The 45,997-nt window shown below is 61.9% G+C and carries 48 protein-coding genes and 3 pseudogenes; 31 read left to right on the top strand and 20 right to left on the bottom strand.

Translation table 11 applies throughout. From position 1 onward, the window contains the following. Window positions 1-348 (top strand): annotated as a pseudogene (locus ITJ64_RS18695) (hypothetical protein); the annotation flags it as partial. Window positions 349-373: 25 nt separating this feature from the next. Here ITJ64_RS18695 and ITJ64_RS18690 read toward each other — a convergent pair. Continuing rightward, window positions 374-1,234, bottom strand: a complete 861-nt coding sequence (locus tag ITJ64_RS18690; protein WP_194682289.1) for a hypothetical protein — start codon at window positions 1,232-1,234, stop codon at window positions 374-376. Continuing rightward, window positions 1,231-1,710: a hypothetical protein gene (locus ITJ64_RS18685; RefSeq protein ID WP_194682288.1), complete on the bottom strand. Its 480-nt coding sequence runs from the start codon at window positions 1,708-1,710 to the stop codon at window positions 1,231-1,233. Before ITJ64_RS18685 ends, ITJ64_RS18690 begins: the two co-directional genes overlap by 4 nt. Window positions 1,711-1,814: 104 nt before the next feature. Between ITJ64_RS18685 and ITJ64_RS18680 the strand changes: the two genes are divergently transcribed. From ITJ64_RS18680 to ITJ64_RS18655, 6 genes are all read left to right on the top strand, one after another. Further along, a complete protein-coding gene (locus ITJ64_RS18680) occupies window positions 1,815-2,138 on the top strand; it encodes a hypothetical protein (protein ID WP_194682287.1) in 324 nt (107 codons plus the stop codon). A gap of 216 nt (window positions 2,139-2,354) precedes the next feature. Further along, a complete protein-coding gene (locus ITJ64_RS18675) occupies window positions 2,355-2,597 on the top strand; it encodes a glutaredoxin domain-containing protein (RefSeq protein ID WP_194682286.1) in 243 nt (80 codons plus the stop codon). Between the two features lie 13 nt (window positions 2,598-2,610). Next, entirely contained in the window at window positions 2,611-3,048 is a 438-nt protein-coding gene (locus ITJ64_RS19065) for a hypothetical protein (RefSeq protein WP_228509322.1), read from the top strand. Between the two features lie 26 nt (window positions 3,049-3,074). Continuing rightward, the gene (locus ITJ64_RS18665; protein WP_370545280.1) at window positions 3,075-3,680 is read left to right on the top strand and encodes a hypothetical protein; all 606 of its coding nucleotides are present in this window, start codon (window positions 3,075-3,077) and stop codon (window positions 3,678-3,680) included. 3 nt (window positions 3,681-3,683) lie between these two features. After that, on the top strand, window positions 3,684-3,890 hold the full coding sequence (locus tag ITJ64_RS18660) for a hypothetical protein (protein ID WP_194682284.1): 207 nt from the start codon (window positions 3,684-3,686) through the stop codon (window positions 3,888-3,890). Window positions 3,891-4,152: 262 nt separating this feature from the next. Next, window positions 4,153-4,575 carry a helix-turn-helix transcriptional regulator gene (locus tag ITJ64_RS18655; RefSeq protein WP_194682283.1) on the top strand — a complete coding sequence of 141 codons (423 nt, stop codon included), beginning with the start codon at window positions 4,153-4,155 and terminating at the stop codon, window positions 4,573-4,575. Window positions 4,576-4,611: 36 nt separating this feature from the next. Here ITJ64_RS18655 and ITJ64_RS18650 read toward each other — a convergent pair whose 3' ends face one another. The 5 genes from ITJ64_RS18650 to ITJ64_RS18630 form a co-directional block, all read right to left on the bottom strand. Further along, on the bottom strand, window positions 4,612-5,097 hold the full coding sequence (locus ITJ64_RS18650; RefSeq protein WP_194682282.1) for a DUF4411 family protein: 486 nt from the start codon (window positions 5,095-5,097) through the stop codon (window positions 4,612-4,614). Continuing rightward, window positions 5,094-6,182, bottom strand: a complete 1,089-nt coding sequence (locus tag ITJ64_RS18645) for an ImmA/IrrE family metallo-endopeptidase (protein WP_228509320.1) — start codon at window positions 6,180-6,182, stop codon at window positions 5,094-5,096. Before ITJ64_RS18645 ends, ITJ64_RS18650 begins: the two co-directional genes overlap by 4 nt. 551 nt (window positions 6,183-6,733) lie before the next feature. After that, window positions 6,734-7,612: a ParA family protein gene (locus tag ITJ64_RS18640; RefSeq protein ID WP_194682280.1), complete on the bottom strand. Its 879-nt coding sequence runs from the start codon at window positions 7,610-7,612 to the stop codon at window positions 6,734-6,736. Between the two features lie 120 nt (window positions 7,613-7,732). Then, window positions 7,733-7,963: a glutaredoxin domain-containing protein gene (locus tag ITJ64_RS18635; RefSeq protein WP_228509318.1), complete on the bottom strand. Its 231-nt coding sequence runs from the start codon at window positions 7,961-7,963 to the stop codon at window positions 7,733-7,735. A 238-nt stretch (window positions 7,964-8,201) separates the two neighbouring features. Continuing rightward, on the bottom strand, window positions 8,202-8,582 hold the full coding sequence (locus tag ITJ64_RS18630) for a winged helix-turn-helix domain-containing protein (protein WP_194682279.1): 381 nt from the start codon (window positions 8,580-8,582) through the stop codon (window positions 8,202-8,204). A gap of 411 nt (window positions 8,583-8,993) precedes the next feature. Here ITJ64_RS18630 and ITJ64_RS18625 point away from each other — a divergent pair, with 411 nt between their 5' ends. From ITJ64_RS18625 to ITJ64_RS18590, 8 genes are read left to right on the top strand one after another with little or no spacing between them, the layout of a single operon-like run. Continuing rightward, window positions 8,994-10,070 carry a hypothetical protein gene (locus ITJ64_RS18625; protein ID WP_194682278.1) on the top strand — a complete coding sequence of 359 codons (1,077 nt, stop codon included), beginning with the start codon at window positions 8,994-8,996 and terminating at the stop codon, window positions 10,068-10,070. 17 nt (window positions 10,071-10,087) lie between these two features. Continuing rightward, window positions 10,088-10,399, top strand: coding sequence for a hypothetical protein (locus ITJ64_RS18620; RefSeq protein WP_228509316.1), 312 nt, complete (start codon window positions 10,088-10,090; stop codon window positions 10,397-10,399). Between the two features lie 3 nt (window positions 10,400-10,402). Beyond that, complete coding sequence (locus ITJ64_RS18615) at window positions 10,403-11,089, top strand: hypothetical protein (RefSeq protein WP_194682277.1); 687 nt, start codon at window positions 10,403-10,405, stop codon at window positions 11,087-11,089. Then, the gene (locus ITJ64_RS18610) at window positions 11,089-12,456 is read left to right on the top strand and encodes a hypothetical protein (protein ID WP_194682276.1); all 1,368 of its coding nucleotides are present in this window, start codon (window positions 11,089-11,091) and stop codon (window positions 12,454-12,456) included. Before ITJ64_RS18615 ends, ITJ64_RS18610 begins: the two co-directional genes overlap by 1 nt. Further along, entirely contained in the window at window positions 12,453-14,102 is a 1,650-nt protein-coding gene (locus ITJ64_RS18605; protein ID WP_194682275.1) for a hypothetical protein, read from the top strand. Before ITJ64_RS18610 ends, ITJ64_RS18605 begins: the two co-directional genes overlap by 4 nt. Continuing rightward, a complete protein-coding gene (locus ITJ64_RS18600; protein ID WP_194682274.1) occupies window positions 14,099-15,595 on the top strand; it encodes an ATP/GTP-binding protein in 1,497 nt (498 codons plus the stop codon). The genes ITJ64_RS18605 and ITJ64_RS18600 overlap by 4 nt, the downstream gene beginning before the upstream one ends. Before the next feature lie 22 nt (window positions 15,596-15,617). Continuing rightward, window positions 15,618-16,685, top strand: a complete 1,068-nt coding sequence (locus ITJ64_RS18595; RefSeq protein ID WP_194682273.1) for a hypothetical protein — start codon at window positions 15,618-15,620, stop codon at window positions 16,683-16,685. Between the two features lie 40 nt (window positions 16,686-16,725). After that, window positions 16,726-16,929 (top strand): hypothetical protein, encoded by a 204-nt coding sequence (locus ITJ64_RS18590; protein WP_194682272.1) that lies wholly within the window; start codon window positions 16,726-16,728, stop codon window positions 16,927-16,929. Between the two features lie 64 nt (window positions 16,930-16,993). Here ITJ64_RS18590 and ITJ64_RS18585 read toward each other — a convergent pair whose 3' ends face one another. Beyond that, window positions 16,994-17,215, bottom strand: coding sequence for a hypothetical protein (locus ITJ64_RS18585; RefSeq protein ID WP_194682271.1), 222 nt, complete (start codon window positions 17,213-17,215; stop codon window positions 16,994-16,996). Window positions 17,216-17,271: 56 nt separating this feature from the next. Further along, window positions 17,272-17,433: pseudogene (locus ITJ64_RS19060) on the bottom strand (N-acetyltransferase family protein); the annotation flags it as partial. Between the two features lie 287 nt (window positions 17,434-17,720). Between ITJ64_RS19060 and ITJ64_RS19435 the strand changes: the two are divergent. The 8 genes and pseudogenes from ITJ64_RS19435 to ITJ64_RS18545 form a co-directional block, all read left to right on the top strand. Then, window positions 17,721-17,867: pseudogene (locus ITJ64_RS19435) on the top strand (LacI family DNA-binding transcriptional regulator); the annotation flags it as partial. Between the two features lie 57 nt (window positions 17,868-17,924). Next, complete coding sequence (locus ITJ64_RS18575; protein WP_370545281.1) at window positions 17,925-18,746, top strand: LacI family DNA-binding transcriptional regulator; 822 nt, start codon at window positions 17,925-17,927, stop codon at window positions 18,744-18,746. 310 nt (window positions 18,747-19,056) lie between these two features. Continuing rightward, window positions 19,057-20,352, top strand: coding sequence for an ABC transporter substrate-binding protein (locus ITJ64_RS18570; protein WP_194682269.1), 1,296 nt, complete (start codon window positions 19,057-19,059; stop codon window positions 20,350-20,352). Continuing rightward, the gene (locus tag ITJ64_RS18565) at window positions 20,349-21,311 is read left to right on the top strand and encodes a carbohydrate ABC transporter permease (RefSeq protein ID WP_194682268.1); all 963 of its coding nucleotides are present in this window, start codon (window positions 20,349-20,351) and stop codon (window positions 21,309-21,311) included. Before ITJ64_RS18570 ends, ITJ64_RS18565 begins: the two co-directional genes overlap by 4 nt. Further along, complete coding sequence (locus ITJ64_RS18560) at window positions 21,311-22,132, top strand: carbohydrate ABC transporter permease (RefSeq protein ID WP_194682267.1); 822 nt, start codon at window positions 21,311-21,313, stop codon at window positions 22,130-22,132. The genes ITJ64_RS18565 and ITJ64_RS18560 overlap by 1 nt, the downstream gene beginning before the upstream one ends. A 43-nt stretch (window positions 22,133-22,175) precedes the next feature. Beyond that, window positions 22,176-22,970, top strand: coding sequence for an inositol monophosphatase family protein (locus ITJ64_RS18555; RefSeq protein WP_194682266.1), 795 nt, complete (start codon window positions 22,176-22,178; stop codon window positions 22,968-22,970). A 96-nt stretch (window positions 22,971-23,066) separates the two neighbouring features. Beyond that, window positions 23,067-23,810, top strand: coding sequence for a glycerophosphodiester phosphodiesterase family protein (locus ITJ64_RS18550; protein ID WP_194682265.1), 744 nt, complete (start codon window positions 23,067-23,069; stop codon window positions 23,808-23,810). 65 nt (window positions 23,811-23,875) lie between these two features. After that, window positions 23,876-24,694: a hypothetical protein gene (locus ITJ64_RS18545; protein WP_194682264.1), complete on the top strand. Its 819-nt coding sequence runs from the start codon at window positions 23,876-23,878 to the stop codon at window positions 24,692-24,694. On the opposite strand, the gene ITJ64_RS18540 is transcribed toward ITJ64_RS18545, so the two are convergent. Further along, a complete protein-coding gene (locus ITJ64_RS18540; protein WP_194682263.1) occupies window positions 24,691-25,530 on the bottom strand; it encodes a PfkB family carbohydrate kinase in 840 nt (279 codons plus the stop codon). The genes ITJ64_RS18545 and ITJ64_RS18540 overlap by 4 nt on opposite strands. Further along, window positions 25,523-26,266 carry an MgtC/SapB family protein gene (locus tag ITJ64_RS18535; protein ID WP_228509312.1) on the bottom strand — a complete coding sequence of 248 codons (744 nt, stop codon included), beginning with the start codon at window positions 26,264-26,266 and terminating at the stop codon, window positions 25,523-25,525. Before ITJ64_RS18535 ends, ITJ64_RS18540 begins: the two co-directional genes overlap by 8 nt. A 244-nt stretch (window positions 26,267-26,510) precedes the next feature. Between ITJ64_RS18535 and ITJ64_RS18530 the strand changes: the two genes are divergently transcribed. The 3 genes from ITJ64_RS18530 to ITJ64_RS18520 are packed head-to-tail and all read left to right on the top strand — an operon-like array spanning window position 26,511 to window position 30,303. Continuing rightward, entirely contained in the window at window positions 26,511-29,012 is a 2,502-nt protein-coding gene (locus ITJ64_RS18530; protein ID WP_194682262.1) for a glycoside hydrolase family 65 protein, read from the top strand. A 27-nt stretch (window positions 29,013-29,039) separates the two neighbouring features. After that, a complete protein-coding gene (locus ITJ64_RS18525; RefSeq protein WP_194682261.1) occupies window positions 29,040-29,888 on the top strand; it encodes a PfkB family carbohydrate kinase in 849 nt (282 codons plus the stop codon). 22 nt (window positions 29,889-29,910) lie between these two features. Next, window positions 29,911-30,303 carry a hypothetical protein gene (locus ITJ64_RS18520; protein WP_194682260.1) on the top strand — a complete coding sequence of 131 codons (393 nt, stop codon included), beginning with the start codon at window positions 29,911-29,913 and terminating at the stop codon, window positions 30,301-30,303. 933 nt (window positions 30,304-31,236) lie between these two features. On the opposite strand, the gene ITJ64_RS18515 is transcribed toward ITJ64_RS18520, so the two are convergent. Further along, a complete protein-coding gene (locus tag ITJ64_RS18515; protein ID WP_194682259.1) occupies window positions 31,237-32,325 on the bottom strand; it encodes an endonuclease NucS in 1,089 nt (362 codons plus the stop codon). A gap of 118 nt (window positions 32,326-32,443) precedes the next feature. Next, window positions 32,444-32,629, bottom strand: coding sequence for a hypothetical protein (locus ITJ64_RS18510; RefSeq protein WP_194682258.1), 186 nt, complete (start codon window positions 32,627-32,629; stop codon window positions 32,444-32,446). A gap of 244 nt (window positions 32,630-32,873) precedes the next feature. On the opposite strand from ITJ64_RS18510, the gene ITJ64_RS18505 reads away from it, so the two are divergent. Then, window positions 32,874-33,158, top strand: coding sequence for a hypothetical protein (locus ITJ64_RS18505; RefSeq protein WP_194682257.1), 285 nt, complete (start codon window positions 32,874-32,876; stop codon window positions 33,156-33,158). Between the two features lie 23 nt (window positions 33,159-33,181). On the opposite strand, the gene ITJ64_RS18500 is transcribed toward ITJ64_RS18505, so the two are convergent. The 7 genes from ITJ64_RS18500 to ITJ64_RS18470 all read right to left on the bottom strand — a co-directional run bounded on the left by ITJ64_RS18500 (window position 33,182) and on the right by ITJ64_RS18470 (window position 41,194). Beyond that, window positions 33,182-33,379, bottom strand: coding sequence for a hypothetical protein (locus tag ITJ64_RS18500; RefSeq protein ID WP_228509310.1), 198 nt, complete (start codon window positions 33,377-33,379; stop codon window positions 33,182-33,184). A gap of 51 nt (window positions 33,380-33,430) precedes the next feature. Further along, window positions 33,431-33,613, bottom strand: a complete 183-nt coding sequence (locus tag ITJ64_RS18495; RefSeq protein ID WP_194682255.1) for a hypothetical protein — start codon at window positions 33,611-33,613, stop codon at window positions 33,431-33,433. A 303-nt stretch (window positions 33,614-33,916) separates the two neighbouring features. Beyond that, on the bottom strand, window positions 33,917-34,495 hold the full coding sequence (locus ITJ64_RS18490) for a recombinase family protein (RefSeq protein ID WP_194682254.1): 579 nt from the start codon (window positions 34,493-34,495) through the stop codon (window positions 33,917-33,919). A 205-nt stretch (window positions 34,496-34,700) separates the two neighbouring features. After that, on the bottom strand, window positions 34,701-34,967 hold the full coding sequence (locus tag ITJ64_RS18485; protein ID WP_194682253.1) for a helix-turn-helix domain-containing protein: 267 nt from the start codon (window positions 34,965-34,967) through the stop codon (window positions 34,701-34,703). After that, window positions 34,964-38,089 carry a type I restriction endonuclease subunit R gene (locus tag ITJ64_RS18480; RefSeq protein ID WP_194682252.1) on the bottom strand — a complete coding sequence of 1,042 codons (3,126 nt, stop codon included), beginning with the start codon at window positions 38,087-38,089 and terminating at the stop codon, window positions 34,964-34,966. Before ITJ64_RS18480 ends, ITJ64_RS18485 begins: the two co-directional genes overlap by 4 nt. Then, the gene (locus ITJ64_RS18475) at window positions 38,086-39,156 is read right to left on the bottom strand and encodes a restriction endonuclease subunit S (protein WP_194682251.1); all 1,071 of its coding nucleotides are present in this window, start codon (window positions 39,154-39,156) and stop codon (window positions 38,086-38,088) included. Before ITJ64_RS18475 ends, ITJ64_RS18480 begins: the two co-directional genes overlap by 4 nt. A gap of 79 nt (window positions 39,157-39,235) precedes the next feature. Further along, window positions 39,236-41,194, bottom strand: coding sequence for a class I SAM-dependent DNA methyltransferase (locus tag ITJ64_RS18470; RefSeq protein ID WP_194682250.1), 1,959 nt, complete (start codon window positions 41,192-41,194; stop codon window positions 39,236-39,238). Window positions 41,195-41,352: 158 nt separating this feature from the next. Between ITJ64_RS18470 and ITJ64_RS18465 the strand changes: the two genes are divergently transcribed. The 4 genes from ITJ64_RS18465 to ITJ64_RS18450 all read left to right on the top strand — a co-directional run. Beyond that, entirely contained in the window at window positions 41,353-41,586 is a 234-nt protein-coding gene (locus tag ITJ64_RS18465) for a hypothetical protein (RefSeq protein WP_194682249.1), read from the top strand. 358 nt (window positions 41,587-41,944) lie between these two features. Continuing rightward, the gene (locus ITJ64_RS18460; protein ID WP_194682248.1) at window positions 41,945-42,910 is read left to right on the top strand and encodes a hypothetical protein; all 966 of its coding nucleotides are present in this window, start codon (window positions 41,945-41,947) and stop codon (window positions 42,908-42,910) included. 663 nt (window positions 42,911-43,573) lie between these two features. Next, entirely contained in the window at window positions 43,574-44,278 is a 705-nt protein-coding gene (locus ITJ64_RS18455; protein ID WP_194682247.1) for a hypothetical protein, read from the top strand. Between the two features lie 55 nt (window positions 44,279-44,333). Then, window positions 44,334-45,997 (top strand): hypothetical protein (locus ITJ64_RS18450; protein WP_194682246.1); only part of this gene is annotated, 1,664 nt, incomplete at its 3' end.

Below are 45,997 nucleotides of genomic sequence, written 5' to 3'. Positions count from 1 at the left end.
AAAGACCCCGAAGACGTCGTGCAATACGCCGGCACCATCATGCAGATGGAAGCCTCCGGCGCCGCCACCGGCGAGGAATTGAAGTCCGGACGCGCCCAACACACTTTCCTCGTCCCGCCCCAGGATGTCCGCGAAGCAGCCGACGGAGCATTCTGGATCATCCAGGCCGGCGGAATTGCGCCATTCCGAGCGCTTCCTACCCGACGCATGGCTGCATCTCACGATCGAGTAGAAGAGTTCCAGCGGACAGATTCAACGGTCATCGTTGCAGGGTCGGTGATGACAGACGAGGACCCCAGTCGCGAACTTGAGGCGATAGCTGACTCAGAAGGTGAACCGGAGAAATAGCTCGCCATCGCTTGAAAGCGATTCTCTACTCTTCCTCGAATGGTGATGGCATTGGTGTCCAGCCCGGGCAGGGCGACAGACATAGTTCACAAAAGAGAGCGCCCTGCGTGGCGAGTTCGAAGGCTTCGCTGCCCGGTTCGATAGGGAGCGTTTCACGGACTGCGCGCGCATCTGGGTAGCGTGGGCGCTCGACCACCGCGACTGCCCCGTCGGATATCGAATTAGCTACTGGTCGCGGCTTGACCAAGTAGGTTTCGCCTATTTCATGATCACAATCGGATTCGAAGCAGCCTGTGCATATGCCGCTCTTCCGACCGATAGTGACCTGGTAGTACGTGTCTGGATCATGAAGGCAGCTGTCAAAGCGGGTGTCGCAAATCGAGCAATTCCAGGTAGTAGTCATTTCGACAGAGAAACCCCAGCGCATATGGGATATGCGCACGGGGCAATCCGTCCAAACCTCACCCTTTTCAACCCAAAGCTGGCATCCATAAAGACCCGCTCTGAGCCGGGCAAGACGATGAATTAGCACATGGGCATCGTCAGAAAATTCGCTGTCTTCAAGATAATTGAGCGCACTCTGAGCTAGCTTGATCGCCTCCGCCAGAGGCTGTTCCTGGTTCGTGAGCTCGATCGGGTCCAGCTCTGATCGAATCCGATCCCAATCCCGACGAGTCGCCTCCATGGCTACCGGATCGATAATGAACTCGTCGAAAAAGCGTTCGGTGGGCAGTGGCCCTAGGCGTAGCGCTCTTGCAATGTCATCGCGTGCCTCAGTGGCAGTCTGGAGGGCGCGACAGCCCCGTTCCAGAAGCCACTCCTCTCGCACTGGCCCGCCTGCGGGCGGTACAGCCCCAGCTTCAAGAAGCCGGAAAAAAACTGTCACGGCTTTTCCTTAAGCTCGCGCAGGGCCTCCATCACATCCGACGCAGAACCTTCGACGCGAACTCCCTTGATCTTTCCCGTCTTCGGGTTCAAACTCGCGATTCGGATTTTGAGAGGAATCGTGTCGGCGTCATCACGCTTGGAGCCGCGGCGTCTGACAATTCCGTCGATGATGTAACCCAGGCCGAAGAGAAATACGTCAGTGACAGGTCCAATAAGCCCAAGCCATAATTCAATCTCTGAAACGTCCGCAGAGAAATGATCAACGAAGCGGCGATCCTCCTCGTTGAGTGCATACTCAACCTTCAACCCCCCGCTACTCGCATCCTTCTGAATGAACATGCTCTCAGGGCGGTATGCAGGGCGGCCGGCGGAATCTCTCAAACTAGGCAGCAGGTACAGGGCGTCCGGACTTGCAACGTCCGTCACAAGATCAGCGGGCACGGCCCACTCCGTCGATTCAACCTTCTGCGCCATCCGGAAAGACTATCTGCGCGGACATCACCAACATCGATCTGTGGGAGATGGTTCGCTTCCCCACTGGCATCCATTTGCTCGAACGTATGTTCTAATCTGAGGGCATGGGAACCAATCGCCGATACGGGTCTGACCTGACCAATAAGGCGATCAATGCGGTCTTGGTTCGCCCGAAACCGCTCTCGCTGACCGAAGACGAGAAGAAGTCCACTGGTGAGGCAGTGCAGCAGCCGCCGGCTGAGGAAGCCCCCCGCGTGCTCGCGTGGGTGCGTTACCCCGAGTGGACGGTCCAGGTCGCCGGCCGGGTGGTCGCGTACAACGACCGGATGGTGCTCGTCGAGTGGGAAACCCAGGGCGGCGGCACCCATCAGGCGTGGGTCTGGCGCTCCGCTGTGACGATCCCGAAGCCTGGCCGACCAGGCAAATAAGGCCGGCCTGCCGGCCGCTGTTTCCTTCCCGCTGCGCTCGGCCCCTCTCTGGCCAAACCCTCGCTCACACGGTAGTTCGCTCCCGGCGCTCCGTTCCGAACTTCTCGGACGCGCCCCTTGCGGGGCTTATTTCGCCCGAGAACTCCGGCACTGCGCGCCTCCCGCTCACTGCCATGCAAGTGAGGGTTCGGCCCGAGAAAAAGTTTGGAGAGCACCATGACAATCACCATCACGACGAGGGTCGCCGTCTACAGCCGCCCGGGCTGCGTGCAGTGCACCGCCACGTATCGCGCGCTCGACCGCAAAGGCATCACCTATAAGCCCGTCGACATCGACCAGACCCCCGGCGCCGAGGAGCTGCTACGCGAACTCGGCTACCTGCAGCTCCCCGTCGTGATCGTCACCGGCACCTGGGACGGCTGGTGCGGATTCCGCCCCGACTGCATCGACGCACTCTGAAAGGACGACGGCCATGCTCACACTCACCACCCCCGACGGAACCACGATCACCGCCGCCACCGATGTCGAACTTGCCTCGAAGTGGCTCGACCACCAGTACGGCGAGAACTGGGATTCCGGACTCATCCCCTTCGACCAGCACGACGCAATGAACTCCACTATCGAAGAACTCGCCCTGATGCACGACGGCATCCTCTCCGGCTACACCGTCACCGAAAGCACCCCCATCCCTACGACCGTGCTCGAGCGATTCGTGGCCGCGTTCACCTGGGACACCGCGGGCGACGTCGCCACGACCCTCAACTGCGGCGAGGTCGACGCCCTCGCCGACCTCCTCCGCGCAGCCGGAGCAATTGACACCGCCGCCTTGTGGATCGAGCGTCACGCCGAAGGCGACGAAGAGGGCGACGCACACCACCCCGGAACCGACGACCAGGAGGCAGCACGATGACCACCACAACAATCACCGTGCCCCTCGTGGCCGCGATCGAAGAAGCCTGGGCCGCGATCCAGGAACGTCACGAAGACGTTCCCGAGGTCGTCGTGACCCTCGCATCCGGCAACGGCCGCGGCGGCATGGCCTACGGCCACTTCGCCGCCTCCCGCTGGGCTCGCGGCGACGCTCTCGTGCACGAGCTGCTGGTGGGCGGTGAAGGGCTCCAGCGCGGCGGCCGCGCCGTGCTCGGCACCCTCATCCACGAAGCCGCCCACGCGGCCGCCGAGGCCCGCGGGATCAAAGACACCAGCCGTCAGGGCCGATTCCACAACACCCGCTTCAAGGCCATCGGCGAAGAGTTCGGGCTCACCCTCACCAAAGACCCCTCGATCGGCTGGTCGATCACCGACGTACCTGACGAAACGGCCCACAGCTACCGCGCCGTCATCGACGCTCTCGATGCCGCGATCGTCGCCTACCGCCTGACCGACATCGCAGGTGCGGGCAAGACGAAGACCAACAACGGTGTGGTCGCCGTGTGCGAATGCGGCCGGAAGCTCCGCGTCAGCCGCTCCACGTTCGAGGTCGGCCCCATCGTCTGCGGTGTGTGCAACGCTGAGTTCGAAGCAGAGGACGACGAGGGGTGAACCATGCAGGCGCTACAGGCGGCGGGCTTTGCCGTCTTCGCCTGTGGCGCCGTGCTCTTCGTACTCCCCCGCGTGCTACCGATCCGCGCCCGCGGCCGCCGCGGAATCGCCCGCGCATCCCTTGCCGCATTCGCGCTCGGGCTGCTGCTCATCATCGGACCTCTCATCGTTGGCCTGATCGGCCACGCGATCCTGTACCCAACTAGCTGAAAACATCTAGTCCCCCTTGATGTTTACTATCTAGGGGGACTAGACTAGTGTTATGACGAAGCCGCAGAAGTACCGGGACGTTACCAAGTTCCTGCGATCGAAGGGCTGGGAGTTCAAACGCCAAAGGGCAGCCACGAAATCTGGGGACCGTCCGAATCCGGCATGATCTTCTCACTCGTCGCTCACAAGGGCGAGGTCTCGGTCGGAGTGGTGCGACAGATTCAGCAGATTTTCCCGGATGCGCCTCGTGAATGGAATTGATGTGAAGACCAGCCAGATACCCCGCACGCTCCACGCACGCGCCTACCGCGACGCCGGCAAGTGGTGGACGATCGAGATTCCCGAACTCACCTCCACCGGCCCCAACGGCTCCACCATCGTCGCAATCGGCGGTGCCGTCGCATTGAAAGACGTTGACCAGGCCGCCCGCGACCTCGCCGCCGTCTGGCTCGACGTCGACGACGACGAGATCGCCGTGGAGGTGACTGTGGAGCTCCCCGAGGCCGCGGCCATGATGTGGGCCGAAGCCAACGAAAACGAAGAGCACTCCCGCGAAGCGGCAGCAGCGGCCGCGCGCCTTCGGCGCGAAGCAGTGCAAACCCTCAAAAAGAGCGGGCTCACACAAGCCGACGTCGCCCGCGCGCTCGGCCTCTCCGCTCAACGAATCAGCCAGCTCTCACACTGATCTTCGGTTGACACCTAGGTGTCAACCCGGCTCGAGTTACGGCAGGACGAAGGACGCTTTTTCGAGCCGCAGCATTTCGAACGGAGTCCTCCAAGCGACGCCGTGTGCGATGCATGCATCTGGAATTTTGACCTTGTTGCGTCGTTGCGGTTCCGACTTCTCCATCGTGACGACGGTGAGACTGTGCGCGTGCGCATACGCGACCAGCTCGTAGTCCGCCGCTCCCAGGAACTCGGTGACAGCAGCAGCGGTGAAATGCCCGGCGCTCGCCCACGTGGCAAGGGCTTGCAGGCTGGGAGCACACGCTGCATCCATCGGCACGAACATCGACGAGCGAGCCGCCGCCCAGGTCGTGAGATCGTCCTGTCCGGCGGCGATCTCAGTGCCGATGGGTTGAATGCTTTTCAGCAGACCAGCATTGAAGGAGCGGTCGAGCCAATCCCAGAAGGCCGGCACGAAGTCCAGCCCGTAATGCGCTTGATTCGACTGAATGAAAATATTGGCGTCGAGCAGATACGTCACGCCACCCCCAACTTGTTGGCCATGCCCTCAAAGGTGGATCGCTTGGCGGCACCCAGGAGACTAAAGGCGTCCCGATACAGCGTGCGACCTTCTAGGGCGTCCACAATCACGGCCCGCGCGAACGACTGACTGATCCGAAGAGGCTGGGTGTTGTAGTAGTCACCGCCGCCACTTCCCTTTCGTGAGGCAATGATCTCTTTCAGTCGTTCTAGCTCGGTCTGATAGCGAGCGCGGTAGTCGTCCCAAGTGAGGAATCCGTTATCGAAAATGCGTTTCAGAACGACGAGAGTGCTGACCTTGTAGAGCCGTGCTAGACGCTGCAGCTCGCCGAGATCGCTGTTTTGCCGATAGTCGATCTTGATCGAGCTAGACGGCACTAGAACCTCGGCGGCGACGTTGTTCGCCCACAACTCGTGATCGTTCTGAGTCTGGTTCGCCATCTGCGCGTCCGACAGCGCCGTCTCGCCCAGCCAAATGTGGGCCAGCTCATGGATGAGAGTGAATATCTGCGCAGACTTCGTATCCGCACCGTTCACAAAAACCAGAGACGACAGGGGGTCGGTGAGCGCAAATCCCCGGAACTCGTTGGGATCGAGTATCCGGTGGGTATTGCTCCCAACGATGCCGGACACCATGACGAGTACGCCAAGCTGCTCTACAGAGTCGATTAGTTGCCGCAGAGCCTCCTCCCAGGAGGAGAAGCGTGCGCGCCGATCTAACCCGAAGTCGAGCATGCGACGAATCTCGTCGGCCACAACGGCCGGGGAGTCGTCGATCGTGGCCGAGCCCACAAAGGAGAACGGCTCGTGGCCCTGATCGGCCGCATACGAGCGGAACCAGTCTTGGCGTCTCTGCGCTTCGTAGATTGTGTCGAGCAGATCGGGGCTCGGCGCACTGATGGCGTTATTGCCGAGCGTCCGAAAGTCCGGGATTGGTACGGGTTCCTCAGGTGGCTCCGGCAGGAACAGGTAGCCAAGGGGGGTATGTGTGGCGTGGGCGAATCCCTCCAACTGTTTGAAGGTCGGCTGCCCATCGCCGGCCGCCCACTTGGAGAATTGTTCATAGCGCGCGCTGCTTGTCGGCATGCCGGACCGTTGAAGCGCCCACGTCAGCATCGTTGGGCTTACCGGAACACGCACAGCCACGGTGTGACTCCCCCTTTACGCGTTGAACCGAATATACAAGTGCATGTGGGCCGATCGCTCCTACGAGCTGAACGGTCGACCCTGGCGGAAGCTTCCTCCGTTAGGCGTAAACGCCTCTCCCCCGTTGTACTCGTCTGCAAGACGTTGCAGCTCGCGCTGGATGGCCCCTTCAACAAGTGCGGAGAACGAGGGATAACCGTTCGGAAATCCCGCCGTACGCAGCACGGCGGTCTCGGCGGTCTTCTTGACTGATCGGTGGATGGTCACTGTCACCGGTGTCTTGACGTCGGCGGCGTCTTTTGTGGCAGTTGGAGCGGTCGCGGGTGGCGACTTGACAGGCCCGCGCCCGGCCGGCTTAGCGGGCTGAGGCGCAACTGCGGACGCTTCCACCGGCGCTTCGGGCACCGTCACGGTCGGCGTTTGCACCGGCTCGACTGTGGGCACAAGTTTGATCGGACTCGCGCTTCCAGGGCGACGCCGCTGGGGCTGGCTCATGCTCGTGCTCCCGTCGGGACTAGTTCGTCGATGAATCGTGTCGCGAGTGCGTCATACAGGGCAACGGTCTTGCGTGAGTTTCGATCGTTGTAAGAGCTCAGAGATGCCGCGGCGGCATCTGCTTCCGTGAACCGCGACCATTCGGGGATGTACGCCGGATTGACCGTTACTCCCCCGTCTGGCCAGTGCACGGGGCCTTTGAGGCTCCACACCAGGTCGCCGAACTGCTCCTCGATGCCTTGAATCTGAAAGTCGTGTTCGGCTGTCGGCTTGCGACGAGTGACGACGACGCCGGCGACGCGAAGATCCGGGTTCACGAGGTCGACAGCGTGGCGCTCGACGAAGTCACGCACGCGGATCGCCGCTTCGATTGAGTCGTAGGCGGGGTCAGTCGGGATGAGGATGGTGTCGGCAGCAGCAAATGCCATCTGCACCAGGTGGCCGAGGTCTGGCCGAGTGTCAATGAGCACGACGTCGTAGTCGTCGATCCACCCGGTGAGCGCTCTTCGGAGGCGACGCACTGCACCGAGAACGGCCGCCTCGGATTCGCGATTGATGAGGTCATATCGTGATGGCAGGACATCGATTAGCTCTGACTCCGAGGTGGGTTGGCCCTCGCTATCGACCCAGCCGCACGCAAGCACTGCGGACTCCCCCGCACCGTCCTCGCCGGACTTGATGACTTCGGACATGGTTACGATCGCATTTTGCGGATCGATATCGATTCCGAGCCGTCGAGTCGTATTCGCCTGTGGGTCGAGATCGACCACTAAGACCCGCAACCCTCGTCGCGCAAGGGCCGCGGCGAGCTGCACCGTCAGGTGTGACTTTCCCACCCCGCCCTTGTTGTTCGCGATTGTCGTGATGTGCGGCATGACGCTTCCTCCAAATATTACGTTTATGGTAACGCAATAAAATGCAGCAACACAATACTTTAAAGGCTTGCAAACCAGTAGTTTATGAGAACTATTAGAAACAAATAAACTATTGCATTATCAACGACTGTGTACCGCCAGAGTCACGATGAGGTCGGGGCGGAAGCCTGACCAATGAGCCGGCCCGGCGATCACGACGGGGAGCTGCTGGTGACCAAGTGAGCGCAAGTAGGCGCACGCATCGGGGAATTGCTCGACGTCGAGGTACACGTGCTCGACCTCTTTGATTTCGAGGGTTCGTTTCGTGGCGGTGCACTGCGCGCAATCGCTTCGGCCGTAAACGGTGACCATGATCTGTTCCTCCCAGACGTTTTGAAATGCCAAAACCGGCAAGAGCATCGAGAGTGAGCGGGAGGCGCGCAGTGCCGATCTTGTCGGGCGAAATAAGCCCGTCAGGGCGCGTCCGAGAAGTTCGGAACGGAGTGGCGGGAGCGAGCTACGATGTGGCGGCCGGTCTTGGCATTGGGGCGACCGCGCAGCGGGGGAGTGGCGTTGACACGTAGGTGTCAATCAGCTCGAGCTGACGGAGTCAGCGAACCATCCAGGACCACAGCAGGCTGAGGTCGTCGACGAACTTTCCGCGATCGGCGGAGTATCGGACGGTGCGGCCATTGCGTTGGCCTTCGACATCGGCGGTGACGTAGCCGGCTTCTTCGAGATCCGTGAGCGAGACGCGCGCCGATGCGGGGCTCACTCCTGTCGCGTCCGCGATCGCGGCCACCGTCGACTTGGGGTGGTCGAGAAGGAAGCGAAGCGTCATCATGCGAGAGCTGCCGGAAATCGAGCGATACGCAACCTCGGCTCGCTCGGGCATGTCGGTCGGGTCTCGACGGCTCGGCATGGCTCCATTGTGCCCCGGGGCCCGGCGGACCGCTGTGCGGCCTGAAAGGTCGGGCTTGACGTCGTTCATGAGAGCGGCTCTCTTACCTTGTAATTGAAATGCAAGCTAAGGAATTCAGGTCTAATGTCCCAAGGTAGGCATAACCTAGTCAGAAGTCACCACTTCGGGGGGTAGGTAAGCATGAGCGATCTGAGTTACATCGGCTCAATCCCGCGCTTTGGTGATGTGCGGGCGGGAGTCAGGAAGCGTCTAGCTGATGGTCGGGCAACGCGTCGTGAGTCGCAAGATTCGACGTTCGGTAGGTCAGCCTTTCCGGTTGGCTACAACTTTCATGCACACGAAATGAGACTGGGAGTCCCAAAGATGAGTTCAGAACCTGTCGCTGAGTCGCGTACATCCCACTTCTCGGGGGCCTACCAGGCCGCCGGCTACGTCGAGGACTCGGCGCCGCCCGCGGGCCTGCGGGCCGTCGGCGGGGGAGTGGCAACCGAGATCGCTCCTGCCTCACTGCCGGCCGAGGTGGTGACGGCAGTGGAGGTGAACGAGGAGCCCGGGCGAGCTGTCGGTGCGCACGCCGCACCGATCACGGATGCGGAGTTTCAGGCGGAGCTCGCGCCCGAACCATTGGATGATCTGGCTGTCATCAGCACGATCGAGAAGGCGCCCACGGCCACCCAAGGATGGCGCGGCCTGATGAGCCGGCTTGGTTTGAAGATGGAGCCGGGCGAGGCAGAGAAGCAGCAGCTCCAGGCGGCCGCGCAGCTCGGGCAGTGGGAGACGGTGATTCGGCAGTTCGTCGGCACCGAGGCGGTCGGTGTGCTCGTCGCGAATCCGAAGGGCTCGAGCGGCAAGACTCCCACGTCGATTGTGCTCGGCGGGTTGCTCGCCACGATCCGAGGCGGGTCGGTCGCCGTCCTCGAAGTCTCTGACGACCGCGGAACGCTTTCGTTCCGCGCCGAGGGCAACCCGTCGCGAGGCGTGGCCGAGCTGGTGCGGGATGCGGAAGGCATCCGCAGCGCCGGCCAGCTCGCCGGCTACACCGCCCCGCAAACCAGTTACGCCTCGATCATCGGTTCCGTCGGGAACCGTGCCCCGCTGACCCACGACGACGTCGTCTCGGCCGCGAGGGTCATTGATGAGTTCTACGCCATCCGGGTCATGGACTCCGGGAACCAGCCGACCAGTTCCGCATTCTCCGGTGCTATCGAAACGACGGATGCTCTTGTCGTGCCGGTGCTGAACTCGGCCGACGTCGTGCTCGAGGCCGTCGCGATGCTTGACCGGTTGCGGTCGGAGAGCCCGAAGGGCGCGCAGCTCGCGAACACGGCGATCATCGTGCGGCTGGTCGACGGGCGCCCGGAGAACCCGCAGCTCGTGGCGCGACTCGACAACATCATCGACCGCGCCGGCGTCGGGGGAGTGTTCACCATCCCCTACGACCCCCACATCGCCGAACGCGGCCAGATCACCCTGAGCAAGGTATCCCCGGCCACCCGGGCCGCATTCACCGCGGCCGCGGCCGCCGTCGTCCACACCATCCAGAAGAACACCAAATAGGCCAGAAGGAGACAATCATGAGCCTCACGACCCGCGTGCTGGCGATCGACAACCCGATCGACGGCATCATCCCGGACTTCGCCATCTTCGGCGCCGAGTTCACCGCCCTCTGGCAGAAGCTCCTCGCTGGCCTCTGGGGCCTCGCGATCGTTGCCGCGATCGTGTTCCTGATCGTCAACGTTGCGTCGATGGCGACCGCTTCCGCCGGCAACAACCCGATGGAGTACAAGACCAGCCGCACCCGCGCACTCGTGTCCGGAATCTCCCTCGGCATCCTCGCCGCTCTCGCAGTCATCGTGGGGGCGATCCTGGCCGTCTTCGGGAGCTGATCCATGCGAACCGAAGCACGACCACCGCGCCGCATCTGGCCCTGGTTCCTCGCCGGCGCCGCCGTGATCGCGGCCGCGGTCGTCGTGCTCGTGATCGCCCTCCGGCCGGCACCGACCAACCAGGTCGACGCCGCACCCGTGCCGACCCCCACGCCGAGCACCACGGTCGTGACAGACCAGGAACCGACAGGATGCCTCGGCGGGCCGGAGCGCGACGCGGCGATGCTGCTCGCGGCACAGGCGTCAGCCCCGCACACGACTAATGGGGCAGTCGAGGTGGCCGCATCGATGGTTCGGTGGACATTCCGGTATCCGGGGCCGAGCGCGGACGAAGCGAACCAGGTGTCGGATGAGGTGATTGCTTCGACCGCTGCGCCCGAGTTTGCGAACCTCGCGGCAGCCGCGGCTGCGAACCCGAACCCGTCGAGGGGAGTCGTGCCCGACGGGACGCCGTTCTATCTCTCGACTGTGCCGGGTGTCTGGCACGTCGAATCAGCCGAGCCCGACAGGGCTGAGGTGTCTGTCGGATCGGGCTATGTAATCGATGGGGAGCTGAGTCCACAACTGCGCTCGGCGTCGACGTTCGTGCTCGTGTGGCAGGACGGTGCGTGGAAGCTCGAGAGCGGATCTCTTTCGCGGACGACGCAAGACCTCTACTCGATCGGAACGACCTTCACAGGAGGTTGCTGATGGAGCCGGAATGCACGAACCCGTTCGAGTGCGCTTCAGACGGTATCGGGGACATTATCAACGGGGGCGGCCAGGTACTCGGGTTCTTCCAAGACCCGTGGGGCAAGACGTTCGAGGCGATGCGGGACGCATCGAAGAGCCTCGCCAATGACCTTCTGCCAGCGTTGACGTCGGCGACGCTGCCCGACCTGTCCGTCGACTGGTTCCTGAGTGCCTATGCGATTTCGTTTGCGACGGCGATCCTCGTGATGGTCGTCATTCTCCTCATGCAGCTCGTACGCACAGCACGCGGCCAGCAGTCGGGCCGGGCGTTGGCCGAGTCCCTGGGCCTTTACACGCCACTGTTCCTCGGCGGGGCGATGTTTGGGCCGTTGATCGGCTTGCTGCTGGTGAACTTCTTCCACTCGCTCTCGAGCGTGTTCATGAGCTGGGGCATCACCGGCAGCATCGACGACACCATCAGCGGATTCCAGACGATGCTCGACGAAGCCGACCCGGTCGGCATGGCCGGCGGGGTGCCCGTCGCCGCGATCTTGATGATTCTCATGCTCATCGGCCTGCTGCTGGTGCTGTGCATCCTGATCGTGCAGCTCGTCGCGCTGTACTTCATGGGCGTCATCGTGCCGTTGGGCATCGTGTGGATCATCGACGAGAACCACCGCCGATTCGGAATGCGCGTCATCGGCCTCTGGGTCGGCATCCTCGCCGCCCACCCGCTGCTGTTCCTGCTGCTGGGGGTCGCGTTCCAGATGATGGGTTCGAGCGTGAACACCTTCGGCAACAACGCCTCCCTGCAGTCCCTTGTTGGTCTCATCGTCGCCGTGATTGCGCTGTTCATCGCCGCGTTCTCTCCGCTGCTGTTGAAGAGCTTCGCGCCCGTGATCCCGTTGGGCACTGGCGGCAGCAACGGTGCCGGGAAAGACCCCGGCTCGTGGGGCTCGGACAAGCTCACCTCCGTCACTGAGAAGCAGCACCCCGAAGCCACGCAACAGGCGAGCCCGACGAGCGAGTCACAGGCAGCACCCGGGGTTATGGATGAGGTACCCGTCTCGAGCGCCGGTGGCGGAGGGCTCGGCGCGGCGGCCGCCCAGCGAGCCAGCATCGGAGTCGCAGGAGCTGGCGGCGGCGCCGCTGGAGGAGCTGGCGCGGGTGTGGCCGGGGCAGGTGAAGGCATCGCCGCGGGAACTGCTGCAGCCGGCGCCGGGGAGTCCGCCACGGGCGTCGGCGCCGTGATCGGTGTCCCGACGCTGGTGGCTGCAGGGGCGATGGCGGCGGGAGCGAAGGTCGGGGAGAAGGCGATCGAGTACACCGACGCGGCCGCGCAACAGGCGGTGGACACGATGGATGACGAAGGAGCCGGCCAGTGACCACGGAACAACTCCACAGCGATGCCGCCCGCCACATCGGCGGCGAGAGCGGGCACCGCTCGTTCTTCGGCGGAACCGTCTCCAAAACCCGCATCGTGGGCCTCCTCGGCGCGTTCCTCGCCATGCTCGTCCTCACACCCATCCTCGGCATCTGGGGCCTCGCGCTCGGGCTCGGCGTGGGCCTGGTGGTGTTCTTCCTGACCCAGCGCACGCACCGCGGGTCGATCCTCGACCGGCGCACCCGCCGGGCACGGTGGCGGGCTCGGGTGAACACCGGAACCGACGCATTCGAGCCCTTCGACGTCGCCGAGTGGGATCAGCGCGAACAAGCCGCAGCACAGGCCCGCGGCCGCACCGAGAAGTGGGAGGCCGCCCGGCAGCTCACGATCATGCGAAGCCACCCGGACGGCGCCGACGGCATGGGCTGGCTGCAATGCGGCCACAACGAACCCGGCATCGCCTGGCACGCCCCACTCGGCGAGCAGCCGTACCTGTCGGTCACGTTTACCGCGACCGGGCAGGTATCCGGGTCAGAGTCGTCCGCGAAGCTCCGCCGCGCGGCTGAGGCGTTCGGTCTGTTCCTGGCGTCTCGGGCAACGCCAATGAACCTGGTCAGTGACGTGCAGATGACTACGCGGGTGTTGCCGGCGGATTCGGCGATGCAGGAGTTCTGGGTGCTCAGCTCCCTCGACCCGGACGCACCCGCCGAGGCCGTGCGCTCCTACGAGAACGTGCTGCGCCTCAACAGCGAAGACGCGATGGTGCAGCGGCACTTCTTCACCGTCTCTTGGCCGATCACGACCGCCTTCCATGACGCGGCCGCGAAGTACGGCGAGGGCCGCGACGGCTGGCGCGGGTTGATGCGGCAGGAGATCGCCTCGACGCTCCGCGGCCTCACCGAGGCCCGCGTCGGCCACGTCGACGTGCTCACCGCACGCCGCCTGGCCGCGGTGATACTGCACCAGCAGAACCCATCCCGACCTATCGACCTCGTGAAAGGTGTCGACCCGGCCCGTCTCGGTGTCGCGTCGCACGATGAGTTCTCCGCGCAGATCGTCGACGGCGTCGATCCGATCATGGGCACCCCAGTGCAGTGGTGGCACCGTACGGCCGCGATCCGGTCGGAGAACATGGCAATGGGCGCCCGCGGCCAGCTCTGGGCGCTCGACCTGCTCACCGGGTCCGACATCCGATTCATCCGAACTCTCTCGTTCCACTTGCACCTGGTGCCCAAGGGCGAGGCGAAGGCCGCGACAGCGAAGGACGTCACTCGCGACCGCGCCGACCGGCTCGACGATGCCCAGAAGGGCCGCGTCGAGAACGACGAAACCGGAGCCAACCTGTCCGCAGCTCGCCGGCGGGCGCTCGATCTCGCCCACGGGTCGCCTCACCACGGCGGCGCCTGGGTCGGCTACGTGACGATCTCCGAACGGGACCGGGACGCACTCATGCGCGCCTCCCGCGCGCTCGAGGAGACATGCGCGACCGGGCTCGGAATCGAGCGGCTGGAGTGGCAGGACTCCTACCAGGCGGCCGCATCCGGCACGACCTGGCCGATCGGCCGCGGCCTCACCCCGGGCCGGTCATCGTTCGGGTCCAGGTTCATCAACGCCCTCGCGGGCAAGAGCGAGAGGGAGGCGCTGTGAGCGCACACGCCGCAGACACCGACAAGCACCGGAAAGCCGAAAGCAAAGAGGCCGCGAAGGCGTGGCACACGATGCCGGTGCTGCGCGCATTCGCACCGCCCGTCGAGACGGCTGCTCAGGTCGACGAAGCCACCGGCGAGGCGCGCGAGATCGTGCCCTGGACGATGCCCGGGACGCGGCTCCGCACCAAGCTCAGCGCGGCCCGCCGCGGTCTTTACGCGCCCGCGCTGCCGGGCGCCCCGACGTCGACCCGGCAGGCTGAAATCCTCAACACGGCGATCATCGGCGCACCGACCGGCACCAACGGGGTGGTGATCGGCCGTGACGTGCTCTCGCGCACGATGATCGCCCACGACCCCGTCACCGCCTACAACGCATCCCCCCGGCTTGTCTCGAGCCCCAACGTCGTCGTGATCGGCGACGTCGGCTCCGGCAAATCGTCCCTGACGAAGACCGTCTATGTCATCCGGCCGCTGCTGCTGAACAAGCGGCGGGCGTGCACGTTCGACAAGAAAGATCGCGGGGGAGAGGGCGAATACGGCGAGCTGGCACGGGCATATGGGCACGAGCCGATCAAGTTCGCCGTCGACGGCTCCGGCACCCGCCTCAACCTCCTCGACCCCATGATCAGCCGCGGCACCGGCATGGTCGGCCAGATGCAGCTGCTCAACGTCGTCGCCCGCCTCGCCCGCGAAGATCAGGCGCTCAACGAATGGGAGGAAGAAGCCCTCCGGGCCGCCCTCCGCCGCACGGTCGCCGAGCACCAAGAGGGCCGCACGCCGACACTGGCGGATGTCCTGCCGAACCTCTCCCGGGTCGCCGACATGGACGACTACGCGGGTCTGTCACCGCAGGCGATCGATGCCTTGCACCAGGCCGGGCTGTCGGTACGGTTCACGCTCAACACGCTGCTGCAGGACTACGGCGGGCTCCTCGACGGCGAGACGTCGAAGAACGTTGACCTTCGGGGCAAGCTGACCGTGTTCGACATCTCGCAGCTCCCGGACCAGGGGCCGGCGGTGCCGGCCGTGATGGCGATCGGTCACATGTGGCTCCTCGGCCGCCTCCGCGAAGATCGCGGTTGGGCGACGAACTGCATCTACGAAGAGGGCTGGCACATCGCCGCCGGCCCCTCCGCCCAGCTCGCCCGCTCGAACCAGAAACTCTCCCGCGGGCTCGGCCTGTCGAACGTGTTCGTGTTCCACAAAGGCACCGACATCCCGCCCGGTTCGCCCGGCATGGCGATGATCCAGGAAGCCCAAACCGTTCACGTGCACCGGCAGACGCTCCGTGAAGACGCGCTCTGGGCGGCGCGCACGTTCGCGTTCGGGACCGACACCGCGCAGCAGATCGAGCGCCTCGCAGACGGGCACCACATCTTCAAATACGCCTCCCGGCCGGAGACGTTGGTGCAGCACATCCGGTCGCCGTGGGAGACGCAGATCACCGACACTGACGAAGCATTCAAAGCCGCAGCCGGCATCCAGGGATAACCAGATGGGCTGGAAACTACCGGTGATCGCCGCCGCCACCGTCGTCGCCCTCACGACCACCGCGGTGCTGTTCGGCATGGCACCCGACGCCCGCGCCGGATGCGGCAGCGGGGTCGTCGATACCGGCGCCGCCGGCAGCCAATCCATCGCCGGGTTCTCCGGAGAACAGCTCGAGAACGCAGCGCAGATCATGAACGCGGCCGCCGAGCTCCAACTCCCCACACAGGCGCAAACGATCGGGGTGATGACCGCGATCGGAGAATCAACTCTCCGGAACCTCGACCACGGCGACAACGCCATCAACCCCGACGGGACCATCGCCGACTCCGTCGGGCTGTTCCAGCAGCAAGAACGCGGCTACGGGCCACTCGCCGATCGGATGGACCCGTTCAAGGCCGCGACCGCGTTCTTCACCCGCCTCATGGGGGTGCCCGGGTGGGAAACGATGGAGCCGACCTTGGCGGCGAACGCCGTGCAGATCAACCTCGATCCGTACTACTACACGCCCTTCTACGCCCCCGCGACCGAGATCGTACACGGACTGATCTCCACCGGAGGCGCGGGAGCCTGCGCCATCGGTGGTGACGCAAAACAGCTCGCGCAGCAGCTCGTCGACGCGGCCGACCAAGGTCGGCTCATCGGCTCCACCCCCGACCACATCAAAGAAATTCGGTGGATCGCCCAAGGCCAGAACGTGCCCGACTGCGGTGTCGACGTCCGCATCCTCCAAGTACTCGTCCTTGCCCTCCAGGTCTTCGACCAGGTCGGCGTCTCCGACATCAACCGCAAATGCACCGGCCAAATCGAAGGCGCCGGGACCGCGTCATCGCACTACTTCGACGGTGGCGGCCTCGCCGTCGACTTCTACAGGCTCAACGGGCAATCACTCACCGGCGCCGACGGGAACTCCATCCGCCTCATCACCGCCCTCGACCCCGTCATGCCCGACGGCGCCCGAGTGGGTCAAATCTTGTGTCGCTCGGAGGCCGGAACGACGATCGGCACCACTCACTTCACGCAGTTCGACGACACCTGCAACCACCTCCACATCGATGTCGGATTCACCGACGGCACCCTCACCGCCGGTTGACACCTAGGCGTCAACCAATCTCGAGCAGAAAGAAGCCCCCGTGATCTCCAGCCCCTGGCCCGGCATCCTCACCAGCCTGCTCACCTACCTCGTGCTCGCAGCCATCCTGATCCTCGCACTCCACTGGGTCATCCGATCCGCCGTGCAGAGCGCACTCCGCCGGCACCAGCTCTGGCTCGAAGCACGCGACCGAGACAACCGCCGCGGACCAACCGGCGCGATCGGGAACGACCCCACCAACTAGCCATGCCGTCGAGGGCAAGCGCATCGCGCGCGGCAGCTCTTGGAGAGAACGAGACGTCTCGACGTCAGAGCTGCAGCAGGCGTCGCAGCGCCTCAACTGCGGATTCCGGTGTTGTGAATTCGCCTAGCGCAAACCCTCGAGCTGTCTCGCGGCTGTCGTCCGCGTGGCTCAGGCGATAACTACCCGCCTCCCGCTCGACCCGCCACGGCGTCTCCACCAGGGCGCCATCGAGCTCCTGAACGACCCAGTAATGGTCATCCTCGATGCCACGGGCAATGTAGAGCACACCCCGAGAATACGGCGCCGAACCGACAGTCCTGCAGGCCTCTGGCGTATCTACTCCTACGCGGAGCGGCGTTCGATGAGGATGGTGTCTCGCCACTTGTCTGCCCACGGGCCGTAGGTCATCAAGGCGACGCGTTCGCGGGTGCCGATGCGGCGAAAGCCATCCCGCTCGTGAAGGGCGAGGCTCGCAGTGTTCTCGGGGAAGATTGGTTGCTGAAGTCGAAAAGTACGTAGACGCCGGACTGAAACACCTTGTATTCCACGCACCCTGACAGGACCAGCGACGATTCCTCGAGCTCTTCGAAAAAGACCTCGCACCGCGGCTCCGCGAGTTGGCGTGAGCGCTCGCAAGGGTGACCTCCGGAACGAAAACGGGCGCCGTGGAATGGGCCGTCATCAGCACAATGAGAGGACAGTAGAACGCAAGGCCGATTGGCAAGAGATACGATCGTTCGTGGAACGTTCCCAGCAAGTACTTTTGTGCGTCGGACACGACAGGGGTTGGTGTGGCAAGGACAAAAGCGCCGACGATTATCGATGTCGCTCGGGAAGCGGGGGTGTCGAAGTCTGCGGTTTCTCGGGCTCTACTGGGACAGGATGATGTGAGTCCTGAGACCGTGGATCGAGTGCGCGCCGTTGCTGGCCGCCTGGGCTACGTACCAAACGCCATGGCGAGAGGTTTGGTATCGCAGCGAACGAACACTCTTGGCGTGGTCTTACGAGACACCACGATTCAGTTTTACGGATACTTACAAGCCGCAATGCAGCGGCGCGCCGGCCAACTCGGGTATGAGTTGGTTACGGTCACGGGAGTGGATGAGTTAACCGCTGAGGATGCTCAAAATGCCCTACGTTCTCTCATCGCTCTCCGTGTGGATGGTCTCATCGTCTGTTCTGCACAGCTCCCCGGCGAAGATCTCGTAGGCTACGTCGACCGGGTCCCCATCGTTGTCGCTGGCAGGGCGGAATACGCAGAAGGCATGGTCAGTGTCCACTGCGACGAGGACGATGGTGGTTCACGAATTGCCGAATATGTTGCGCGTTTGGGACATCACACAGTTGCTGTCCTACTGGTCTCGGAGGCCGATTCGGCCAGCCAGAATGCTCGCGGCAACGCGATGATTCGAACGCTTCGAGACCAGCAGGTGAGCGTTCGAGTAATCGAGCTTGATTCATACCGAGGGCCCGTGGGCTCGGCAGTCGTAACCGCTTTGGCTGACCCCGATATCACCGCGTTGATGTGCCCGACAGATGTTGCGATGGTCAATGTTCTTGAAGAACTGCGCGTGCGTCAGATCCCCGTCCCGGAACAATTGTCAGTCACCGGCTACGACGCCTTCGGCTACCTAGCCGCGCCGTTATTCGGGTTTACCAGCTTCCACCAACCAATTGAGGAGATTGGTGCTGCAGCGGTGGATCGTCTCGTGGAATGGATTGAGAAGGGGGCGCCCTCCGAAATGAGGACGGCGATTCCTGGTGTCGTGGTGCCCGGCCGCACCGCAGCTCCTCCGAGAATCCGCGCCAACCGGTAGCTCCAAGGTTTCACCCCGAAGTCGCGCGGACGGGAGGTGACCGGCCGATGTCCGCCGGGTGAACCCTCTCTGGTACTCGCCGATTTATCTTGCCAACGCTTCGAAGGCGTGTGTAGCATGATGCTCATAACCGGGAACGTTCCCGCCAAGCTGGAAAGCGAGATCAAGACATGGAAGAAGGACTCCTTTTTCCTGTTTTGAGACTCGTCAGGCCATCGATGGGCCCACGGTAAATCAGCCCTCGGTTATGTCTTTGCCCCGCGTCCTGCGGGCGAGGACCAACTCACACAGTTGATCAAAGGAGATCTCAATGATCTTGCACAAGCGCGCCCGACGCTCCATCCTGGCTGTCGTGGCCGGCACGGCTCTCGTAGCCGGTATTGCCGCCTGCAGCTCTGACACGTCTGGCTCATCCAGCACTGATGGCGCCGCTACCCTGAGCCTCGCGATCTGGGACCCCGCCCAGAAGGCGGGTGTGCAGAAGGCGGTTGATGGCTTCGAAGCCGAGAACCCAGATATCAAGGTCAACCTTGAGCAGCTGCCGGAGGACCAGTACTACACCAAGCTCGATGCGTCGCTCGGCGCCGGCGAGGGGCCCGACGTGATGTGGCAGAGCTCCAAAGCCCCGGTCTACATCGAAGGTGGCGCCATCGAGCCGCTTGACGAGTACATCGAGAAGGACGGCGTCTCCCTTGACGCATATCCGAAGAAGCTCGTCGATCTCTACAACATCGACGGCAAGCAATACGGCATGCCGAAGGACCAGGATGTGTGGAGCGTCGTCTACAACACGGATGTGTTCAACAAGCTCGGTGTGACGGACCTCCCCACAACCGACTGGACGTGGGACGACATGGTTCGAATTGCCGGCGAGGTCAAGGAGAAGCAGACTGCTCCCACCGACTACCCGATGTTCTACACCTACACATTCAACAATGGCGTCGCCAGCATCATTCACCAGCTTGGCGGCACCGTCGTTGAGGATCAGAAGGGCACCGTTTCATCCCCGGAGGCTACCGAAGCGCTCGAGAAGATCAAGAGCCTGCAAGACGACGGATTGATTCCGGCCGTCGCTGACTCCACCGACTTCAACGCCGCGTCCTCGCTCACGTCGGGCACGATCGCTATGGCGAAGATCCCTTCGTATCAGCTCTCGCTTCTGTCGAAGGCTGACCTGCCCGCCGGCACCTTGCACGTCGTTCCCCAGCCCGCGATCAACGATTCGCACGCAACGGACACCAACGGCCTTTCCTACGTCATGAACGCCAACTCCAAGCAGAAGGATGCTGCTTGGAAGCTCATCAAGTTCCTGACCTCGGACGAAGGCGCCAAACTTCACGTCGAAGGCGGGGCAAGCCCCGCCGCCAACGTGGCGCCCGACGTACAGGCGGCGTACTACGAAGCGAACAGCTCCCTCGAGGGGCTTGAGGACGCCTTCAAGCCGATGATGAGCGAGAGCTACCTCCGCACCACGACGCAGTTCCCTCCCACCCGCGCCAACTTCCCCCAGATCGAAAGCGCCGTCGGCGACTACTACGCCGGAAACATTTCCGCCGAAGACGTCGAAGCGAAGATCGACACTCTCCTGACGGACTCGTTCAAGTGACGCAAACCACTACCATCTCGCGCCCCGAGGGCGCCAAGCTGAGCCGGCGTCGGTCCTCCCGACGCCGGCTCGGCCGGCGGGATGCACGAACAGCCATTCTGTTCCTGCTTCCGCTGGTGATCGGACTACTCGTGTTCCGCTTCTACGGATTCGGATACAACGTCTGGCTCTCACTAAACGACGCGGGCGCCTTCGGCCCCCCAAAGTTTGCGGGCCTCGACAACTACGCTCGTCTTTTCGCCGACGACCAGCTCGGCGTCGCGCTGGCAAATACATTCAAGTTCGCACTGTTCATCGTGCCGGGGGTGGTGATCGTCGCTCTCCTGTGCGCCGTCCTTATGCAGCAGAAGGTGCGGGGTTCATCCGCATTCCGCGCGATCGTGTTTCTTCCCGCTGTTGCCCTACCCACCGCTGCAATCTTGCTGTTCGGTTGGATCTTCCAGACCCAGTACGGCATCCTCAACGCGACCATACGTGGCCTCGGAGGCTCACCGGTCAGCTGGTTCGGCAGCGCCACTGGAGTCACCGTCGTGGTCACCGTTATCGTCGTCTTTCTGTCCTTCAGCGTTCCGACGATCATTCTCTACGCAGGGATTCAGGACATCCCCTCGGACGTATACGAAGCGGCGTCGATCGATGGTGCCGGGCCGATCCGACGATTCTTCTCAATCACGCTTCCGCTCCTGAGCCCGTCGCTGTTCTTCGTAATTTTGACGACGACCATCAGCACGCTGAAGCTCTTCGATGTTGTCTACATTCTGCTTCCACCGGAGCTTCCTGCGTCCGCCAAGTTCGGCCTCACGGCCGTCTACTACTACTACCAACTGGCGTTCCTTAACACCGGCGACAGAGGGTACGCATCCGCGGTTTCGATGGTGCTCTTCGTCCTCATCCTCGCGGTATCGGTCATCATGTTCCGGCTTCAGCGCCGCTTCGTGCACTATGGAGAGGACGGCTGATGCTCGTTCACAATCGCCCCCGCTGGTGGGTATACGTTCTGATTATCGTGGTGGGAGCGGTCATCCTGGCCCCGTTTGCGTGGATGATCTCGACTGCGCTGATGACCACAGGTCAGACTTTGAAGGTCCCGCCGAACCCGATTCCAGCTCCCGCAACTCTGGATGGCGTCGGAGAAGTCTTCACCCGTATCCCGTTCTTCACGCTGCTCTGGAACACCGTTCTGGCATCGGCTGGCCGAGTAGCCGGGACGCTGGTGGTTGCCACGCTCGCGGCCTACGCCCTCGCGATCATCAAAGTCCGCGGCTCTCGAGTCATCCTGGTCGTCATCTTGACCTTGATCATGGTGCCCGGCGACATCTTCATCATCCCGAACTACGCGATCATTTCCTCGCTGAAACTCACCGACACAATCGTCGCGCTGATTCTGCCGTCAATCTTCGATGTCTTCGCAGTCTTTTTGATGTACCAGTTCTTCCGTGGCATCCCCCGCGAGTTGGTCGAGGCGGCTCGCATGGACGGATCTTCCCACCTGCGAATCCTGATGACGATCGTCGTTCCGATTGCTCGAAGCGGAATCATCACCGTCGCACTGCTCACCGTGCTCTCAGAGTGGAAAGAACTTCTCTGGCCGATCGTCGTCAACCGATCCGTCGACAAACTGACGCTCGGCCCTGGATTGGCATTGCTTCGAGGCGCCTACACCACGGACTGGAACGTTCTTATGTCGGCAGGCGTTCTAGCGGCGCTTCCCATGGTGGTCATCTTCCTCATCCTCCAGAAACGGTTCATCGCGAGCGTGGCGCGGAGCGGTCTCAAATAGCCCTCGCGGCATCGTCCTAAACAGGGACCAGAAAGGAACTGCAATGGTTCAGTCCACAGCACTCGAACTCTTGGACATCGCACGTGCCGTCGCCCGCGAGGCGGGGGCGCTCGCCGCCACAATGCGAAGCGCGGGAATTAGTGTCGCATCAACCAAGTCAAGCCAGCTCGACATCGTGACGCAGGCAGATACCGCGGTCGAGACCCTGATCCGCGAACGACTCCTGGAGGCACGGCCGGGCGATGCCATCCTCGGGGAAGAAGGTGGCGAGATCGGCGCCGGCAGCGAGATCACATGGATCGTTGACCCAATCGACGGAACGGTCAACTACCTCTACGGCTCCACCTACTATGCCGTCTCCATCGCAGCAACCATTAGCGACGAACAAGGTGACCGGACTTCGATCGCCGGCTGTGTTTTTGCACCAGCCCTTGCTCTGGAATACACCGCCGCAGTGGGGGAGCCGGCCCGATTGAATGGCGACGTCTTGCAGGTCAACACGGGAGTGCCCCTTGACAAGGCGTTGGTGTCCACCGGAATCCCGTATGACCTGTCCAAGCGCCCTCGGGTGCTGCAGGACGTAACAACGCTCATGCCGTTGATTCGTGACTTTCGTTTGGTTGGCGCCGCAGCATTAGAAATCTGTGGCGTGGCCGAAGGCCGTACGGACGGTCACTTCCAACGCGGACTCCCCATTTGGGACTATGCCGCAGCAACGCTGATTGCGCGGCAAGCTGGCGCCCAAATCAGGATCACTCAGACGGATAGCGCGTCCGCGGAACTGCTTATTGTCGCCAGCCCAGAGCTCGCCGACGAACTTCACCCGCACCTGGTCTAACCGCCACGAGCAAGACCCAACCTCATCACACAAGCACAAAGGAAAATCCAGATGTCAGATGCTCGCCAGTTCGTTTTCTGTGGCCACAGAGGAACCATGGCCACAGCTCCTGAAAACACATTGTCGTCGTTCGCGGAAGCAGAGCGAGTCGGTGTCGACGAGATCGAGCTCGACGTCAAAGTGACTCGCGACGGTGAACTCGTCATCCTCCATGACAGGACGGTCGATCGAACTGCAGCTGTATCGACTCCTTTCCTGCACACCCCGATCGAGACGATGACGTTCGATGAACTCCGAACCGTGGATCTCGGCGGCGGAGAGCAGATCCCCACCTTCGAAGAGACTCTCGACGCGACGTCCGTGTTGCTCCAGGTCGAGATCAAAGCGCCGAATGCGGCAAGGCCGCTGGCCCAATTCCTCCAGAGCCGCCCAGAGAGCGATCAGGCGCGTTGCCTTGTGACGAGCTTTGACCCCCTTTCTCTGGCTGACTTCACCGATGAGTGGTCGGGCGCCCCCCGCGGCACGGGCCTCCACGTTCCAGAATTGGACACTAACTGGCGTGAGCAGGCACAGAGGATCGGAGTCTCTACGATCCTGATCCCGCTCTCCATCGTGACCCGTCCGCTCGTTGACGAGCTTCACGACGCTGGTTACCTAGTTGCCGCGTCACTGATTGAGGGGCCCGGCGATGTTCGGCGAGTCCTCGAGATGGACGTCGATAGTTCCGCCTCCAACGCTCCCGAATATGCGCGCCGCCTGCTTGAGGAGAGTGCGGAATTCACGGCGCGATTCCCGGACTTCGCTCGAATCGGCGCTCTACTGGCATCTCATTCCAGCTGATGGGTTGGCCCTACCCTCGTAGTCACGCACGTGAAAATGAGGGCAGGGCCACTCAGAAGGACCCGATGATGTTAAACCTCTCCAACGATCAGCTCACTGTTGACGTACTCGATCCAAAACACCATCAGGACCTGTTGGGAACGCGGTACTGCAGCGGCGGATACATCTACCAGGTATCCGACCCACTGATCGGGCCTTTGATGTCTGGTCCCACGTACCCCGAAACGTTCAACCCATTCGATGGACAGGGCATCCCTGACTCTTTCAGCTTGGCGCCCCTTGTCAGCGGGACCCCCCTGAAATCACTCATCGTTGGGGTCGGGCTCTGCGAACCAGATCGGCGCACAGTCCTGGAACGCTGCAAATGGCACATCGAACGCCACGACTCTTTCATCACCTTCTCCACTCGTCAAAGCCTCGAGGGGTGGGCTCTCGACCTCAAACGTCGCGTTTCACTGAATGGAAGGACTGTTCGTTCGGAGACGTCCCTGAAGAACATCGGCAGCGATCGATTCTCGTTCGTCTGGTTCCCGCACCCCTTCTACCCGCAACTCCCCACGGGGTTGGACGCGCTGGTCAAAATCAATATCCCAGTCGGCATGCCAGCCAACGACGGTTTCGCTCTCTCCTCTGATGGATTCATCCATCGCTCACGGTGGCCATGGATAGGGGCCCACTACCAGGCGCTTGACCTTGAACGAAGCGACAGCCTTGTGCTCATCCAACGGCACCCGAGCCTTGGGCTAGTCACTGCTACCGCTAGTTATGCACCGACGTATTTCCCGATCTGGGGCAACGACCGAACCTTCTCGTGGGAACCGATGATCGAGAGGACGCTGGCACCCGGTCAGTCTGCGCGCTGGCACATCGACTTCGATTTCTAGCCTGTGGTGACAGCTGCTGCGGCCGCGCGGATCGAACATTTCAGAATTGATCGCAGTGTTTTCGGGTCGGCCGTGAGTAAGGCGCGCCGACCGCCTTGTGCGCTGAAACCACGTGTGATCATCTCGTCGAGAAGATGGCCGATTACAGCTTCCTGGTGCACCCCCCGGCGCTTCTGCTGGGTCTCGTGCAGCAGCACCGGGATCGACAGACTCTCGGTGAAAACCCATGCGGCCGATTGATCGACAACGAACACGATGCCAGCTCGGTGGTTCAGAAGTAGCGCGACTGCATCTTCGATGGCCCGGTCCGGGTAGAGCCACTCGAGGGCGACTCGGTCTGTTATTACAACGTCTGACGCAGCAATGATTGTCAGGATCGCTTCTTTCCTGAGTGCTAGAAGATAGCGACTCAGGATTGCGACGGAACGGAGGGACTTTCCTTTGTTCGCAGCGAATAGCCCCAGAACATCGTGACTGGCGGGATAGACGCCTGCTGGAAGGCTCGTCACGTGGATGATCCCAGCCATGGGTAACCGTCGCGCAGCGAAGCGCCATACCTGTGGGCCAGGGGAGGCTTCAATGTCATTTCCCCACTCGGCCCGCGGTGTGTGGGAGATCAGGGATCGATGCACCTGCACCCCGGCGTCCGCTAACCATGACCGGAGCCTTCTTCCTCGGTTGTCCTCGCTCAGACAGGTAAGCAGACCGACCTGCTTTCCGAGCAGGGCTGCCGCTCGGGCTACCTGGGCGCCGGCGCCTCCACCCGACTCGCCGTCGCCGTGGTCGATCATCAGCGTCTCCCCGATGACCAGGACGTCGACCTTTTGGTCAATCATCGGAATCTGTTGCCCACCACCGACTTGAAGTCACCTTCGGATCCATACTGATGCGTTGCACCGCAAGTTCCAGGCCGTTGGTATCGCCGGCATCTTGAGCCGATACGCCCGCTAACACCTTTATTCGTGCGTTGTTTTTCGATGGCCGAATATCTAGAGAGCGGAGGGCATACTCGGGGCGGTCAACAGCCTGCAGAACAAGCGCACGCACGCGAGGTTCGCTCTTCTCAGTCGTTTCAACTTCGAGCATGTACTCAGTGGGGAGGTTGACCTCATCGAGAGCGTCGACCGAATCCACCTTGGTCGTTACCCTCCTACTGATGTGGCGACTCAAAGGGCGGAGCAAAGTGTTTGTCGCGATGATCGCGACCGCGCCAATGAACGCCATGACTTCCAGACCTGCACCAGCCAGAGACCCAATGGCTGCGGCACACCACAACGTAGCTGCCGTCGTCAGGCCTCGAATATTGACGCCATCCCGCAAGATGACACCGGCACCGAGGAAGCCAATTCCACTGACGATCTGTGCGGCAACCCGTGTCGGATCGGCATTGGACCCCTCGATCCCGACTGCGCCCACAATTACGAACAAAGCAGAGCCAGCTGATACAAGGGCATTAGTGCGGATGCCAGCGGTGCGTAGTCGCCACTGCCGCTCCAACCCAATTGCGGATCCGAGAGCGATCGCGATGAAAACTCGCAACGTCAGGTCGAGAACGACGAAGATGTCCATCATTCGTGAGCCTCCAACTACCGGGAACGTTCCCGTAAAATACCCAATCGTAGGCCGATGCCCTTGATGAGACAACCCTCTCGCGGGAATCGCATGAATCACTGACAACCTCCCTTCTGAATTCAATGTCCGGCTGCTCAAGAAGAACCGTCTCGGAGGCTTTCTGTGATCGCCGAGAGCAACTACCATCGCAGTAATACGGGAACGTTCCCGGCTACATGTTTGATCCGAAAGGCGACGCCTACGTATGGGCCTGCTTGACTACCTCGATCACCGGCAGTTCCCAATTGAGGAATGGGCTCTCGTCGAGTCATCTGTGAACACCGCGATCGAGGGTAGAACAGAAACGTTGTTCGCCATCGGCAATGGGTACTTCGGCATGAGGGGGGCGCCGGAGGAAGGGCGGGGTGGCCACCAGAACGGGACCTTCATCAATGGATTCCATGACACTTGGACCATTCGCCATGCTGAAGAGGCGTTTGGCTTTGCGCGCGTAGGCCAAACGATTGTCAATGTTCCCGACGCGAAGGTAATCGAGCTATACGTTGACGACGAACCGTTCGACGTCGCGACGGCGGAGATCCTTCGCTACCACCGTCGCCTGGACTTCAACGACGGTGTGCTGTCGCGGGAGATCGAATGGCGCACCAGCTCCGGCAAGCGTGTACTCGTTAGGACGCAACGGCTCGTATCGTTCACAGACCGTCATCTCGCCGTCGTTACCTACACGGTCACCATGCTCGACGCCCCCGGAACCGTCCTTCTTTCCAGCCAGATCCTCAACCGGCAAGACTGGAAAGACGAATACGCGACTGCTGCCCATGCCGAGGCGCTCCTCGAGGACCCGAGGCAGGCTGCCGCGTTCTCACGAAGAGTGCTGGAACCGCGACTCAAGCACGCAGATGGCCCAAGACAGCTGCTGGGATATCAGGCAGCCAACTCAGGCATGACGTTGGCGGTGGGAGTCGATCACGGCCTCCAGACGGAGAATGTCTGGACGGAGCGCGGTGAGATAGAGGACGACCAGGCAAAGCACCTCTTTAAGGTTCAAGCACGGGCCGGAACCCCCATCGAGCTCACAAAGACCATTACTTATCACTCGGCGAACGGTGTGCCCGTTCGAGAGCTGGCAGACCGGTGCAATCGCACCTTGGACCGAATCAACGCCCGTCCGATTCAGGACGTCTTCTCCCGGCAGAAACACTGGCTCGCTGATTTCTGGGACCGTGCCGACGTCGCGGTGGACGGCCAACCAGAAATGCAGCAAGCCATTCGTTGGAACCTTTACCAGCTAGCGCAGTCGACTGCCCGAACCGATGGGGGTGGCATCGCTGCGAAAGGCGTCTCGGGGTCCGGCTACGGCGGCCATTACTTTTGGGACACCGAAATATACGTGCTGCCGTTCCTTACATACACGTCGCCACACGTTGCGCGTAATGCGCTCCGTTTCCGACAGAACATGCTGCCCGCCGCCCGAGAACGCGCTGCGGAACTCAACCAGCGCGGAGCCCTGTTCCCCTGGCGCACCATTAGCGGTCTTGAGTCGTCGGCCTACTATGCAGCCGGGACGGCGCAGTACCACATCGACGCCGACATCTCGCACGCGCTGATGCAGTACGTTTCCGCCACCGGCGACATCGACTTTCTCAATCGCGGGGCCATCGACATTCTGATAGAAACAGCACGCATGTGGGCCGACCTCGGGTTTTGGCGGCGCCCAGGTGCTGGGCCGCAGACATTCCATATCCATGGAGTAACAGGCCCCGACGAATACACAACCGTCGTCAACGACAACCTCTACACGAACGTTATGGCGCGCGCGAACCTACAAGCAGCAGTGCGGCAGGTCCGCCGACTGCGGGAGGAGTGTCCAGAGGCTTATGCCTCGATGGTTCAGCGGGTAGACCTCGACGATGATGAGATTCAGGAGTGGGAGGCGGCGGCGGAGGCGATGCATATTCCCTTCGACGAAGACCTTGGCATCCACCCACAGGACGCGCAATTCCTGGAGAAGGAGTTGTGGGACCTTGAGAACACGCCGGCCTCAAAGCGTCCCCTGCTACTGCACTTTCATCCCCTGGTGATTTACCGCTTCCAGGTAATCAAGCAAGCCGACGTCGTGCTGGCCATGTTTCTGCGAGGCAGCGAATTTTCTGCCGAACAAAAGCGCGCCAACTTCGAATATTACGATGCACTCACCACGGGAGATTCGACGCTATCGGCTTCGACCCAAAGCATTATTGCGGCAGAGGTCGGGTACCGAGACCTCGCCCTTGACTACTTCCGCGCGGCTCTATTTGTTGATCTCGGAGACCTACATCACAACACCGCTGACGGGGTTCATGTGGCATCAACTGGCGGGGTGTGGAGCGCGCTGGTCTTCGGATTCGGGGGGATGCGCGACCACGCAGGATCGCTTTCGTTCGATCCCCGCCTACCGGAGGGATGGGAATCGTTGACTTTTCGAATCACGACGAGAGGGAGCCGGATGCGCGTGCAAATCCGCCAAGGGTCGGTCTCATTCGCTCTCGAGGACGGGGCGGAAGTGAAGCTCAGAGTCCGAGCTGAGGCGATCACCGTTTATCCAGGGATGCCTGCAGAGGTCTCCCTGCAGGACGACAGACCTGACTTGCAAGGCGCGCCCACGACAAGTGACATCGAAGGCACTCACCGGGGAGACGGGTCAGTCATCACCGCGTCGATACCCACCATCACCTTGCACGAGGACCAGATTCAGCACGCTAACTAACGGGTGTTGAGGGAAAGGGGTAAGCAGATGTCCAACATCGTCGTGATCGGTGAGACCTTGATCGATGTTGCCGTGACGGGGGCGAATTCATCAGAGACGCCCGCCTCTGGGCCGGTGGATGTTGCTTTGCATCTCGCACAACTTGGACATCAAGTCATCCTTCGGACCGCCCTCGCGGCTGATGCTCGTGGTGATTTCGCCAGGAGTCAGATGATTCAAGCTGGAGTGAAAATTGTCGTCACAGACATACCCAGAACCAGCACTACGACCGCGAACGCTGATCAAGTCGAACATGATCTCACCTGGGCACTGGACGATGCCCCACTTGTGAGCAGCGATGCTGTCCATACGGGGTCAATCGCTGCCTGGCTTCCCCCCGGAACCTGGCGGGTCGAGGCCCTGCTGGAGCGCGCCCGACCCGGGTCGATCATCTCTCTCGAGGCCGGCATCAGGCCCATGCTTATTCGGAACGCGTCTGATGCAAGACAACGCATAAGACGGATCACCCGGCTGGCCGATATCGTCAAATTAACTGATGAAGAGCTTGGATGGCTATGGCCTGACCTCTCTGAAAAGCAGGTAGTCACCACACTCCTCGAGCAGGGGGCAGCGGTAGTTATTGTTACCCTGCCTACCGGCTGGAGGACCTACACGAAGAACCACCTGATCGAATCCGCAGTTCCGCTCCCCTCAGACTCAACCTCGCTTGGCAAGTCCGACCCGGCCATGGGATGGCTTCTCAACTCTGTGGCTGAGCATGGCTTATTGAATGGGGACATGCGGACCCAACTTCAGCAGATGAATGAAAGTGCCCTTCAATCAATATTTCAATCGATCAACTATGTGCGCAACGCCACTGCTAGCTTGGCGCCGTGACAAGCGTTAGGAAAAACGCAAAGTGAACCTCTGGCGTGGCGTCGTAGGGCGCGTGGGGCGCTTCTACAGAAAACTTGAACCGACCGTACTCGATGGAATCATTCGGTGGGTAGGTGACAAGGGGAAGCATCCTGCGACCGGCAACGAGGGCGATGATGTGCTGGTGACCGTCGCTGTCCTTTCGGCAGCAGTTGTCGCCTACATGTGGATCGGGCCACTCGCGATCTGGCACAATCTCACTGCATATGTGGGAACATTCGCGATCTGGATATCTGTCGTAAGTCTGCTCGCCACAACGTTTCGGTTCCTGGCGCACGACACCGATTTCAAGAAGGTTGACCGCACTGGAAAGGGACTGGCCGTTGTGGCGGCAGGGTTTGGCCTAGTCGGCGCCGCACTCGGATTTCTCGTCTAAATGAATGACCTTGTGGTCCTCCTCAGAATGCCTCAGGCCCGTCTCGTTAGGGGATCGGGTACCGGCCACCGCATGTGAACTACTCGACGCGCTGAACGACGCGTCTCAGTTGCCTAGTCCGATTTGGAGTCCCGGCGACCGACGTCTATCGAGACGACGCTGAGTCTCGCTGAGCACGCGTTTCCGCCATCATGTTCATGTGATTGCTAATCGGGATGACGCGTACTTCGCCGTCGATGGTCTCGTGGCGTGGTCTAGTTGGGAGCCTTTCGAGACGGCGGCGCTCACCGCACCACTGACGCCAGGCGTTTACCAGATGCGGACACGTGACGGTGCGATTGTGTACGTCGGTATGGCCGGCGAGCGAAGGGGCCAGGGCCTCAGGGGTCGGCTCTCTATTTACCGGCGAGGCAAGGGTGCGGTGAGCGGATTCGGCGAAGCTGCACTCGACCGGGCACTCGCAGATGCTGGGTTCATCGAGTCGCACGTCGATGCGGTACGCGAAGGTCGGCCGGCCCGAGCGTCCGTATGGGCGCAGGACGCGATTCGTTGGCTAGACGTCGAGATCCGCTGGGCGACGTGCGCGACGCAAGCGGAGGCTCTTGAACTCGAAGATGCAGCGGTAGGCATCCTCACGCCATACGGAATCTGGAACCGTGTCGCACTTCGAGCATCAGTTCAACGCTCTCGCGCCTCTCTACCGTCGACCGAATACCGGGACGCAGAATCGGGCCCTGCAGGGGCGAGGGTGCTAACGGTCGCCTCTCTGACTCGAGAGCTGGGAATCGCGGATGGCGGCAATGCGGTGCGAAGGGTTCTTCGCGCTGCGTTCCCGGAGCATGAGAAGGCGGCGCGTTGGGATCCGCTTACCGCAGCTCAGGTGGCTCATGTCAGAGCAACGCTAGTTCGAACTAGTGCCCAATCCACTTCAAACTAAGCGTCGAGACCGAAGGCCTCTGAAACCTGGTCGATAGTGAACTGGTTCCGCATCTTTGCGGCGGTGTTCTGATTGGCGAACATTCCGGGCTTCCAGAAGCCTTGGTCACGCGGAACGGTGTGTGTCCATTCGACTGGGACAGCCCACTCAGCTATGTCATCATCCTCGTCGCCATCGCGCCGGTAGTTGCCTCGCAACGGTAAGGAACTCAAGGGCACCTCAGCGCCGCCGCCGAGGACTGTGGTCTGATCGAATCTCTTCGCTTCTCCCAAGACGCTGCCGACGCCAACGTATCCAACTTTGGGTATGCAGGCGAAGATCCGAGACCCGGGCGTGAGGTTCTTGAGTGTCCGCGAGAACCATTTGTCTCCTCCACCAGAAACGAATCCATAGGTTGCGGCGTCAGCCCACTGACGGCCGTCGTGAGACTCTCCGAACGACACGTACCAATCCTGTCCATTCCAGGACTCGCGAGATTTCGTACGGCGGGAGGTCGTCGTGGCAGTAGACGCTTTTGCGTCGTGCTCTACAAGCCATGTTCGGGCCAAATAGGAGGAGCCGTTGTCGTGGAAGTGGCGGAAGAAGACGACATTGATGGGGACCCCAAAGTCTTCATTCAGAAATCGGACGATGCGTTCGGTCGCGGCGTCGACAGACGCCGCGACGATCGTTAGGACTTGAGTAGCATTGACGTCTTCCGGCAGAATGCCGCCAAACTGTGTGTCAAAGGCTTCTTCTAGCGCGACGCCTGGCTGGTAGTTCGCAAAGATGCCAAGAATCTCGGCGCGGCCAAGCGTTGCGACCCAGGACCCATAGTCCAGCGCCTGAGCAGTCACATCCCGGGGCGTCTTGTCGCGCTTTAGCTCGATCACATGGACTGCCGCGGTCTCGTCGATCGCGAGGAGGTCGATGTAGCCGCCGTGTGCGGTGGGGACCTGTCGTCCGATGACGAGCATGGACTCGCCCAAGATGGCGGGGTCCGATTCGATGTAAGACTCGAGCTGTGCTTCCAAGCCCACTGCCGTGGGCACAATGCGAGTCAGAGCGTCGCCGTCTGCTCGCCAGAGGCCCATTTCGATGCCCATCAGATGGACTCGGTGCTGATGGTGTCGGTGCGCAGTTCAATCATCAAGACCCCACGCATCGGCGTAGCCCCGCCCCGGGAAGGCGAATGGGGAGCAGAAGTCATTCGAATGTCGGTGACTAGGAACGCCGTGGGTTGCGGCCGATGAGGCGAATTATGCTCTTGAAAGGGCCGCCGGTCTTCTTCGTCCCGACGTAGTTTCCACGCTTGTCGTATTTATCCCAGAGGCCTGTGCGGGTGTTCTTCTTCTGGTAGCGGTCTTTCACGATCCCCACCCGCTTGCCCTCGCCCGTATTCTTCGCCATGACGCCCCCTCGTGATGCAGTATATGGGTGGGGGTGCCGGCCTGTATGGGCAGAGCAGTCAAAGATACGTCTACGCGCCGCGCGACAGAGCTCGGTGGGCTCGAGGACTCTTGATGATGCAAAACAAAGTGGAAGGCGATGCGTGTCTAACGAACCGACTGATGCTGAGGTGGCGGTGTATGCGGCCGCTGCTCGCACTCGCGTGATATTCGCTGACGGTCCGTTAGCGCCGAAAGGTAGCAGCATGAAGGCGACGCAACTGTCTCTCGTCGCTGCAACAATTCAGGGGACTCCACGAATCATTCTCGAAGACGAGGCCGGTGCCGCGGTTGTGGAGATTACTTCGGCTCGAGTGGCATCGGCTCGGATGGAGTCGAAGGCGTTCGATCCCACTGCGGTGGTCGAGGTGCGTGCGCGAAGCGATGAGGGTGCGCTCGTCGACGATAGCGGGCGACCTATCTTCTTCGTTGTGGGTGGCCCGAAGAAGGTGCTGAAGCGAGCGTTCTCGTCCATAGGGATCGCTCTGTAGCGAACGAGCCTTCGCTGGCGGCATCAGTCTTCGACTTCGAACACCTCGTAGTCGGCCTTTACACCTTCGTCGGGCGCTGGGTAGTCTCCTGGATTCGACAGATGGAGAACTTCTCCGCCGGTGTCGAAGTTGCTGACCTGCTCTAGCCCGTACTCTTCGGCTTCGCTCTCAGTTTCGAAGATCTCATCGAGCTCCTCTCGGTCCCCGTCCGAGTACGTCATGATCACCTTGAAACTCATCTCAACCCATTTCGCTCAAGACGCTTGTCGCGATCATTCGCTGCGTAGGCGCTCAGCGTAATCTTCCTTAGTTTCATCTGTGTACAGGTACTTCTCGACCGTCTCGGCTCGTATTTTCCCTTCGTTCACATCATTGAGGGTCTCGGCTGCGGCATCTTCGCCGAACTCATCCATCAGCTTGTTGAATGTGACCCCGTCAAGTTTGTTTTTTGCCATCGGTCTAACCCTTCTCTCGCCCAAGGTCTCGCGAAGGGCCTCGTGCGTCTCGGTACCGCGGTACGAAATGTCACCCGAGCATAAACCGCCGCCAGTCCTGGCTGTGAAGATTCCGCGGCCATAAGGTTCACACATTCAAATGCGGTCTCGTAACCCTAAGGATGCGAAGTGTCTCGTGAATGCCTTGGCGGGCAGCGTCTGGAAGGCTCCAGTGCGCGACGGCGGCGTCTCGCAGCTATGTCTTCAAAGCTGCCGCGACGGTTCACGTGCTCTAGCAGTCTTGTGAGACACAGGACGCCACGGTCAGCGTGATTGGGCGCCTTGATGGCGGTAGAGAGTAGCCCGGCTCCAACCGACTAGTTCCGCTGCCTCGGCCGCGGTCTTTCCCGAGGCGCGAGCGGTGGCGACGATCGCGAGTTTCTCGCCGACGACGGCGGGGTCGGACTTTGGGCGTCCGAACTGAGTGCCGGCCTCTCGAGCGACGGCGATGCCGGCGTTGACGCGTTCGACGATGAGCTCGCGCTCGTACTCGGCCAAGGTGGCCAGCATGTTGAGCATCAGGCGGCCCGTCGACGTCGCTGGGTCGATCCCGTCTGAGATGGATCGCACGTTGATGTCCGCGTCGCGGAGCCCGTTCACGGTATTGAGTACATCGATCAGGGAACGTCCGAGTCGGTCGACGCGCCAGACGACGACGGTGTCGCCGGCCTCGGCGTACTCGAGGAGCCGCTGCATCCCCGGTCGTGATGCGGCGTTCTTGCTGCCGGACGTGACGTCGGCGAAGATGTCCCGTTTCTGCACTCCTATAGAGAGGAGTGAATCGATCTGGAGCTGCGGATCCTGGCCGGCGGTGCTCACACGTGTGTAGCCAAGAAGCCTCATGCCGCAATCATGTCTCGTAAAGCCTCTTGATCAGCCCTAAGACACGCAGATACATGAGATGACTTTGTGAGACACCGAGCGGTGCCGAGATTCCGCGGTAGGTAAGTGGTCGGCCGGGCCCACCCCGGTCGTCTCATAAATCTTTTGCTTTTTAAGACAGGTTGGTCAGCGATAAGCGGACCAGCTATCGGGATCGCCCCAAGCCTCAGGCTTCTTCGACTAGCCCCGGATCCGCGTGTTTGCGGGAATCGGTCGCGTGCCCATTAGAAGAGCCCTTCAGCTCGAGCGTGAGACCCAATGCTTCGGCGATCTTCGAAAGTGTCGCGGTCGTGACGTCGCTGTCCGCCTCAACGCGAGCGATAGTTGGGCGGGACAGACCCGACCTCTCGCCCAGTTCCGTCTGGGACCAGCCGTTCCCTATACGTGCCTCACGGATGATCCCGCCAAAACTCGATTGATCGACCTTGGTCATGCCACAGATCCCTCTGTGTCGCCGACGGCACCGGTCTCGCCGTTGTGCTGAGCGTGCAGCGCGTCCGCTGCGATCTCAGCGATCTGGCCGAGGAACGCGGGATCGGTCAGGTAGGACTGGATCTCCTGCGCCTCACTTACCGTCTTCAGTACAGCGAGGCCGACGGCGGTGCTAAAGCCCTCTGACGCCTTGAGCTGGGCGACAGTATTGTGCTTGGCCATCGCTACGACATCTTTGTTTGCGTCGAGGATCCCCCAGAACGTCGTAATGAAACCCGAGACGCTGTCGGGGCTTACGTCCACTCCTGTGGCTTTGAACATCTCATTGACTTTATCGATCGCTTCGTCGAGCGGCCCGCGCGCCGGCATAGGGGCACCTCCGCCGTATTCACCCCCAAAGTCGGGGAGTTTGATTGCCTCGCCGCTGCCCTCGGTCAGGGAGCGATCCTCCTCGATCGTTGACGGGACGAGCTTGACGCCCGAAAGCTGCACACCCTCCATATAGCTGTCGTCGCGGTCATCACCATCGACGTGCAAATTCCGCGCTAGCAGCGAGGTGAGGATTGCACGGCGGTGGAGGTCGGGATCCTGGTAGTCGACTATCTGGCTGAGAAACTGCCAGGCGTTGCGATAGCCGATGACGTCCGCGCGAAAGGCGATGAGCTTCTCCCGCGTGACCTTGTCTTTACGCAGCACAGCCTGGCGTACCTGTCCAGTCCAACGATTTTTGATTGGCGAGAGCGCCTTGGCGATCGCCTCTCCTCCAGCCTCACTTAAATATGCGTCGGCGACCGCGTTCATCTCATCGGCCGTATATAGGTCAGCCGTGTCGAGGCGGTCAGCGATCGTGTACAGGGTGTTCGGGTCGACCTCGCCTTCGACGTGAGCATCGGAGAAATAGAGTTTGAAGTCCTTTTCGATTGAAGCAGGCGAATTTTGGAAATCGACCACCATCGGAGATGTCTTGCCCGGGTAGATCCGGTTGAGGCGCGAAAGGGTCTGCACGGTCGCAACACCGGAAAGCTTTTTGTCGACGTACATCGCCATCAGGCGCGGCTCGTCGAAGCCGGTCTGGAACTTATTGGCGACGATAAGGACCTGGAATATGCCTTCCTCCCGGAAGGCCCTCTCAACGTCGCTGCGGCCGTTGATCGAGACTTCGGTGACGGTTGCGCCGGTGTCCGGGTCGGTGAGCGAGCCCGAATACGCTACAAGCGTGTGTAAGTCGGTGTAGCCCTGTGCCGCGATGTACTCGTCCATCTTCCGCGACCAGCCGAACGCTTCCATGCGAGTTCCGGTGACGACCATGGCCTTCGCTTCGCCGTCGAGCATATGCATGACGTTCCGACGGAAGTGCTCAACGACGACGCGGACTTTCTGCGCGATCGCCGTCGGGTGTAGACGTGCGTAACGAACGATCGTCGAGACGGCCTCGCCGGTGTTGACACGGATTTCGGTCTCGTTTTCGGACTCTAGAGCGTTCTTCACCCGAAGAAACATGTCGTAGGTCGAGTAGTTAGTCAGCACGTCGAGGATGAAGCCCTCTTCGATTGCCTGGGCCATCGTGTATGTGTCGAACGCCTCCCAGCGCCCGTTGTGCTCGGTGCCGAAAAGACGCAGCGTCTTCCCTTTCGGAGTCGCCGTGAGTGCGACGAAGGTAATGTTCGCCGACGCAGCGATCGCAGAGTCCTTGGCCGCCATCAGATCGTCGGCGCTGATGTCCTCGTTGAGATCGAGGTCGACGTCAACGAGCAGTTCCTTCAACTTGTGCGCGGCGGATCCGGTCTGGGATGAGTGCGCTTCGTCTGCGATCACGGCCCAGTGCCGACCGCGCAATTCTTCGGTGTCCTCGATCAGCCTCATGACCTCTGGGAAGGTTTGCAGGGTGCACGTGATGATGTGGTCGCCCTCGACGAGAGCCTTTTTCAGCTGCGGCGACTTGGCGCCGGACTTCTCGCCCACGGCGACGACGAGGCCCTTGCTGGACTGTACAAGGTTCATGTCGTGCCGGATGTTCTCGTCGAGCACCGTCCGGTCGGTGACGACGATCACCGAGTCAAACGTCGACTTCGAGTCGGGGCTCATGTGCCGGATTAGACGGTGGCTGAGCCAAGCGATGGTCTTTGTCTTGCCAGAGCCGGCGGAGTGCCACACAAGATATCGCCCGCCTGGCCCGTTTTTCTCAATGTCTGTCACGACGCGTTCGACAACGCGCAGCTGATGAAACCGTGGGAAAACTAGGCGCCCATTTTCTTTCTTGCCGGACTTGCTCGGCTCGAAGAGCGCGAAGTCTTTGAGGATCCGCAGGAACATCGGGCGTGCGAGAATCTCGCTCCAGAGGTAGCTCGTCGACGAACCGGTGCTAGACGGCGGGTTGCCCTCATGGCCGTTCTCGCCCTGGTTGAAGGGCAGAAACACAGTGTCTTCGCCGGCGAGCTTCGTTGTCATATAAACGAGGTCGTTGGACACGGCGAAGTGCACAAGAGCGCGCCCTGGAGTCAGCAGCGCCCGGTTTTTCCCGGGGCGGCGGTCATCTTTGTACTGGCGGATGGCATGCCTGACCGACTGAGTGTTGTCGGTCTTCAATTCCATTGTGACGACAGGTATGCCGTTGGCCAGTAGCACGACGTCGAGGGTCTCGTTCGTCGCGGTATCGAAGCGCACTTGGCGTAAGACCCTCAGCCGCACGGCCTCAGACGCCTCGACGACCTCCGTGAGGTTCGGGTTAGCCGGCGGGAACTCCATCATCGGGCCAAACTTCGCGGCCGGGCGGCCCACTTGGGCGTAGGTGAAACCCTTGCGGAGCACGCCTAGAAGGCCTCCTACCGGATGCCCCGTGGTTGGATCCATTTTTGTCGCTTTGGCGAGCTCCCTAGTCAGGTGCTCGAGCAGATTGCGCTCGGCCGACGTGCGCTGGCTGTTCACGAGATCTACCGGGACGGCCTTCTCGTACTCCTCCGGGTACTGCGTCGCGAGCCACTGCAGTACATCTGCTGGAACGAGGGCCAGCGCGATGTCCCAACCGGTCGGCTTCCCATCATTCTCATAGAGCCAACCTCGGCTGCCGAGCTCCTCGCAGAGGTTGCGTTCGAACTCGAGTTCCATCAGCTGAGCGTCGCTCATGCAACTTCCTTCCGGCCGGTCACCATGTCGGTGATGAGCGCGGCGCGGCGCTCGATTAGCAATTCTTTTAGGACGGCGACTTTGCCGAGCATCTCATCGATCCTGCCAGCGGCTTCGTCTATATATGTGACGACGTGCTTCTGCTCATCCATTGGAGGCTGAGGAACGCGCCAACGCCGCAGAATCGTTTGGCTGATGTTGGGCTGTCCGCCGCCGACAGCCTGTCGAATAATGTCGTCTCGCTGGCCCCACAGCGTGTAGTAAAAATACCGAGGATCGATGCCACGAGGACCGGAGAACGCACAGCACGCCTGATTCACGGTCGCGTCAACGCCAAGGACGCCGAGGCGACCGATCGTGGCCCCGTACATCGCGATGAGGATCGTCCCGCGCGGGTGGACCTTCAACGATGACACTGCGTCAACCGCCGCTCGAGTCACGCGCTGGTTGGATCCGAGGATCTCGTTCTCCCGGAGCTCAGAGGTCGTGACCCATGCGATGCCGTCCTCGTCGTCGGTGTAGTGCTCTCGCTCCTTTGGGGTTGTCCCACTCCCAATCGAATCGAACAAGTGTGCCGTCGGTACCGTCGTCCATCGCTCGCCGATGGTCGTGAATTGAGTCTGGCGCTGAATGACCGACAGTTTTCGACCATAGAGCTGCTCTGCGAGCTCGTCCAGCTTCGCAGTCATCGCGTCGATCTCGGCAGTCTCACGGTCGAGGAAGTCTGCGATGGCGCGCTGGGATTGAATATCGAAATTGGTCACGGGAAACTTTCGAAGTCCCATCCATTCGGCGCGGGGCATTTTGGTGCCTTTAGAAACGGCTTCGGCGTATTTCACGAAATCGGGGCTACCTACGACGTAGTTGAGAAAGCGCGGCTCAACTCCTGGAGAGGGGCGGTAGACATGAATGTCGCCGCCCGCCGTACCGGCGCGGTCAGCGAGCCAGTATTTCGCCAGGTACGGCCGCAGCTTGCCGAATAGGACATCACCGGTTGAAAACGGAGTGCCCTTGGCCGCATAGTGTGACAATTCTCCGTCAACGAGGTGTCCGGTGCCAGAGACCATGTCCTCCAGCGAGACCTGGAACTCTGATGGTTCAGCGATTTCGGATCTAAGGGAGGCAACTGACCAGAAGGGGGAGGTTCTATTCACTGGCCTTCACCGCCTGGAACATCGCCCCGAGCTCAACCATGATCTGCTGTACGTCGGCGTCGATATCTGCAAGGGGGCGGGGCTCCTCGGGCACATAGAAAATCTGTGTGAAGGGGATCTCGTTGCCAGCCTTGGCATTCGACTCGTCCCACTTCGCGTCAGGCGCGAATGGCAGTACCTCGCGCTCCATGTGCTCGTCTAAGGCCTCGCTCAGCGGCACGCGTTCGGTGATTTTCCATCCCTCGGCCACGACGGGATTCCCCTTACGGTCGACTGCGAGGGGGGCGTTCTCGTCGTCCACGGCCATGGCGTTCGTAACGGCGTCGACGAGGCCGATACTGGCCTTTAGCCCGTTTTGTTTCGCGAGCTTCAGGAAGGTTTGAGGCAGGTCGTTCCATGCAATCGCGGTCTGCGCGAGGGAGCGCACGATCTGTTCATGCGCTTTTGTGAAGTCCTTTCGCGAGTGCAGAGCGTTTACGGCGTCCTCGACGTATCTCGTCGACAGGCGAGCCTGCTTGAAGACCGATACATCGCGGAACATGAAGTCTTCCTTGGTCAGGATGCGCGAGATGGCCGGGTCGGCGTAGTCAAATGCCTTGTATGCCTCTAGAACCACGTTCCGGTTGCGTTCGCTCATCTTGCGGCGCTTATAGCCCATGCTTTTGCGCATGGGCTCCCACTGGGCCGAACCATCGATGAGCTGGATCTTGTGTTCGCGCTGGGGGTCCTTGTTCTTATCTAGAATCCAGACGTAGGTAGCGATCCCGGTGCCGTAGAACATTTCGGTAGGCAGCGCGATTATCGCGTCGATGAGGTCCTCGTCGAAAAGCCACTGACGAATCGCGTTTGGCCCCTTGTCGCTGTTGAAGAGCGGCGAAGCGTTGGAGACAACCGCTGCTCGGCCACCCTGGCCGTTCTTTGAAGCCGGTGCGAGCTTCGACGCGCAGTGTGCGAGGAACAGCATCTGGCCGTCGGCAACGCCTGGCAGGCCATGACTGAACCGAGAACCGTGTACCTTCGCCTGTTCCTTTACCGACCGCTCTTGGACCTCCCATTTGGTGCCGAACGGCGGGTTTGACAGAACGTAGTCGAACCTCTGGTCCTCGTATTCGTCGTGAAGCAGCGTATCGCCGCGCTTGATCGCGTCGGGCCTGCCGCCCTGGATGAGTAGGTCGGCTTTTCCAAGCGCGAAGGCAGGTGCCATGAGTTCCTGCCCGTAGAGAGTCGCGTCAATTTTGCTGTTCATGCGTTTGAGGGCTTCCTGTGCGATGAGCAGCATGCCACCAGAACCCGCAGTGGGGTCGTAGATCGACCGCAGAGCGCTATCACCTGCCAGGGTGTCGTCGTCGTTCGTGATGAGGACGTCGACCATGAGCCTGATTGCGTCGCGCGGGGTGTAGTAGTTTCCCGCTGCCTTGCCCTTCTTGTTGAAAGCCCGGTACATCACATCCTCAAAGACGTCGCCCATTGCCGTGTTGGCAAGGCCTGAGGGCGAGAGATCAATCGTCGAGAAGTGTTTAACGACAGCGTGCAGGCGGTTAGCTTCGGCAAGGACGCTCGCACGACGCGCAAAGTCGAAGGCGACCCAGACGTCGGCGACGTTGTTCGAAAATCCGGCAATGTAGCTCTTCAGCGACTTTTCGACATTGTCGTCCACCGAGGCGATGGTCGCGAGGCTGAGCGGTGAGACGTTGTGAAAAGTTAGACCGAACTTGTCCTTGACTGCGATGTCGATGAGATGCGGAGGCAATTTGCCTAGTGATCGGACAAACGGAGCCACCTGCTCCTTTGTATCGGCGAGCATGCACTCAAGTCGACGAAGTACCGTGAAGGGCAAGATGTAGTCGCCATAATCTTCTTCTTCGACCACGTTGCGCAGGAATTTGTCCGCCGTGTCCCAGACTATTCGGGCGGTCGTCGTGCTCGCGTTGGATGCTGACGGATCTGCCATGTCTGCTCGTTCCTGACTATTGCGTGCTGCTTGTATCACGAACGTTACATGCAACCGGCCCCAACGAAGCACCTGACTCGGGGACTAACTACAGGTTCTCTCTCGACACACCTTCGGCAATCCGGAGCTTAACCCTTGGGCCAGGGTTAAGTCGTCTCATGGCTCCAAGACGACGTCCTCGCGGGACGCTGATCGATCCCGTCAACATGGGTTACGAAGTGGAGCGCGCCTCCAAGGCAAAGTTCGACGCAGTGGCCGAACGCGCCGGCGTCTCATCCGCCGTGCTTTTCGAGCGTGTCGTCGACCACTTGGAGCTCACAGACCAGGGCCTGCCGATCTGGTGGCCCGAAGAACTGCCACGCGATGGGGAGTTGCCTATCGACTCGGCTTAACGAGAGAGGCCCGCCGGAGGCGGGCCCGAAGCTCTGGCTCCCTACCTCGCGAACTGTTTGGCGACATTTCGAGGTGAGGAGCAATCCCAGTACAAGAACCCGGTAGAGCCGGGAGGCTCTTCCGCGTCTTCAAGGAGACGTGTCGATCGTACCTCACGTGGGACTTGCTGTCCCGTTTTCGCGCGCAAACACGCCTGTCGGCGTGTCAGATCACTTTGATGACCCGATTTCGGGGCCTCAGGATGGCCCAGGAAGCACGAGTTCGAAGCGGTCGGGCTCATGGAGCCTGGAGGCCCCTCCGGGGGCGTATGCGGCTGTGCCGGCCTGGACGAGCGGTGCCGCTTGGTTCGATGCGGTGATGGATGCTTTGCGCACTCCGGAGGGTGAGGAGCTGCGCCGGCGGGTGTCGATCGCGCCGGACACGCTGCTGCGGATCGCGCATGCGGATATGCTCGCGGCCGACGCCGACACGGGCCGTGGTGTGAGTACCGCGCACGAGACGGTGGCCGAGGTGACGGGTGTGTGTAAGAAGACCGTGCAGCGCGCCCGTGGGCTGCTGGAAGCGCTCGGGCTGGCCGTATCGATCGTGGAGGGCCGCTACCTCACTGTGGCCGAGCGTGAGGCCGCGCAGGGCGCCCACGGGGGACGGCAGATCAAGGCCGCGTCGGTGCGTGCACTGACGATGCCGAAACGGTGGGCTGTGGAAAATGTCCATCTACCCCGTAGGGGTGGCCTTGGTGTTAAAGCTCCTGATTTAGAAGTTAAACCAACGCGCGCAAGCGCGCGCGAGTCGGACGCTTCGCGCCCTCCAGCAAGGACCAAAGGATCAACCGGCCACGGTTTCGCGAGGTCGGGTCGGCCGAGGTCGATTGGTGTGCAGCGGTTTGCTGCAGGGCTGGTGGCGCGGATGCGGTGGTTGGCGGATGGGCGGCATATCGGTCAGGTGTGCGCGATGCTCGAGCGCTGCGACATCGACCCAGACAGGTGGACGATCGACGCCTTCATGGATGCACTCGCCACGGGCAACAAGCGTGCCGGCTTCACCGTCGCAGAGCCTGCCGGGCAGCGTGATCCGGTGGCGTATCTGGGGTGGCAGATCAAGAATGCGATCGACCCGAACGAGCCGACGCCGGCCGAGGAAGCGCAGCTCCGAGCGATCCAGGCACGGGCCGAGCTGGAGGCCCGCCGGCGCGAACGCGAGGCCGAAGAAGCACGGTGGGCGTCCCGCGATCAAGCGGCCATCGACGAGGCGATCGCCGCCATGCACGAACAGCAGCAAGCGTGGGAACGTGCTCGCCGGCACCCGGGCGGAGCTGCCAAGTGAGCGCACGAGCTTTCACCTCAGCTGCAAGGTACGTCGCCGACAGTCGGCGCCGGCTGCTGGCGAGCCGATCGGATGAAGTGGGAGGCGACCAGGTTCGTCGACGTCGAGCTGCAGCAGAAGAATCTGCTTCACCGTCGGCGCCGGGTGCTCGAGGTCAGTGCGATGAAGGGTTTGCATCCGGCGTCGGAGCGCCTATCGTGCAGGGAGCGGCGTCTGAATGCCGAGCCTCCGCCTGACAGCGCCGGCCACACTCCCCCAGCAGGGCGGTTCGTAAAACTATTCACCGAGCGCGAATAGTTTAGCGAACGGTTAGAACCTGTTTTCCCGCACCACTCCACCACCCCCGGGCTCCGCCCGCTTCCCAACCTCCCCCAACTCAGCGATGCAGATTTGATGGAGGTTGGGAAGTATAGGGGTGGTGGAGTGGTGCGGGAAAACAGAGAGAAAGAGAAAAGAGAGAGTGAAAGTGAATAGGTAGTGGTGGGGTGGTGGAGTAGTGATTTGTTGACTGTTCAGATGATGGCTTGTGGGGTGTGCGAGCTGAGATCGAAGAGTGAGCGCGTGATGCTGCGGTTACGTGGTGTGACTCGTTTAGGGGGTGTTTGGTCTAGCGTTTGTCGGGGGTGCAACGTAGGGTCGAATTGAAAGGCTCTAGGGGGTTGTATGCGGTTGACCGAGCGCGACGAGCAGATGTTGGCCTGGCTGGACGTGGTCCGGTTGTGCGATATGGATGCGATCAGGTTCGCGCTCGGAGGCTTGTCGGGTGCTGGTGAGCCGGTGAGTTTGCGGAAGGCGCAGCAGTGGGTCGCGAGGGTCGCTGAGGTCGGTTTGGTCGACCGGCAGCGGCTCACATTCCGGGATGGGTCGATCGTGTGGGCGACGCATCAGGCGACCGGGAAAGCGGCCCCGAATCTGTACCGGCAGACGACGCGGCACGAGATCGTGGTGGCGTCGGCCGCAGCCCGGTTCCTGTGTCGCGGCTACACCTGGGAGCGCGACCGGAAACCCCAGAACCGGAACGATCACCAGGCCGACGGTGTCGCCATCAGGGATGGGGTGCACGAGCTGGTGGAGGTGGAGCTGACGCCGAAGACGGGCGCGCGGTACGGGAAGATCATCGACGATCACGCCCGGCGGCTCGAGCGCGAAGGCTTCGCCCGGGTGATCTACTTCGGCACCCCGGTGGCGCTGCGCGCGGCCGGCGCCGATGAACACACCAGGGCCCTCGGGTCGCTCCGTACCCGGTTCCTGTGGCTGCCCCTCCTGGATGCTCGAGGGCAGTGGCCGAAGGACGACGCGGCGGCCTGGCAGACGATCGCAGATCAGGCCGTGGCCGTCGAGCTGGAAGGCGTCCGCTCGAACCGTTGACACCTAGGTGTCAACGCCAGCGACGCATTGATGACCCGATGAAGGGGACACGAGGATGAGCAACCCGCAACAGACCGATCATCCCCGGAGCGACCCGGGCGGCGACGCCCTCACCGCGGTCGTCGCACTCGCCTTCAAAGTCGTGCTCGCACTCCTTCTGCTGCCGCTCCTGGTGCCGCTGATCGTGGTGGCAGTGTCGGGTGAGATCGTGGCGACCAAGACCCAGTTCTGGATCGTCTCGCCCTGGCGGTGGGCCCTCAACACCGCGGGCGTGCTCGTCGTCGCCGCGCTCCTCGTGGTCGAGGTAGTGCTGCTGGCCGGCTGGTTCAGTTCCGGCCAGGCCGAGGCGTTCCGCAGCTCCCCCGACTGGGGCGATCAGATCCTGCCGACCTTCCTGCCGTGGGCGATCGCCAACCTCGCTTCCGGCGTGTTCCTGATCCCGGTCGCGATGTCGGCACACCGACGCAGGATCGCCCGCCGCGTGCGCACGCGCCGGATCTCGGACGTGCTGCGGCAGACCCAGATCGAGCAGGCCCGGAAGCGCGCCGCGGACGCGGCCGCGGCGAAGCGGGTGGGTGTGCAGCTCGACGCGGAAACCGGCGCCATCGCCAGCACCTCCGACAAAGCCCTCACCGCTCCCCTGCCCGGCCCGCACGGCCGGCAGGGGTTCGGGTTCGTGTCACGGGCGACGGTCAAGAACCTCGCAGAACGGTTCTACGACGTGCGCCGGGTGCGGGACTGGACCGACGAGGACGGCAAGCTGATGATGCTCCCCGCCGACGCGGCCAGCGTCCGCGCTCTGCTCATCGCCGAATCCGGCACCGGCAAGACGGTGCTGCTGTCGGACCTGATGCTGTGCGCACTGATGTACGGGTGGCCGGTCGTGTTCATCGACGCCAAGGGCGACCCCGCCGACGCCGAAAAGCTCCAGGCAATCGCCCGATCGTTCGGCCGCACCGCCGAAGTCGGCGGACCGTGGAACCTGTTCACCGGCACCGCTGACCAGGTGACCTCCAAGCTGATGCGGCTCATGCCGCCCCCGGATGGCGCGAACCAGTATTACCTCAACGAGATCCGCGGCGTGCTGCAGGTCGTGCAGACGGCGTCGCCGCTGACCAGCGTCGACGACCTCCGGGAACGCCTCACCCGACCGGAGAACTTCATCGACGACCGCGTCGACCTCGGCATCGTGCTGCACAAGATCGACCGCGACGGCACCACCGCCGGCGAACGCGCACTCTCCAGCCTGCTCGTGGAACTCCGCCCCCTGCAGCAGTGGATCGGCCCCGACGGATGGTCCTACGACAACCCGCAGGCCGACATCCGAATCGTGCCCCTCTCCCCCATCAGCGACACCCAGGCGCGCCTGGGCGACCTGCTGCTACTCGACCTCCGCAACTACCTCGCCACCCGCCTCGAGCGACGCGACAAGACCCCCACGCTCGTCGTCGTCGACGAGTTCCCCCAGCTCGTCACCGGCACCACCGACCCCGGCGATACCGCCACGAGCCTGTTCGAGACGGCCCGCAGCGCCGGCATGGGCCTCATCCTCGCCGCCCAGTCTGTCGCCGGCCTCTCCCGCGACGAGATCTCCCGACGCCGCGCCCTCTCCTCCGGCGCCGCACTTATCTTCGGCCGCTCGAAAGACCCCGAAGACGTCGTGCAATACGCCGGCACCATCATGCAGATGGAAGCCTCCGGCGCCGCCACCGGCGAGGA

The organism is Herbiconiux sp. VKM Ac-1786 (assembly GCF_015350805.1).
Classification (GTDB): Bacteria; Actinomycetota; Actinomycetes; order Actinomycetales; family Microbacteriaceae; genus Herbiconiux.
Note: the sequence above shows the minus strand (reverse complement) of the source record. Positions and strands in the feature narration are given on the sequence as shown.

Bases quoted from the DNA above. Each gene is read 5' to 3' on its own strand.
- ITJ64_RS18685 (WP_194682288.1), bottom strand. From the start codon at position 1,710: ATGGCGCAGAAGGTTGAATCGACGGAGTGGGCCGTGCCCGCTGATCTT.
- ITJ64_RS18680 (WP_194682287.1), top strand. From the start codon at position 1,815: ATGGGAACCAATCGCCGATACGGGTCTGACCTGACCAATAAGGCGATC.
- ITJ64_RS18675 (WP_194682286.1), top strand. From the start codon at position 2,355: ATGACAATCACCATCACGACGAGGGTCGCCGTCTACAGCCGCCCGGGC.
- ITJ64_RS19065 (WP_228509322.1), top strand. From the start codon at position 2,611: ATGCTCACACTCACCACCCCCGACGGAACCACGATCACCGCCGCCACC.
- ITJ64_RS18660 (WP_194682284.1), top strand. From the start codon at position 3,684: ATGCAGGCGCTACAGGCGGCGGGCTTTGCCGTCTTCGCCTGTGGCGCC.
- ITJ64_RS18645 (WP_228509320.1), bottom strand. From the start codon at position 6,182: ATGCCGACAAGCAGCGCGCGCTATGAACAATTCTCCAAGTGGGCGGCC.
- ITJ64_RS18640 (WP_194682280.1), bottom strand. From the start codon at position 7,612: ATGCCGCACATCACGACAATCGCGAACAACAAGGGCGGGGTGGGAAAG.
- ITJ64_RS18635 (WP_228509318.1), bottom strand. From the start codon at position 7,963: ATGGTCACCGTTTACGGCCGAAGCGATTGCGCGCAGTGCACCGCCACG.
- ITJ64_RS18630 (WP_194682279.1), bottom strand. From the start codon at position 8,582: ATGAACGACGTCAAGCCCGACCTTTCAGGCCGCACAGCGGTCCGCCGG.
- ITJ64_RS18620 (WP_228509316.1), top strand. From the start codon at position 10,088: ATGAGCCTCACGACCCGCGTGCTGGCGATCGACAACCCGATCGACGGC.
- ITJ64_RS18615 (WP_194682277.1), top strand. From the start codon at position 10,403: ATGCGAACCGAAGCACGACCACCGCGCCGCATCTGGCCCTGGTTCCTC.
- ITJ64_RS18610 (WP_194682276.1), top strand. From the start codon at position 11,089: ATGGAGCCGGAATGCACGAACCCGTTCGAGTGCGCTTCAGACGGTATC.
- ITJ64_RS18570 (WP_194682269.1), top strand. From the start codon at position 19,057: ATGATCTTGCACAAGCGCGCCCGACGCTCCATCCTGGCTGTCGTGGCC.
- ITJ64_RS18560 (WP_194682267.1), top strand. From the start codon at position 21,311: ATGCTCGTTCACAATCGCCCCCGCTGGTGGGTATACGTTCTGATTATC.
- ITJ64_RS18555 (WP_194682266.1), top strand. From the start codon at position 22,176: ATGGTTCAGTCCACAGCACTCGAACTCTTGGACATCGCACGTGCCGTC.
- ITJ64_RS18550 (WP_194682265.1), top strand. From the start codon at position 23,067: ATGGCCACAGCTCCTGAAAACACATTGTCGTCGTTCGCGGAAGCAGAG.
- ITJ64_RS18545 (WP_194682264.1), top strand. From the start codon at position 23,876: ATGATGTTAAACCTCTCCAACGATCAGCTCACTGTTGACGTACTCGAT.
- ITJ64_RS18540 (WP_194682263.1), bottom strand. From the start codon at position 25,530: ATGATTGACCAAAAGGTCGACGTCCTGGTCATCGGGGAGACGCTGATG.
- ITJ64_RS18535 (WP_228509312.1), bottom strand. From the start codon at position 26,266: ATGATGGACATCTTCGTCGTTCTCGACCTGACGTTGCGAGTTTTCATC.
- ITJ64_RS18530 (WP_194682262.1), top strand. From the start codon at position 26,511: ATGGGCCTGCTTGACTACCTCGATCACCGGCAGTTCCCAATTGAGGAA.
- ITJ64_RS18525 (WP_194682261.1), top strand. From the start codon at position 29,040: ATGTCCAACATCGTCGTGATCGGTGAGACCTTGATCGATGTTGCCGTG.
- ITJ64_RS18515 (WP_194682259.1), bottom strand. From the start codon at position 32,325: ATGGGCATCGAAATGGGCCTCTGGCGAGCAGACGGCGACGCTCTGACT.
- ITJ64_RS18510 (WP_194682258.1), bottom strand. From the start codon at position 32,629: ATGGCGAAGAATACGGGCGAGGGCAAGCGGGTGGGGATCGTGAAAGAC.
- ITJ64_RS18505 (WP_194682257.1), top strand. From the start codon at position 32,874: ATGAAGGCGACGCAACTGTCTCTCGTCGCTGCAACAATTCAGGGGACT.
- ITJ64_RS18500 (WP_228509310.1), bottom strand. From the start codon at position 33,379: ATGACGTACTCGGACGGGGACCGAGAGGAGCTCGATGAGATCTTCGAA.
- ITJ64_RS18495 (WP_194682255.1), bottom strand. From the start codon at position 33,613: ATGGCAAAAAACAAACTTGACGGGGTCACATTCAACAAGCTGATGGAT.
- ITJ64_RS18490 (WP_194682254.1), bottom strand. From the start codon at position 34,495: ATGAGGCTTCTTGGCTACACACGTGTGAGCACCGCCGGCCAGGATCCG.
- ITJ64_RS18485 (WP_194682253.1), bottom strand. From the start codon at position 34,967: ATGACCAAGGTCGATCAATCGAGTTTTGGCGGGATCATCCGTGAGGCA.
- ITJ64_RS18480 (WP_194682252.1), bottom strand. From the start codon at position 38,089: ATGAGCGACGCTCAGCTGATGGAACTCGAGTTCGAACGCAACCTCTGC.
- ITJ64_RS18475 (WP_194682251.1), bottom strand. From the start codon at position 39,156: ATGGTCTCTGGCACCGGACACCTCGTTGACGGAGAATTGTCACACTAT.
- ITJ64_RS18470 (WP_194682250.1), bottom strand. From the start codon at position 41,194: ATGGCAGATCCGTCAGCATCCAACGCGAGCACGACGACCGCCCGAATA.
- ITJ64_RS18465 (WP_194682249.1), top strand. From the start codon at position 41,353: ATGGCTCCAAGACGACGTCCTCGCGGGACGCTGATCGATCCCGTCAAC.
- ITJ64_RS18460 (WP_194682248.1), top strand. From the start codon at position 41,945: ATGGATGCTTTGCGCACTCCGGAGGGTGAGGAGCTGCGCCGGCGGGTG.
- ITJ64_RS18455 (WP_194682247.1), top strand. From the start codon at position 43,574: ATGCGGTTGACCGAGCGCGACGAGCAGATGTTGGCCTGGCTGGACGTG.